Genomic DNA, 57671 nt, shown 5'->3' on the forward strand with positions numbered 1-57671 from the left:
ACACCCTGATCGTGGTCGGCGGCGTCGGCATCCAGCGCAGCGTCACCCGCGAGCACGTCACCTTCCTCCAGGCCCAGGCCCGCCACGGCCGCAAGCTGGGCGCCGTGTGCACCGGCAGCTGGGCCCTGGCCCGCGCCGGCCTGCTCGACGGCTACGACTGCTCCGTACACTGGGAATGCCTGGCCGCCATGCAGGAAGCCTTCCCCCGCGTGGCCATGAGCACCCGCCTGTTCTCCATCGACCGTAACCGCTTCACCTCCTCCGGCGGCACCGCGCCGATGGACATGGTGCTGCACCTGATCGGTCGCGAGCATGGCCGCGAACTCTCCGCCGCTATCTCCGAGATGTTCATCTACGAACGCATCCGCAACGAACAGGACCACCAGCGTGTGCCGCTCAAGCACATGCTCGGCACCAACCAGCCGAAGCTGCAGGAAATCGTCGCGCTGATGGAAGCCAACCTCGAAGAGCCCATCGACCTCGACGAACTGGCCGTGTACGTCAACGTCTCGCGCCGCCAGCTCGAGCGCCTGTTCCAGAAGTACCTGCACTGCTCGCCGTCGCGCTACTACCTGAAGCTGCGCCTGATCCGCGCGCGCCAGCTGCTCAAGCAGACCTCCATGTCGATCATCGAGGTTGCCTCGGTCTGCGGCTTCGTCTCCACCCCGCACTTCTCCAAGTGCTACCGCGAATACTTCGGCATCCCGCCGCGCGACGAACGCCAGGGCCAGCCCATCGGCCAACCGGTCATGGTCATGCCAATCCCGCAGGACCTCGCCCTGATGCCCAACTCCTCGGCCATCTCCGCCCTCAGCCAGGCCCAGGGCGAATCCACCTTCGCCAGCGTGCGCGTGCTGTAAGCACCCACTGCGCAAACAAAAAGGGAGGCCACCGGCCTCCCTTTTTCATGCCCTGATACCCACGTAGGAGCAACTGTCTTTTAGGCTATTCGCTCCGCTCACCCTTCGGGCCGCACTGAAGTGCGTTCAGCGCAAGCGCTGTCCCGCGTTCGCGGGAGTGAAGGTGTTATGCACCATCCTCCGCACACGTCATCCCCGCGAACGCGGGACGCGGCTTCATCGCGAACAGCGCTTGCGCTGGCCCGAAGGGGAATCACCCAGAAAACAATGTCGGAATAGACCGAGAGCCCCAGATCGCGGATAAATCCGCTCCTACAAAAAGCGGCTACCGCCCCTCCAGCTCCATCAACCGCGCCGCATCGACCACCCGCATCCACAGCCGCCCCTGCCAATCCAGCACCGCCACCTGCTGCCCCTGCATCTCCCGGAACTGGTGACGCGGCAGCAGCGCATTGTGCTGCTCCACCTCGCGCAACACCGGCACTACCTCGTTGCTCAACCACTGCCGCAGGCTGCGGTTCTCCGGGTGATAGAAGTGCAGCATCAGCAGCCCATACACACCGCTCTCGCTCACCAGCAACTCATCCTCCTCCACCCCCGCCAGTCGCTCCCAGCGCGACTGGTCCGGGTCCAGCTTCTGCGCCACGCGCGGGCCCAGGTGGCTGGCCGTCAGCTTCGCCAGATCGCGCAGCACGAACCACGCCTGCTGATCGATCAGCACGCCGCGCAGGCGCCGGTTGTAGCGCACGAAGGAATGAGGGATCAGGCCGTCATCGGCCGGGAAGGACGTCGAAGTATTCATGCTGTAGCTCCTTGCTCATGACAGGAAGCCGCCGCCCGAAACATCCGAAAAGGGAGGCGGACCGTGCAAGGGTGGAAAACCAGCTCATACAGACAAAGACCGGCCGGACCGAGGTCCGCCTTACACGGTCCGCCATAGACAACCAGAGCCAATCGAGCCCGAATGGGACTGACCTTCTCTGCTATGGCGAAGTCTGTTTGAGTACAGGTTTCCACACCTGACCACGCCGAAACGTGGTGCCAGGAACGCTACGCAGAGGGCTTGTAGGACCGCAACTCCGGCGCAGTGTAGGGCGTTTCCCGAATCAGCCAAGGCAACGAACCCAGACCGGGAAGGATTTGCCGCAGCAGGAGAACCTCGTCTCAAGCATCCAAAGGCAGACTGAGCTGCCACGACACCCCGAACCTGTCGCTCACCCAGCCAAAGCGGCGATTGTGCGACTCCGCCCTGGAATATGAGGAAAGTGGTGGCAGTGGACACGGTGGCTTTCCTGCGAGTGAGAAGGGACCTGTCCAAACCGGCAGTAGGCTGATTCCGAAATAGCGCACTGACCATCTACCGCCTGGAGTTTCGAGACTACCTTGACCTGACTCTATGGCATGCACCTCCTTCCCGCTTCGTGTAGAGCCCCCCGGCTGAAAAGCGCGACCGCACATGAGTCAGCAGGCGCAATGCAGCATGCTCATTGGCCAGATCCTATTTCCAATGTATTTTATAGACTACAGTCGACATGAAGAAAATCGAATCCGGCAAGTTTCGAGCCTGGCTTCACAAGCTGAAGGACGACACCGGAAGAGCTCGCATCGTGGCCCGTATCAACCGTCTGATGGAGGGTCTGCCTGGCGATGTCGCCCCTGTTGGCCCAGGCGTCAGCGAGCTTCGAATTCATCATGGACCAGGCTACCGCGTGTATTTTCATCAGCAGGGCGACACGCTGGTGATTCTCTTGTGTGGAGGCGACAAGGGCAGCCAGAGCCGTGACATCGAGGCAGCCCAACAAGTACTGGCAGCGTGGAGAGCCCAACATGACTGAGACATTCACCGAATTCGAGCCCGCCGAATACCTCACCAACCCCGAAGCCATTGCCGAGTTCATGACTGATGCACTGGAAACCGGTGACGCCGCCTACATTGCCAAGGCAATGGGTGTAGTAGCCCGTGCCAAAGGCATGACCGAATTGGCCAGGGAAACCGGCTTGTCCCGCGAGCAGCTCTACCGCTCTTTCAGCGAACAGGGTAACCCGACTCTCAAGACCCTCCTGGCGGTTATGAAGGCTCTTGGCATTGAGATGACCATCCGCCCCCAGGTTGCGCACTAAGGAAAGGAAAAAAGAGCGACCAAAAGGACCAAAAAGGGGACAGATTTATTTTCTGTACTCTAATCCTGACTCTCCAGCGCGTTTTAGAGTAGAAAAATAAATCTGTCCCCTTTTCGTTGCTGGAAGCCTGGAATGGCGTCGATCCCTTCCAACGAGCTCCCAAGCGGGTGGAGTGGTTTGAAGCCTGGGACGGATTGCTTTCGGGGTTTTACCTGAGCAGATAGCCGCCAATACGATTTGTGCCCTGGGGGAAAACCACCTGTCCACGGAACAGGCGAACCCGGCTGTCCGGGCGCTGGAAAATTCAGGAAATCGAGGGTTTTATACAGAGGTTGTCAGTGGAAAAGCCGACAAGCGGGAGGTGGTGATGCGGGATTTCGGTAGTCCGTCCACGAAAAACACCCCCGCCAGCAGGCGGGGACATTGGTTTGGACGCTTGGACGGGACACTTTTCTAAATCTTAATTGCACCGTACATCTCTGGATCGAATCCAACTGGCCAAACTGTTTTCTCATCATAGATCGCGCCAGTGAAATCAGCCTCATCCACCCTTTTCGCATCAAGATTAACACTAGAAAGTTTGGCCCCTATAAATCTACTCCCTCCCACATCCGCCCCCTTCAGACTTGCTCCGGAGAGGTCTGCCTTATAAAAATCAGCAAAGACCGCAATTGACTCCGTCAGATCAACATCTTCCATTTTCGCGCAAGAAAAAGTTGAGTTCATAAGTGCCGCCTTCGACATTTTAGCCCCCACTAAAATGGCATAGTCAAAAATAGCATTCCTCAAGTTGGAACCTGTAAAGTCAGCCCCTGAAACATCCAAGCGCTCAAATATAGCCCTATGTAAATCCAACCCACTAAGGTCTTCCTCAACAAAACTATCAAAAGGAAAATCAACAGTGTCGCCCGTCTCAAATATCAAAGTAATCATTTGTTCCCCCAGTCTGTAGGGTCAATCTTAAGCTCTACCACGGGCTTAGTTCGATCAACCTTACTCGGAGATAGAGTTCCAGGCACCACATCAGGCTCACGACCCAAAATCTTTGCCGCTATATATCGATGATTCCCATCAACAATGACATTTCCGTCCATCTTGATGGCCGGAGCAACTTCGCCGGCGAGCAAACGATCAACATATCTCTGAACTGCTGGTAGCGAGACAGCATTCTGGGCACTTATATTCTTATCACCTTGCAATGCTTTTTGGATTACTTCAGGTGTTACATCTGCTCCTTTCGAAACCAACGGTTTCGGCGCAGTAGCACCCCCTTTAGCCTTCCCTGCCATCCCACCAGTGACAGCGGCAAATATAGCAGCCGCTAAGCTGGCATTCTCTTGGGATACACCCTTCTCCACCAGGTTCTGCGCTACGCCCGCTTGAACCACCGTGCCCGTGGCGTTGATGTTTTGCAGGTTATAGGCAGGCAAATCCATCTTGATGGACAGCGGAACTGCATCGTTTGAGTAGATGTCTTCGATCTTGAGCTGGTTAGCCTGTCGCTCGTTGACCAAATAGTTGTATTGCTCAATGCACATGGCCGGACTGGCGGCGCAGACGCTGGCCAGTTGATCGTCATTGGCCACGCTCAACGCCCTGAACTTCTCCTTTACCTCCGCGCAATTGCCCTTGGCCTTGCACTCGCTGGACTCTTTTTCCAGGGCGGCAAGCTCGGTGTGATTGAGGTAGTTGTACTGCGTCGAATTCCTCGCCGACCAAGCCCCGGTTTCGAGCTTGTCGTAGCTGGCACCGGGGTCTATTGCCACGACTCCAATCAACCCCGTGAGCTGCGAGGCCATGGTCAACATGGCTTCGCGGTTTTCCGGCGAGTAGCCGCTGACCAGCTTGTCCAAATCGGCAACCACGGCTTCGTTGAGGCCAGCGCCAATGGCGCCGGCGGCAAAGCTGTCGCCACGCGCTTGGGCAGCTAGGCCGCCCATCAGGGCGTGCATTACCACCATCTGTGCGTCGCCGGACTTCAGACCGTGCGTCACGCCAAAGTCACCGATGGCGTTGAAGCCGACCGCCGCGAAGGTGTTGTAGACGCTGTCTTTGAGCGCATCGCCGAAGCTGCCACCCTGCCCCATGGCTTTGTTCAGGGCCGTGTTGGTGAGGCTCTGCATGGCCTGGTTGGCGGCGAATCGACTAGCGCCGCTGACGGTGCTTAGGTCCACCGCCGAGACCTTATCGGTGATGGTGTTGGTCTGGGTGTTCAGAGCCTTGTCGAAGTACTCCGGCGTTATATAAGCCATGGCTGCCGCGATGGCGTAGCTCTTGAGAGCGTCGGAGTTGGTGGCGTATTTCAGCCCCTGTCCTACGTCCCCACCGTTGTTGATGGTGCCCACGGCAAGGTTGCTGGCTACCGGTCCGACTATCGGGCCGAGATACGCAGCCGCCACGATGGCGATGGCCAGCGACGGGGCGGCACCCATGCCGGAGTTGCTGTAGCTGTAGGAATCGTGGAATTCCTTCACCGCCCGCCAATCCACATCGCCCCTTTGCTCGGCGTCCTTGAGCCAAGCGAGGTTGGGATCAGCCTTGACCATCGCATCGATGGCCTGGCTGACGCTGGCCTTGTCGATCTGCTTGTAGTCGATCTTCAGCCCGTCCACGGCCTTGATCGCCAGGTTGCCCTGGGCGATCAGTTCGCTCTGGCGCACGGTCTCATCCGTGCGGCCCTTGCCGCTGGAGCTGCTCCAGGAGAGGTCGCTGTCTTCCTTGCTGTGGGCTTCCTGGTGCAGGTCCTTGACCGCTTCAAAGGTCACCGCCCCGCCGCTGACGATGGCGATGTCGTTGCCGGCGTCGAGCTTGGCGGCCTGGTATTTCTGGTCGCCGCCGCTGAGCAAGGTGATGTCGCCGCCGGCGCTGATTTCGCTGCTGACCGCTTTGACGTCGGTGACTTCGTCGTGACGGGTCTGCTTGCTGCCCCAGGCGCCTTTGTCCTTCTTGTCGTAGAGGCTGTAGTCGCTGTCGTTGGCGGCAAGGATTGCGATCTTGTCGCCGGCCACCAGATAGGCCTCGTTGCCGGCGCTGACCTTGCTGCTGATGAGGGTGAGGTCGTTGCCGGCGGCGATCAGTACGTCGCGGCCGGCGCTCAGTTCGGTGCCACGCTGGGTGACGTGGTCTTCCTGGGTGGTGACCTTCTTGCTCTTGTCGTAGCTGTGCTGCTCGTCGGCGGCGGAGGCCAGGGTGACGTCGCGGCCGGCGCTGATGCCGGCGTCGCGGCCGACGTCGATGCGGCTGCCGACGACGCTGATGTCGCGGCCGGCGTCGAGGGTGAAGTCACGGCCAACGCTGATTTCGCTGCCCAGCTGGGTGGTGCTCTGGTTGTAGTTGCGGCCGCGCGTGGTGCCGTTTTCTAGCTCGACGCTGTGCAGGTTGATGTCGCGCCCGGCCTGCATGGCCAGGTCGCTGCCGCTGCTGATCGCGCCGCCGAGGTTGTTGATGTCGCGCCCGGCGCTGATGTCCAGTTTGCCGGCAGCTTCGATGCGCGCGGTGCTGTCGGCGAAGCTCTGGGTCCAGGTGCGGTTGCCGATGCCGCCTTCGTGCACGGTGACGCTGCGCTGGTTGATCACATCGCCGGTGAGGGCGCTGAGGCTGACATCGCGGCCCTTGATGATGCCGCCCTGGGTGTTGCTGAGGGTGTTCAGGGCGAGCAGGTCGAGGCGCCCGCTGGCTTCGATCAGGCCGCTGTTGTCGAGGTTGGCGGCGCTGGCGGCGAGGTCGCCGCTGGCGCGCAGGGTGCCCTGGTTGAGCAGGTTGCCGCCGCTGATCAGGCTGAGGTTCTGGCCCTGGATCAGCGCGCCGTTGGGCGCCAGGCGGTTGTTGGCCTGGGCCAGGTAGACCACCGGCACCAGGACCTTTTCGCCATTAACGATGGCTTCTTCGAGCCAGACGAGGTCGTGGGTCAGGGCGGCGACCTGTTCCGCCGTCAGGCCGACGCCCAGGCTCAGGTGCAGGCTGTCCTTGTAGGCGATGGCGTTGTCCATCAGGTACTTGAACAGGCCTTCGTCGCTGGTCAGGCCGTCGATGTAGCGCTGGCCGGTCCGGGCGATGACGGCGTCGCGGATCAGGCATTGTTCGTAGAGGCCGTCGCCGAGGCGCTTCTGGGAATGGTCCGGGTCGTAGCCGAGTTGGCCGAGCAGGTAGTCGGAGCCGAGGAAGCTCTTGAGGCTGGTGAGCTCGGGGTTGGTTTCGATGAGGTATTTGTGGCGGTTGTCCGGGCGTGCCGTGCTCGGTACGCCTTGCACCTGGGCAACGTTCAGGGAGGCGCTGGCCGCCGCGCCCTGGGCCGCGGCGGCGCCGTTCAGTTGTACGCTGTCGGTGCTGTCGACGGAGGTCGCGCTGCGTTGAACAGTACCGGTGGTGGTGGCGTCGCTGCGCTGCAGGTCGGCGGTCAGGCTGGTGGTGGCGTCGATGGTACGCTCGCGCTGGGACAGGCTGATGCTCTGGCCGGCGAAGCTGTAGTTACCGTCGCCGGTAACGGTCTGGGCGCTGCTCTGGGTGCCTTCCTGGCCACTCAGGCGGAACAGGCCGTTGCTGCCGGTGGGCAGGCTGAAGCCGGGGAGCGTGACAGGGTTGACCTGCTGCTGGGCGAGGTCGGGGGGCAGTTGGGCGTTGAGGGCGACGACGTTGGCGCTGTTGCCGGCAACCCCCGTATCACCCACGCGCGAGGCGCCGGACGATTGCGGGACGCCTTCGCGGATGACGCTGTTTTTCAGGTCCTGGGTGGCATTGATGGCGACATTGCCGCCGGCCTGGACCACGGCGCTGACGAATGAGCTGCCGGGGCTCTGGATGGTCAGTTCGTCGAAGAAGGTGGCGTTCTTGACCACCGCCGGCGCATCGACCAGGGCGCCCGGCTGGTAGTGCGGCATCTGGAAGTCCGCGAAGGGCGATGTGCCTGGAAAATCAAGACGAATAGAACCGAACTGGGCAAAGCGAGGGGCCTCTCGCCCGCCCTGCCTGATAGTTACCAGACTAAGGGACTCGTCCCAACCCCGGTTCCAGAAGTGAAGGTTCGGCCGTGTCATGTCGCCGGTAGGCGAGCGTAGACCGGCGTCATAATCCGGATCATTCGCGGCGTTGTACTCCATGACCTGGTCCCAGAAACTCACACCGCCCGAGAAGAGACCGCCGTATGCGTCCGAGCCATACGGAATCTCGAAGGAGCGCCGCACGGAGTGGTCGCCAATGGCGACACCGCTGTTGGTGAAGCTGTCCAGCATCATCGAGATGTTGCCGCTGGCGGCGATGGTCGATGCCTGGTTGAGCAGATTCTGGCCTTCGACTTTCAGATTGCCGCCTGCGCTGATGGCGGCCGAGGGAGAGCTTTCGCCCAGCTCACCTCGGTAGTTCTCGACCCAGACCATATGGCTGCTGGGTGTGCGCTCACCGGGCTGCGGGGCTACGGAGCAGTCATAACAACGCACTCCAATGGCGGCGGAAAGCAGCTCGCCGGCCGTCGTATTGAGCACGTCGGTGCGGTTCTCCGTCGTGCGAACCTTCAGGCTCATGTCGCCCAGGCTTTCCACGGTCGCCGAGATATTTTTCAGCGCGCCGGCCAGGGCTTCCGGGGTGGCCCCGGTGATATCCAGGTTGCCCAGGCTGTAGATGTCGGCATAGCGGTTGATCAGGCTGCCGCCCACGCGCAGGGTCATGTCGCCGCCGCTGAAGATCAGCGCGCCATTGCTCTGGCCGTCGTTGAGCAGGTCCCAGGTGTTGATGCGCAGTTTTCCGGCGCTGCCGAGGGTGCCGAGGTTGTTCAGGCTGCCGGTGTTGGCGGTGAGGTCACCCGCGGCGGTGATGCGGCCACGGTTGTTCAGGGTGCCGGCGCCGAGGGTGACGCCCTGGCCGCCGGTCACGCTGGCGCCCTGGCTGATGTCGAGCTGGTTGGCCGCGAGGTTGAGCGCGCCCAGGCTGGTGACGCGGCCGGCGCCGCCGTAGGTGCCGCTCAGCTGGATGTCGAGGCTGCCATCGCTGGCCAGCAGGCCGTCGTTGCTCCAGTGGCCGCCACGCCCGGTCAGGCCCTGGCTGGCGAGCAGCCGGCCGCTGGCGGTCTGGGTGAACTGGCCGATGTTGAGGGTGAGCCAGCCGGCCTGCAGGACGCTGCTGTTGCTCCAGCTGTCGGCAGTGATGTCGAGGTGGCCAGTGGTGACGAAGCTGCCGCCAGCTTCGGCGATCTGCCCGGCGTTGACCCCGAACTGGCCGCTGCCGACGTGCAGGAAGGCGCCGCCGTCGTTGGCGAGCCCGCCGAGGTTGAGGGCGAGGTCGGTGTTGGCGGTTTCCAGGCGGCCACCCCGATTGTCGAGGTAGCCCGCGTTCAGGGTGGTGCTGCCGCTCTGGCCCAGGGCGCGCAGGCGGCCGCCCTGGTTGTCGATGGCGCCGGCGGTGAGGCTGAGACTGCCGGCGCTTTCGATCAGGCCGTTCTGGTTGACCAGGCGGTTGCCCAGGCTGAAGTCGAGGGTGGTGGCGCCGATCTGGCCGCCCTGGTTGAGCAGGGTGTCGCCACCGAGGCTGAGCAGGTTGCCGGCATAGAGGCCGCCGCCCTGGTTGTCGAGGGTGGTGGTGGTGAGGCGGTTGTCACCGCCGACGGCGGAGAGGTGGCCGCCACGGTTGTCGATACCGCCGCGGGCGGTGATGTCGAGGCTGCGCGCCTGGGTGATGCCGGCGGCGTTGTTGAACGAGCCGGTGAGCACGCGCAGCAGCCCGGTGGCGCTATGGAGGATGCCGCCAGCGCTGTTGTCGAGGTTGGCGCTTTGCAACAGGAGCCCACCTGCGCGGCTCTGGATGCGGCCCTGCTGGCTGTTGTCGAGCAGTCCGGAGAGTTGCAACTGGGCGTCGCCCTGGCTGTTGAGCGTGCCGCCCTGGTTGCGCAGCTGGCCGGCCTGGAGGCTGATGGCGCCGCTGGCGCTGTGCAGCAGGCCGTCGGCACTGTTGTCGAGGGTGCCGGCGCCCAGGTTCAGGACCAGGTCCTGCTGGCTGGCGAGGGTGCCGCGCTGGCTGTTGTCCAGGGACCCGGCGTTCAGTTCCAGGCGTTGCTGGCTGGCCAGCTGGCCGCCTCGGTTGTCGAGGCTGGCTGCGCTCAGCAGCAGCTCGCCGGCGCTGGCCAGGCGGGCGTTGTTGGCGTTGATCAGAGCACCGCTCAGGGTGCCGCGCAGGGTGCCGCGCAGGGCGCCCTGGCTAAGCAGCAGGCCGCCGCTGTTGTCGAGGCTGCGAACGCTGAAGTCGAGGCTGCCGGCGCTGATCTGCCCGCCCTGGTTGAGGATGTCGGTCTGCGCCGGGCGCAGCGCCAGGTGCTGCTGGGCGTTGATCAGGCCGCCGGCGCTGTTGTTCAGGGTGCTGGCGATGGTCAGGTCGAGGTTGCCCTGGCCGGAGAGAATGCCGCCCTGGTTGTTCAGGCTGGCGGCGCGGATGTGCTGGTCGCCCAGGCTGACCAGGGCGCCTTCGCCGTGGTTGTCAAGGCGGCCGCTGAGGGTGACGTCGAGCTTGCCCAGCTTGCTGGAGAGGGTGCCGGAGCTGCTGTTGTCGAGGTCGGCGGCGTTGATGGCCAGCCCTTGCCAACCCGAGAGCAGGCCAAGGTTGGCGTTGCGCAGGCTGCCTGCGCTCAGTTGCAGTTGGCCGGCGCTGATGATGCGGCCGGCGTCACCGTTGTCGAGGCTGGCGCTATTGAGCTGGAAGCTGTGCTGGCTGGAAATCTCGCCGCCGCGGTTGTCGAGGTGGCGCAGGTTGTCGATGCGCAGCAGGCCGCCGACGCTGAGCACGGCGCCCTGGTTGTCGAAGTCGCCGCCGGCCAGGTCCAGGCTCAGGTCGCCGCCGGTGATCAGCCGGCCCTGCTGCTGGATCAGTTGCTGTACGCGCAGTTGCAGGGTGCCGCCAGCGGAGAGTTCGCCGCCCAGGCCATTGTCCAGGCGGCTGCCGCCCAGCTCCAGGCGGCCCAGGGTGGTGATCACGCCGGCGCGGTTGTCGATGGCCTGGGCCTGCAGGCGTTGGCCTTGCTGGCCGCTGAGGATGCCGTGGCGGTTATCCAGGTCGCCGGTGGTGGCGTGGAGCTGGCCCTGGGCGGTAATGCGGCCGTGCTGGTTGTCGGTGGTGCCGGTGACGAGGGTCAGGTCCTGCCCCCCGGAGAGGCTGCCGCCCTGGTTGTTCAGGCTGGTGCTGCCGACGCTGAGCGAGCCGCCCGCGGCCATGGCGCCGTCGGCGTGGTTGTCCAGCGCGCCGTTGATGTTCGCCTGGATCGCGCCCTGGCTGGCAACGGTGCCACCCAGGCTGTTGTTCAGGCCTGCGGCGTTCAGCTGGAGCTGGTTGCGCCCGAAGAGGACGCCGGCCTGGCTGTTGTCCACCGCGCCCTGGACCTGCAGGGTGAGCGCGTCGCTGGAGAGGATGCGGCCGCCCTGGTTGTTCAGGTCGGCCAGCGCGAGAAGGAAGCTCTGCTGGCTGGAGATCTCGCCGCCGGTGCTGTTGTTGAGTTGCGCGAGGTTGCGCAGCGACAGTGCTCCCGGGCTGGCGAGCAGGCCGCCGCCACTGTTGTCGAGGCTGCCGCCGGCGAAGTCGAGGTCGATGCCGGTGCTGCCGATCAGGCGTCCGGCGTCGTGCTGGTCCAGCGCCTTGACCTGCCCACTCACCCGGCCGGCCGCTTCGATGCGGCCCTGGCCGCTGTTGTCCACGCGGGTCTGGGTGAGCAGCAGGTCGGCGCCAGCGAGGATGCGCCCGGCCTGGCTGTTGAGCAGGGTTGCGCCGCGCAGGGTGAGGGCGCCCTTGGCGCTGATCACGCCGTTCTGGCGGTTGTCGAGGGTCTGCGCGTCGACGCTCAGCGTGGCGTCGGTCAGCAGCTTGCCGCCCTGGTTGTTCAGGGCGTTGCCGGTGACGCGCAGGGCGCCGCCGCTGGAGAGCACGCCGGCACGGTTGTCGACCTGGGCGGCGCCGAGGTTCAAGGTGCCTTCGCTAAGCAGTTGGCCGCCGGCCTGGTTGTCGAGGCTATCCGCCAGGTTCAGGTCGAGGTCGTGCAGGCTGCTCAACGTCCCGCGCTGGCTGTTGTCCAGGCTGCCGCCATTGAGGCTCAGGCCGCCCTGCCCCACCAGGCTGCCCGCGCGGTTGACCAGGCTGTCGCCACGCAGTGTCAGCCGGTCATCACTGGCGATCAGGCCGGCGCTGTTGTCGAGTTGGCCGACGTCGATGTTCACGCTGGCGCGACTGCTGATCTCGCCTCCCTGGTTGAACAGCTCGCTAGCCTGCACTTCGATGCCGTGCAGCGCGCCGACCCAGCCGCCCTGGCGATTGTCGAGGCGTTGCGCGGAGAGGTTCAAGGCTCCTTCGCTGAGCAGTTGGCCGCCCTGGCTGTTGTCCAGGCTGCGTCCGGTGACGCTCAAGCCGCCCTGCCCGACCAGGCTGCCCGCACGGTTGACCAGGCTGTCGCCGTGCACGTCGAGCAGGCCGTCGCTGGCGATACGGCCGGTGCTGTTGTCGACGCTGGCGGCACGCAGGCTCAACGCGCCGCGACTGGAGATTTCGCCGCTTTGGTTGAACAGCGCGGCGGCTTGCAGGTTGATGCCCTGCATGGCGCCGATCCAGCCACCCTGGTGGTTGTCGATCTGCTGGGCCAGCACCTGCAGGGACGCTTGGCTGAGCAACTCGCCGCCGCTCTGGGTCAGGCTGCCGAGCTGGGCGTTGAGATTGCCCTTGGCGGCGATTTGCCCGCCCGCTGCGTTGCTGACCGTGCGGGCGTTCAGGTGCAGGCTGGCGTCGCTCTGGATCGCCCCGGCATTGTTCAGGCTGTCGAGCGTGAGCTGTAGGTCCTGGCCTGCGCTGACCAGGCCCTGGTCGCGGTTGTCCAGGCTGCCGCCGGCGAGGTTCAACGTAGCGTCGCTGACGAGCTTGCCGCCACGGTTGTCCAGGGAATCGGCCTGGACGTCGAGCGGGCCACGGCTCGATACCCGCCCGCCGTTCTGGTTGCTCAGCTGGCCCGCGCGCAGGTGTTGCGCGCCCTCGCTGATCAGCTTGCCGGCCTGGCTGTTGTCCAGTGTGCCGCTGATGTTGGCAACCAGGGCGCCGCGGCTACTCAGGGTGCCGCCTTGGTTATTCAGGTTGCCCAGTTGCAGGTTCAGGCTCTGCTCGGCGCTGAACAGCCCCAGGCGGTTGTCCAGCGCGCCGCCACGGACCTGGATGAACGGCGCGCCGACCTGGCCGCCGATATTGCTCAGTTGCTGGCCGGAGAGGCTCAGGGCGTTGGCAGCCAGCACGCGGCCCTGGTTGTTGCTCAGGCTACCGGCGCCCAACGTGGTGTTGCTACCGCGCAGGCTGCCGCCCTGGTTGTCGAGGCTGCCGCTGGCATTCACGTCGAGGTTGCGGCTGGCGACCACGCTGCCGCTGTTGCGCAGGGTCTGGCTGTTGATCGCCACGTCGCCCTGGGTGTTGCGGCTGTTGTCCGAGTTGACCCCGGCTTCGACGATGCCGTTGTTGCTGACCTGGGCACCCTGCAATTGCACGCGGGAGCCCGCCGCCAGTTGGCCGCTGTTACTCAATTGTCCGTTGGCCGTCAGTTCGACCGCCCCCGCCGCATAGGCCGGGCCGTTGACGGCAATGTCCTGCGCCTTGGCACGCAGGCTGCCGACAGTGCTGGTCTGGGCCAGGCTCAGTTGGCCGTTGGCATCGAGCTGGATATCGCCGGCGCTGGCGGCCAGGTTGCCGGCCAGCTTCACCCCCACGCCCTGCTCGGTGCCCACCAGGCGGATGGCTCCCGCATACATGCCACCCAGCGCCGAACTGTCGATGGCCAGTTGCGGCTTGGCGCTGCCGTTGTCGGCCTTGGCGGTGGCGGCGAGGGTCTCGGCGTCCACCTGGTTGCGGCCGGTCACCACGGTCAGCTGGTTGGCGTACAGCTCGGCATTGAGTCTGGCGCTGCGGGTGATCAGCTCGAACTGGTCGAGGTTGCCGGCATTGAGGCCGGCGCCCTCGATGGCGATCTCGCCGCCGTCGACGTCATAACCCTGCAGGCGCCCGCCGTTGAGGACCGGCCTGCCGGTGGTGAGGGTGGCGCGCGGGGTGTTGATGAAACCGCAGCCGTTGCAAGTGATGCCGTGCGGGTTGGCGACGATTACATGGGCCGACTGGCCGGCGACCTCGGTGTAGCCGCGCAGCTGCGAGCGATTGGCCCCGGTGACCTCGTTGAGGATCTTGGTAGCGGCGGCACCCTTCAGGTTCGGGTTGCCGATGATGATCCCGCCCAGCTGGGTGGACTGGGTCTTGCCGGTGGCGTTGTTGAGGATCAGGCCGTTCTGGCCGACGCTGTAGTCGGAGAATTTATTGTGAGAGAGACCCGCACCGTCGGGCGTGGCGATATTCACCACCGGCACGCCATTGCCCGCCACGCCAAGCTGGGTATTGCCGCCCGCCGCCGCATCCACCGCCAGCTCGGCCGCTGCCGCGACGAGGGGATTGAGGATCAGCAGGCCAGACAAGACGCTGGCAATCAGTTTGCAGGCGGGCTGGCGAATGTCCATTTTGCGCGTCTCGTCACGGAAACCGGGACGCAACACTAGCTTCAGGTCATTTTTTAGCCGAGTCGGTGCTTTCCCAACTTGCCGTCTGACACATCCTCATCCGTCAGAAGAACAAATCGACCCGGAAGTAGATGGGGTGCTCACCGTGATCGACGATGTCGGGGCGCTCCAGCGAGTGCGCGAAGGTCACGGCGGCGGCGGCGTACTGCCCGCGCGCGCTGAACTCCACGCCCTGGCCGCTCATGCGCCCGGAGAGCTCCGGGTTGTAGCGACCGCGCTCGATGGCGCCGAAGTCGTAGGCGTAGGCCACGCCGTATTCCTGCAGCCAGGGCAGCAGCGGCTCCCAGGTCACGGCGCGGCGCCAGCGCAAATGGTTGCGCCAGTAGTAGCCGGAGTCGCCGGAGAGGGTCTGGTCCTTGAAGCCGCGTATCGAGGTGAGGCCGCCCAGGCTGATGCGCTGGGGGCTGTAGAGCGCGTCTTCGCTGTGCTGGCCGGTGGCGAGGCTCTCGATGCTGAAGGCTTCGTCCCACAGCGTGAAGGGCTGCAGGTAGCTCAGGGTGAGGCTGTATTTGCTGTAGCGGGCCTTGGGCGCACCCGGTGCCGCATCGTGGTCGTCATCCTGCGCGCCGAAGGCGCCAATGCCGCGCTGCCAGCCGGCATCCAGGTTGACGAAGGCGCTGCCGACGCGCCGGCCATGGTTGACGCCCAGGCGGAATTCACTGAGCTGGGTGCTGGAGACGTCCAGCAGGGTGTCGTCGATGTAGTTGCGGGTGCGCTGGTGGCTGAGGCCCAGGTTGACGGCGGTCGTGCTCACGTCGTCGCGGTGGACCACCCGCTCGGCGCCCAACTGGTGGGTCTCGTTATCGCCGTCGTACTTGAAGGCGAAGCCGGAGTCCTCGTTGCGGGTGCGGTAATAGTTGCGGCTGTAGCTGTAGTTGAAGGTCCACCAGCCGTAGGGGACGCTGTACCAGAGGCTCTGGTTGTCGGAGTGTTTCCAGTGGTCACTGACCACGTCCTGCCCGGCGCGCAGGCCGAACTGGTCGGCCAGGCCCAGCGGGCTGTCCCAGTCCAGGCCGACGCCGGCCTGCTGTTCGCCGGAGGTGGAGTCGCCGTTGTTGTCGCGGCTGGCCGACACGCGCCAGGGCTTGCTGCGCTCGCCCTTGAGCTGCACGCGGCTGCCGCCGACGTCCTTGCCCGGCACCAGTTCCATCTGCGCCTGGCGCGAGGGCAGGCGATTGATCTGGTCGACCAGTTGCTCCAGGTCGCGCAGGTTCAGCAGGTCGCCGGCGTGGCCGGGGAAGGTCATCGCCAGCTCTCGCGGCGAAGCCAGCTCGGATTGGTCGAAGCCTTCGAAGCGGCCTTCGACCACGATGACCTTCAGCTCGCCGCTGGAAAGGTCCTGCTGCGGCAGGTAGGCGCGGGTGGTAACGAAGCCACGGCCAAGATAGTTGTCGGTGATGGCCTTGAGCAGCTCGTTGAGCTGGCTGACCCCCAGGCAGTGATTACGGTAGGGCGCGAGCAAGGCTTCACGGGAGCGCTCGTCGAGGTGCTCGGCGCCTTCGAGGGTGATGGCGCGGATGGTGAAGCAGCGCGTATCCGGCGCGGCGGTGATCGGCGCCTCGGCGGGCGCCTGGCCGGGGAGTTGCTGGAGTTCCTCCAGGCGCTGACGCTGTTCGCGCAGGAGTTGCTCCTGGCGCTGGCGCTGAAGGTCGTTGTCACCCGGCGATGGAAGTGGCGCGGCAAGAGCGGCCGAGGCAATGCAGAATGCCAGGAGCGGCATCCAGCCACGGTAAAGAACGTGCATCCTTTCGATCCCTTTCATCTGGCGAGCCGGCCAGCTCACCCCAAAGGGTCGATACGATCATAAATGAAACATGGTATCTACAGGCCGCCACCCGCCTTGGATGTAAGACATTTCCCATTTTGATGAAAATCGGCGCACAGGAGCCATTCTCCCGTGCGCCGGATCGTCACGGCTTGGGCACCAACGCCGGCAGCAGTTGGCGGGAGATCGCCTCGCGCACGGCGGGCAGCAGAGTGGCGTTGCCGACCAGCAGTTCTTCCACCAGGCGGCGCAGGGCCATGGAGCGTTCCGGGGTCAGGGCGCGCACGGCGTATTCGCAGGCTTGCTCCGCGCTGACGTCCGGCGGTACGGCGAAGCCCAGCGCCTGCAGGCGTTCACGGAAATCGTCCTGGTCGATCAGGTCGGCGTGCATCATGGCAGTTCTCCTGGGAGCGGCTTGGTTTCCACCGATTCTGGTAAGCCCGGCGAGGGGCGGCAAGCACCCGGCCGACGGAATGTCCTCAACGGGCAAGCACAGGTCGTTTTCGGCTAACCGCACCAACAACCCGACAGGCAGACTCCAAGCCATGCAGAACCCGCGCGCCGTGCCGGCCCGGGCTTTGAACACACTGAGAGGCCGACACCGGCTCGCTTTGTCCCCTGTCACGCGTCGGGCGTCCCAGGGGATTTTTTTTGCCCTCGCGCAATCGCTCGTCGATGGCTAGACGACCGTGCGGCAGTGCTGCCAGAAGGACTCGAAGCCCGGCGAGAGGAACTTGCAGCGCTGGCGCAGCATGTAGAAGCGCCGCCGCAGCGGTGGCAGGCTGCTGCGCAGTTCCACCAGCTTTCCCGACACAAGCTGTTCCTCCACTACCCAGCGCGACAGGCAGCTGATCCCCAGCCCAGCGGCGACGCTGTGCTTGATGGCTTCCGAGCTGCCCAGGTCCAGGCTGTCCTCCAGGTAGTGCAGGTGGCCCAGCAGGGCGTGGCTGACCTCCTCGCGCGTGCCCGAGCCCGGCTCGCGCAGCAGCCAGCGGGCGCGGCGCAGCGCCTCGCGGGAGACCTGCGTGTGCGACGCCAACGGGTGTCCCGGCGCCGCCACCACGATCAGGCTGTCCTCCAGCCAGGGCTCCACCAGCAGCCCTGGCTCGTGGCAGGGGCCTTCGATCAGGCCGATGTCCGCGGCGAAGGCCACCACGTCGCTCACCGCCGCACCGGTATTGCCGATGTGGGCGTTCACCCGCACACCCGGCTGCACCTGGTCGAACGACGCCAGCAGGCGCGGCAGCACGTAGTTGCCGATGGTGCTGCTGGCCGCCACCGTCAGGCTCGCCTGCGGAATATCAGAAGCTGTGAACTGCTGTTCCAGCTGCGTCATGGCATCCAGCAGGCGTTGCGCCTGGGGCAGGAAGCGGCGGCCGACCTCGCTCAGTTGCAGTCGCTTGCCGACCCGGTCGAACAAGCGCGTGGAGAGTTGCGACTCCAGCTCGTTGAGGGCGGCGCTGGTGGCCGACTGCGACAACGAAATGGATTCCGCCGCAGCCGTGGTGCTGCCAGTGCGGGCCACTGCGCAGAAGATCTGGAGCTGGCGAAAGCTGAGGGCCATGGGCTTATCTACCTGTTTTTCAGGTATTTAATACAGGAACTATTCATTTAACAAATTAATACCCGGCACTTACCGTGCTCCCCGTGACCTCACCTGAGGAGCGAAGGATGCACACCCTCACTGTCGAAACCGAAACCAGACCACTGGCCCGGTACCGCACCCCGCTGTTCTGCCTGCCTCTGGGCGCTGCCCTGGCCTGCGCGGCGGTCCTCCCCGGAATGCTCGCGTGGCCGTCCTGCAACGGCGCCTGCGTCCTGCTCCGACTGGTCCTGGTATGAAGGAGCCGAGCGCATGAGTGATTCCCGGCAGAGTGGCGGCTTCGATCGCCGCCAGTTCCTCCAGGCCGCCCTGCTCGCGGGTGCGGGCTTGGCCACCCAACCGCTCCAGGTATTGGCGGCAAACGTCGCCCGGCAGCCCTTCGGCAATGGCGATCGGGAGCTGATCGCCTATCCGCAGAAGCGCCCGCTGATGCGCATCACCACGCGTCCGCCGCACCTGGAAACGCCCTTCGAGGTGTTCGACGAGGGCCTGCTGACGCCCAACGACGCCTTCTTCGTGCGCTATCACCTGGCCAACATTCCCACCCGCATCGACCCGGCCGACTACCGCCTGCGCGTGCATGGCCAGGTGCGCCAGGCGCTGGACCTCGACCTTGCGACGCTGAAGTCGCTGGGCGAGGCCGTCACCGTGGTCGCCGTCAACCAGTGCTCCGGCAACAGCCGCGGTTACTTCGAGCCACGGGTCTTCGGTGCCCAGCTGGGCCACGGTTCGATGGGTAATGCGCGCTGGGTCGGCCTGCCGCTGCGCACGCTGCTGAACCATGCCGGTGTGCTGGATGGCGCGCGCCAGGTCACCTTCCGTGGGCTGGACCAGCCCGTGCTGCCGGCCACCCCGAGCATGACCAAGGCCATCGATATCGAGCACGCGCTGAGCGCCGAACCACTGATCGCCTGGAGTATGAACGGCGAGGACCTGCCCCTGCTCAATGGCTATCCGATCCGCCTGGTGCTGCCGGGTTACTTCGGTACCTACTGGATCAAGCACCTGAGCGAGATCGAGGTCATCGACCACGAATTCGACGGCTTCTTCATGCAGAAGGCCTACCGGGTCCCCGATAACGATTGCCAGTGCCTGCCGGCCGGCAGCGCGCTGACCAGCAGCCGCCCCATCGGCCGCCTGCCGGTGCGCTCGTTCGTGACCAGCCTGCGCGAGGGCCAGACCCTTCACCTGGGGCAGAACCAGGCCCTGCGCGGGATCGCCTTCGATGGCGGCAGCGGCATCCGCAGCGTGGAGATTTCCGATGACGGCGGGCGCAGCTGGCTGCCCACGCGACTCGGCGAAGACCTGGGCAACTACTCCTTCCGCGAATGGCGCACCGAGTGGAAGCCGCGCCAGAGAGGGGTCATTCACCTGCAAGTGCGGGCCCGGAACGCACGGGGCGACACGCAGCCGACGGAGCCGACCTGGAACCCCGGCGGCTATGCCCGTCACTCGATCGAATCACTGCCGTTGCACATCATCTAGAACGGGAACGCCTGCCATGCCTGCAATCAGATTCCTGCTCGCGCTCGCCTGCGCCGGCCTGCTGGCGGCAACGGCCGTCAGCGCCGAGCCGGTGAGCATCGAGTTGCCCAAGGAAACCGCGCGCCTGACGCCGTCGGAGCTGCCCGGCTACGCCATCGCCAACCAGAAATGCACCATTTGCCATTCGGCGGACTACATCCTGCTGCAGCCTCCGGGCATGAGCGAAAGCCAATGGCGCGGCGAAGTGGCGAAGATGCAGCACGCCTACGGGGCGCCCGTCGACGACCAGCAGGCCGATGTGATCGCGGCCTATCTGGCCGATACCTATTCCGGCAAGCCCCATGCGCAGACTGTCGCCGCGCAGGCGGCGACGCCCAGCCCGGCGAAGCAGGATGCCCGCAGCCTGCTCGACGCCAACGGCTGCCTGGGTTGCCACGCGCTCGACCGCACCGTGGTCGGCCCGGCCTACCAGGCGGTGGCAGGGCGCTACCGGGATGATCCGCAGGCGCTGCAGAGTGTGACCGAACACATTCGCCAGGGCGGGGTCGGTCGCTGGGGGCAGATCCCGATGCCGCCCTTCCCGGCGTTGGACGATGCGCAACTGAAGACACTCGCCGAGTTCATCCTCGGCCAGCCCACGCCCTAATCGCGGAGGAAGCCCTGCAGCGCTCGGTGAAGCGCCCGGTACAGGGCCTCCACCTCGTCCACGCCGCGCCCGCGCAAGGCGCCATGCACCAGGCCATGACCGGGGAAGAACTCGCTGTCGACTCCGGCCTCGCGCAACGCCATGCAGTAACGCTCGCCGTCGTCGCGCAGGGGATCGAATTCGGCGACGCCGACGAAGGCCGGCGGCAGACCGCTCAGGTCCGGCGCCAGCAATGGCAGGGCGAGTGGGTCGTGCCAGTCGGCGGGGCGGGAAATGTAGGTCGCCAGGTAGTTGTCGAGGTCGGCGCGGGACAACAGCGGCGCATCGGCACAGCTGTCACGCGAGGGGGTGTCGGCATTGCCCAATGCGGGATAGATCAGCGCCTGGGCGCGTGGCAGCGGCTCGCCGCCATCGCGCAAGGCGAGGCAGAGTGCGGCGCTGAGGTTGCCGCCAGCGCTGTCGCCGGCCACTAGCATGCGCTGTTTATCCACAGGCTCATCCAGGCCGTCACTGCGCAACCACCGCCACACCGCCAGGCTGTCGTGCAGGGCGGCAGGATAGGGATGCTCCGGCGCCAGCCGGTAGCTGACGGCGACCACCAGAATGCCCAGTTCAGCGGCCAGTTCGGCGCAGATCATGTCGTGGCTGCGCGCATTACCCAGCACCCATCCACCACCGTGCAGGTAGAGCAGGGTTGGCCAACCTGCGCTCGGGGACGATCCCTCGGGCCGGTAGAGACGCAGGTCGACCAGGCCATCCGGCTGCACATCTCGAATCGACAACCGCGCCGGGAGTGGCGGCGCGAAGGCGGCGGCCATCCGGTCATAGCCTTCACGCTGGGCGGCGAGGGAGGTGTCGGCCACGGCGAAGGATTCCGTCCGGGCGACGAAGGCGTGCATGGCGTCAGACAGCGGATAGCGTCGTGTCATCGGTGGTCATCCTGGCAGGCCGATGGTGCGCCCCACGTAGTCCGGGCGCGGCAGTGGGCGGTGCGCCTCGGCCAGCTGCAGCACGCGCTCCAGCACTTCGCCTTCGAAGGGCGCCGAACGTGCGCCGCCGTCGAGGCTCACGTGCAACAGCATCTGTTCGCTGGCGGCCAGGGCGAGGTCTTCGCCGGCGCGGTGCAGGCTGTGGAAAACGTGCAGGCGCTTGCGGTCGTGGGCGATCAGTTGGGTGCGTACTTCGACCTGTTCGCCTTCCTTCACTTCGTGCAGGTAGTTGAGGTGGACTTCGAGGGTGAACAGCGAGTTGTGGGTCTCGGCGCGGTTTTCCGCATCCAGGCCCAGGTGGTCCATCAGGGCATCGGTCGCGTAGCTGAACAGCAGCAGGTAGAAGGCATCGCGCAGGTGGCCGTTATAGTCGGTCCACTCACAGAGGATGGGGGTTTCGTAGGTTTTCAGGGCGTGCATGGCGTGGCGTCCGTCAGGCCCTCACCCCAGCCCTCTCCCAGAGGGAGAGGGGGTGGTCAGGAGCGGGTGGAAGTACTGAGGGTAGAACCTGATCAGGATTTCGCGAGCTGGCGCAGGACAAGGCGAGGAGCCGTCATGCCGACGCGCGGCAAATCCTGGCGGGCTCTTAGTCGGCGAAAGCGAAACCGTGTTTCGACTTGGTCTCCTTGATTGCGCCGAGCACCGCCAGCAGGCAGTCGTCGCGGTAGCGTTCCAGCTCGGCGATGCTGCGCGAGCCCTGCTGTTCGGAGGTACCTTCCACCACGCGATCGATCAGGGTTTCGGTCAGCTCCGGGGCCGGCAGGTAGGTCCAGGGCAACTGCAGCGCCGGGCCGAACTGGGCCATGAAGTGGCGCATCCCGGCGTTGCCGCCGGCCAGGGTGTAGGTGAGGAAGGTGCCCATGAAGGACCAGCGCAGGCCGGCGCCAAAGCGGATCGCGTCGTCAATCTCGCCGGTGCTGGCGACGCCGTCGTTGACCAGGTGCAGTGCCTCGCGCCACAGGGCTTCGAGCAGGCGGTCGGCGATGAAGCCGGGGACTTCCTTGCGCACGTGCAGCGGGCGCATGCCGAGGGATTCGTAGACCTTGATGGCGGCCTGCACCGCTTCCGGCGCGGTCTTCTCGCCGCCCACCACTTCCACCAGGGGCAGCAGGTAGACCGGGTTGAACGGGTGACCGACCACGCAGCGTTCGGGGTGCGTGGCGTCGGCGTAAAACTCGCTGGGCAGCAGGCCCGAGGTGCTGGAGCCGATCAGCGCGCTGGGACGTGCGGCGGCGCTGATCCTGGTGTGCAGCTCGCACTTGAGGTCGAGGCGTTCGGGGGCGCTTTCCTGGATGAAGTCGGCGTCGCGTACGCACTCTTCGATGGTGGCGACAAAACGCAGGCGCTCCTGCGAAGCGCCGGGGGCCAGGCCCGCTTTTTCCAAAGCCGGCCAGGCGTTGGCGATGCGCGCGCGCAGCGCGGCTTCGGCGCCGGGGGCCGGGTCCCAGGCGATGACGTCGAGGCCGTGGGCCAGGGCGCGGGCTACCCAGCCGCTGCCGATGACGCCGCTGCCGAGCGCGGCGAAGGTTTTGATTTGGGTGATGAAGGACATGGAAAGCACCTGCCATTTTCTGGGCCCCCGCGTTCGCGGGGGAGACGTGAAGGGAAGCCAGGACGCCGGTAGCTGGAGATTTGTCGGGCAAGTGGGCCCCCCTGACCGGCCAGCACACCGTGCGTCATCCCCGCGTTTGCGGGGGTGACGTGAAAGGAAGCCAGAACGCCGGGGGCTGGAGTTTTTCGGGCCAGTGGGAACCACCCATGACCAGCCAGCACACCGGGCGTCTTCCCCGCGAAGGCGGGGATCCAGAGAAGCCGTACTTCAGCGCGGCTTGAGGTTCATCTTCTTGCGCCCCTCGGCCGGGGTCAGGGCGCGGCCGCCGAGGCGTTCGATGATCTCGATGGCGCGTTCGACCAGTTGGCCGTTGCTGGCATGCACGCCACGGTCGAGCCAGATGTTGTCTTCCAGGCCCACGCGCACGTTGCCGCCCAGCAGCATGGCCTGGGCGACCATGGGCATCTGCGAGCGGCCGATGCCAAAGCCCGCCCAGGTCAGGCCGTCGGGGATGTTGTCGGCCATGGCCTTCATGGTGGTGGTGTCGGCCGGGGCGCCCCACGGGATGCCCAGGCAGATCTGGATCAGCGGGTCTTCCAGCAGGCCTTCCTTGAGCATCTGCTTGGCGAACCAGAGGTGGCCGGTATCGAAGATTTCCAGCTCGGCCTTCACGCCCAACTCGGTGATGCGCTTGGCACCGGCACGCAGTTGGGCCGGGGTGGAGACATAGATGAAGTCGCCGTCGCCGAAGTTGAGGGTGCCGCAGTCCAGGGTGCAGATTTCCGGCAGCAGCGCTTCGACGTGGGCCAGGCGCTCGATCGGGCCGACCAGGTCGGTGCCGGCGCCGAACTCCAGCGGCCGCTCGCCCTTGCCGATCTCCAGGTCACCGCCCATGCCGGCGGTGAGGTTGATGATGACGTCAGTGTCGCTCTCGCGGATGCGCTCCACCACTTCGCGATACAGGTTCACGTCGCGGCTGGGCTTGCCGGTCAGCGGGTCGCGGACGTGGCAGTGGGCGACGGTGGCGCCAGCCTTGGCGGCCTCGATGGCGGCGGCGGCGATTTCCTTGGGGGTGACGGGGATGGCCGGGTGCTTGCCGACGGTGTCGCCGGCGCCGGTCACCGCGCAGGTGACGATGACTTCGTAGTTCACGGTGGCACTCCTTCTTGTGGTCGAGCGGAACCCCTGCGCGGCGGTGCGCAGGGAGTCCTGCAGGGAGTTACTTGAGCGAGATCTGGACGGCGCCGAGGCCGGGCTTGCCGTCGAAGGTGGTCACGCCGTCGAGCCACTTCTGCAGGGACTCGGGGTGCGCCTTGAGCCATGCCTTGGCGGCATCCACCGGCTGCGTGCGGTCGAGGATCGGCGCCATCACCTGGCTGACCTGCTCGCTGGTGAAGCTCAGGTTGTGCAGGAGCTTGGCGACGTTGCCGCACTGCTGCTGGTAGCCGCTGGCGGTCATGATCGAGACGGTGGCGGAGCCTTCGTTGGGACCGAACACGTCGTCGCTGCCGGTGAGGTATTTCATGTCGATCTGCAGGTTCATCGGGTGCGGCTTCCAGCCGAAGAACACCACCCACTGATTGCGCTTGATGGCGCGTTTGACCGCGGTGAGCATGCCGGCCTCGCTGGACTCGACGATCTGGAAGCCCTTCAGGCCGAACTTGTCCTTGGCGATCATGTCCGCGGTGATGCGGTTGGAACCGCTGCCCGGCTCGATCAGATAGATCTTGTTGTCGAGCTTGTCCTTGAACTTGGCGATGTCGGCGAAGGTTTTCAGGCCTCCGTCGTAGACGTAGGTCGGCACGGCGTAGGTGGACTGCGCGTCGGGCAGGGTCGGCGGGGTGATGACTTCGATCTGCTGCTTGTCGAGGTAGGGCTTGGCGACCGGTTGCATGGTCGGCTGCCAGTAGCCGAGGAAGAGGTCGAGCTGCTTGTCGGCCATGCCGGCAAGAACGATCTGCTGCGAGGCGCTGGTCTGCTTGACCTTGTAGCCCAGGCCATCGAGGACGGCTTCGGCGATGGCACTGCTGGCCACCACGTCGGTCCAGTTCACCGATCCCATGCGCACGTTCTGGCATTGCGCGGGCTCGGCGGCCCAGGTGGTGTTGGCGGCGACTAACAGCGCGGCGCAGCCGACCGCTTTGATCGTTGACTTCATGACATCTCCCACAAGGTCTTTGCGACGTTGGTTATCGTTGTTGTTTGTCATGCGGTCCCTCACGGCGGGACTGGTGTTCACGTTACGCAGCCAAAGCCCCCACGAATCGCACTGGGGCGACCAGCTCTTGCACAGCAGCGACCTCCCCGATTGCCAGCGCCGGCGAATTGCACTATGCCAATCGAACGCGCCAATCGGACGCCTCCCGGCCGCCTTGAATCGCACGGTACCCGCCATGTCCCAAGACTTCTGGTTCCTGCTGTTGCCCGGCTTTTCCGTGATGGGTTTCGTCTCCGCCGTGGAGCCGCTGCGCGTGGCCAACCGCTTTCGCGGCGAGCTGTATCGCTGGCACCTGATGAGCCCCGACGGCGGGCCGGTGCTGGCCAGCAACGGTATGTCGATGAATGCCGACAGCGGCCTGGAAGCGCTCAAGCCGGGCGACACGCTGCTGGTGGTGGCGGGCTTCGAACCGCTGCGCGCCTGCACCCCGGCGCTGCTGCATTGGCTGAAGCGGCTCGACCGCGACGGCGTGACCCTGGGCGGTATCGACACCGGCAGCTTCGTGCTCGCCGAGGCCGGGCTGCTGGCGCGCCAGCGCTGCACGGTGCACTGGGAGGCGCTGGAGGCCTTCCGGGAAACTTATCCACAAGTGGAGGCGACCCAGGAGCTGTTCGAGATCGACGGCCCGCGCATCACCTCCGCCGGCGGCACGGCGTCCATCGACCTGATGCTCGACCTGATCGCCCAGGCCCACGGCCCGGAGCTGGCGGTGCAGGTCTCCGAGCAGTTCGTGGTCGGTCGCATCCGCACCCGCCAGGATCACCAGCGCCTGCAGGTGGCCAGCCGCTATGGGGTGAGCAATCGCAAGCTGGTGCAGGTGATCGGCGAGATGGAGCGCCACACCGAGCCACCGCTGTCCACACTGGAGCTGGCCGAACACATCCGGGTCACCCGGCGCCAGCTGGAGCGGCTGTTCCGCCTGTACCTGCACGACACGCCGTCGAACTTCTACCTCGGCCTGCGCCTGGACAAGGCGCGCCAGCTATTGCGACAGACCGACATGAGCGTGCTGGAGGTCGGCGTGGCCTGTGGGTTCGAGACACCCTCCTACCTGTCGCGCAGCTACCGGGCGAAGTTCGGGGTGTGCCCGAGCCAAGACCGGGTGGGGTTGCGCAAGACGACTGCGAAGGCAGTTTCCCCGCCGGCCTGATGTCCTTGAAGGAGCAACTGTCTTTTGGGCTATTCGCTGCGCTCACCCTTCGGGCCGCACTGAAGTGCGTTCAGCGCAAGCGCTGGCCCGAAGGGGAATCACCCAGAAAACGGTGTAGGAGCGGGCCATGCGCGCGATTCGCGGGCAGGGCCCGCTCCTACAGGGGGCATTGCCGTACGGAAAGACCGCCAAAGCGTGATTGGCAATATCCGTGGGATCACCGTCATTTACCCCATCAGGGGCCAGGCGGAGTATGGAGACCAGGTTCCAACCCTCACTGCCTACCGGAGACCATCATGAGCGAAGCCCGTCCCCCTCTTCCCCCGTTCACCCGGGAATCCGCCATCCAGAAAGTCCGCCTCGCCGAAGACGCCTGGAACAGCCGCGACCCGCAGCGCGTCTCGCTGGCCTATACACCGGACAGCCACTGGCGCAACCGCGCGACCTTCCTCTTGGGCCGCGAGCAGATCGTCGAGTTCCTCACGGCCAAATGGGTCCGCGAACTGGAATACCGACTGATCAAGGAACTCTGGGCCTTCACCGACAACCGTATCGCGGTGCGCTTCGCCTACGAGTGGCACGACGACTCGGGCAACTGGTTCCGCTCCTACGGCAACGAGAACTGGGCGTTCGACGAGAACGGCCTGATGGCCGAGCGACGCGCCAGCATCAACGACCTGCCGATCCGCGAGGACCAGCGCCTGTTCCGCTGGCCGCAAGGACGCCGGCCGGACGATCATCCGTCGCTAAGCGATCTGGGGCTGTAACCGGCAGGAGACGGGACGGCAGGGAACTCGTAGAGCGTCTATCTATGGGGTTGCAGCGTGGGAATCTGTTCGCCTGCTCACGAATTTGCGCCAGCATGGGAAACCAGCAATGCAAGTCCGCGCATACCGCTGGCGCTGCACTATCGTTGAACGCAGCTCTTTCAAGGAAGGTTCCTACCATGGTTCTACGCCCGCTCCTGTCATCCCTTGCCCTGGCCATCGGCCTGGCGCACGGCCTCCCCATTGCAATGGCGGCCGATACCCCGCCACCCGCCGCGCAGGCACCAGCCGCCACGGAGCTGAAGTGGCCGCGCGACTTCGCCCTGGGTGATCAGCACGTGCAGATCTTCCAGCCCCAGATCGAAACCTGGGACGGCGCCCGCATGAGCGGCCGCGCCGCGATTGCCGTGGGCGCCGCCAACGCCGCGCCGACCTATGGCGTGGCGCAGTTCTCCGCCGCCGCCGCCGTCGACAAGGCCAGCGGCCTGGTGCAGCTCACCGATATCCGCATCGACAAGGTGGAAGTCCCCACCGAGCCGGACAGCGTCGGCAAGGTGCACGACGCCCTGGTGGCGCACCTGCCCAAGGACGGCCTGACCGTCTCCCTGGACGAGCTCCAGGCCAGCTACGCGGTGAACCAGCAGCTGGACAAGCTGCGTCACGTCGAGGTGAAGAACGACGCGCCGCAGATCGTTTTCGCCGCCACCCCGACCGTGCTGGTGATGATCGACGGCCAGCCGGACTGGCATTCGCTCCCGGGCAGCGACTTCGAGCATGTGATCAACAGCCGTGTGCTGATCCTGCGTGACGCCCAGGGCAACAACTACCTGCACGCGGCAGGTAACTGGTACACGTCGCAGTCGCTGGACGGTAACTGGCTGGTGCTGAGCCAGCCGCCCCAGGCGCTGCTCAACGCCCAGCAGATCGCCAGCAAGAACGGCCCGGTGGATGCGTTACTGCCCAAGGACGGCAAGGCGCCGGCGAAGGCGCCGGCGGTGCTGGTCGCCACCCAGCCCACCGAACTGATCGTCAGCGACGGCACCGCGCAGATGGCCCCGGTCGACGGCGTCAGCCTGCTGACCATGCAGAACGCCGACCACGCGGTGTTCGTCGACCCCACCCACAACACCTGGTACGTGCTGGTCTCCGGCCGCTGGTTCAGCGGCCCCGGTGACAAGGGCCCGTGGCGCTATGTCGAGGGCAAGGACCTGCCCGCCGATTTCGCCAAGATCTCGCCCAAGGACCCGAAGGCCAACGTACTGGTTTCGGTGCCCGGCACGCCGCAGGCCAAGGAGGCCGCCATCGCCGCGAGCATCCCGCAGACCGCCACCGTCTCGCGCAGCAAGACGACCTTGAAGGTGAACTACGACGGCACGCCGAACTTCCAGCCGATCAGCGGCACCAGCCTGCACTACGCGGTGAACAGCCCGACGCCGGTGATCGAAGTGGCGCCCAACCAATTCTACGCGGTGAGCAATGGCGTCTGGTTCGTCTCCCCCAGCGCCGCTGGCGCCTGGCAGGTGGCAACCGAAGTGCCGGCGGTGATCTACAGCATCCCACCCAGCTCGCCGGTGTACTACGTGACCTACGTGCACATCTACTCGGTCACCCCGCAGACCGTGGTCGTGGGCTACACGCCCGGCTACCTGGGGGTGGTGGTGAACAGCTCGGGCACCGTGGTCTACGGTACCGGCTACACCTATCCGGCGTACGTCAGCAGCACCGTGTACTACGGCTACCCACCGACCTACGGCTACGGCGCCGGCTTTGCCGTCGGCGCGCTGACCGGGTTCGCCTTCGGCTATGCCGCCGGCGCCTACTGGGGCGCGCCACAACCCTACTGGGGCCCGTACTGGGGTCCCTACCCGGCCGGCGGCTGGAGCTATACCAACATCAACCAGGCGAACTTCTACGGGCGCTGGGGCCAGGGCTCGGTCAGCCACGCCTACGGCTACAACGGCTGGACCGGCACCCAGTGGCAGGGCAGCTCGGCGGTCGGCTACAACCCGCGCACCGGCACGCACTTCCAGGGCACCCAGGGCGCGGCCTTCAACCCCTACACCAACCAGAGCGCAGCCGGCCGCCGGGGCGCCTACGCCAATGCTTCCACCGGCATGTCCGGCGCGGGCCGCAGCGGTGCCGCCATCGACCACGACAACGGCAACTTCGAAGCGGGCCGCCAGGTGGCCACGCACAACGCGCAGACCGGCCGCACCACCATCGCCCAGAACGGCATCAAGGGTAACGTCAACGACGACCCAAGCAGCTTCGACCACCAGCACCAGGGCGTCAGCTACAACCGTCGCACCGGCAATGGCGTGGCCTGGAACAACGGCGACGTCTACGCCGGCCATGATGGCAACGTCTACCAGCACACCCAGGATGGCGGCTGGCAGCAGCACACCAGCAACGGTTGGCAGCCCGTCCAGCCGAGCCAGAGCAACGTACGCAGCCAGCTCGACCAGCAGATGCAATCCCGCCAGGTCGGCCAGCAGCGCTTCGGCCAGACCCAGCGTCAGTGGGGCGGCGGCGGGTTCGGCGGAGGGCACTTCGGCGGCGGCGGATTCCGTCGCTGACGCTGTGGACAAGGTTTTCCACACCCTGAACGGCTGTGGAAAACCTGGCGAGCAAGGCTGAGGAACTTATCCACACGCCTTGATCTCTCCCTCGCCGGCTCGGCAAGATGCCCGCTTCCACCCACCTCGCGGGGTCGCCGTGACCGCTCTGTTCCAGGCCCTCTGGCCGTTGTTCGCGCTGATCGTCGGCGGCTATGTGCTGCGTCGCAAGGGATTCCCCGGCGAGGCGTTCTGGCCCGCCGCCGAGCGGCTCAACTACTTCCTCCTGTTCCCCGCGTTGCTGGCCAGCAGCCTGGCCAATGCGCCGTTGAACGATCCCGGCCTGGCCCGTCAGGCGCTGGCGGTGATGCTTGGCCTGGGTGCCGCGTGGGTGGCCCTGCTGATCGTCAAGCGCCTGCGCGGCTGGAGCGCGGCGCGCTTCGGCGCCATCGCCCAGGGTGTGCTGCGCTTCAACACCTACCTGGGACTGGCCGCCGTGGGCAGCCTGTACGGCAAGCCGGGGCTGACCCTGGCCGCTCTGATGCTGGCGCTGATGGTGCCGACGGTGAACGTGATGTCGGTGTGGGCCCTGACCGCCGAACGCGGCATCAGCCTGCGCGGACTGCTGCTGCCGATCGTGAAGAACCCGCTGATCCTCGCCTGCGTGGTCGGTGCGCTGCTCAATGTGAGCGGCATCGGCCTGCCCGGCGGCAGCGACCGTCTGCTCAACCTGCTGGCGGTAGCGAGCCTGCCACTGGGCCTGCTCTGCGTGGGCGCGGCACTGCAACCGCAGGAACTGCGCGCGGAGGTCTCGGCACTGGGCTGGAACTGCGCGATCCGCCTGCTGGCGATGCCGCTGCTGGCCTTCGCCATCGCCCGTCTGCTGGCCCTGCCGACGCTGGAAAGCGCCCTGCTGGTGCTGTTCTTCGCCCTGCCCACCGCGCCGACGGCCTACGTGCTCACCCGCCAGCTGGGCGGCGAAAGCCATCTGATGGCGGGGATCATCACCCTGCAGACGCTGCTGGCGGGCGCCAGCCTGCTGGTGGTGATGGGGGCAATCCAGGCGCTGGCCTGATTGCCTTTCCCCTGTAGGAGCGGGCCATGCCCGCTATCCGACCGGTAGGTCGGTGCCACGAAAATCGCGGGCATGGCCCGCTCCTACGGGTAAATCCCTGGCACCTGAAACTTATCCACACGCCGCTCCTTCGCCCCCCGATCAACGGCACCACCACGCGAAAGCCTGCTGAAAGCTTGAACCCCTAGCATCGCCGCCCTCGGCCCTCCCGGCCGCACAAAAACAACAATCGGTGATCGCCATGTTCCATTGCCTGTCCTCCCCCGCTCCGTCCGCTCCGCGCCCATTCATCCACAGCCTTCGCTGATCCCGCGCCGACACGGAGTTATCCCCATGCTGACTTTCCTCGCCTTCGCCATGGTGGCGACCTTCATGTTCCTGATCATGACCAAGCGACTGTCGGCGCTGATCGCGCTGATCCTGGTCCCGATCGCCTTCGCCCTGCTCGGTGGCTTCGCCAAGGGCCTGGGGCCGATGATGCTGGACGGCATCCGCACCCTGGCGCCGACCGGGGTGATGCTGATGTTCGCCATCCTCTACTTCGCCATCATGATCGACTCGGGCCTGTTCGATCCGGCGGTGCGCAAGATCCTCAAGCTGGTGAAAGGTGACCCGCTGAAGGTCTCGATGGGCACTGCCGCCCTGGCGATGATCGTCTCGCTCGATGGCGACGGCTCGACCACCTACATGATCTGCGTGGCCGCCGTGCTGCCGCTCTACAGCCGTCTGGGCATGAGCCCGCTGCTGATGGCCTGTCTGATCATGCTTTCCAGCGGCGTGCTGAACATGACGCCCTGGGGCGGCCCCACCGCGCGCGCGGCCAGCGCGCTGCACGTGGACCCGGCGGACATCTTCGTGCCGATGATCCCGGCCATGCTCGCCGGCATCGTGGCGATCTTCGCCATCGCCTGGGTCTACGGCAAACGCGAGCGCGCCCGCCTGGGCGAATTGCACCTGCCGACCGATAACCAGGCTCTGGCCGAGGTCAGCGTCTCGCAGTATCCCGACGCACGTCGGCCGACGCTGCTGTGGTTCAACGGCGCCCTCACGCTGGTGCTGATGGCCACGCTGATCGCCGGTCTTCTGACGATGCCGGTTCTCTTCATGATCGCCTTCGGGATCGCGATGATCGTGAACTATCCCTGCATCCTGGAGCAGAAGAAACGCATCGGCGCACACGCTGAGAACGTTCTGGCGGTGGTCTCGCTGATCTTCGCCGCCGGGGTGTTCACTGGCATCCTGCAGGGCACCGGCATGGTCGAGGCAATGTCCAAGGGCCTGCTGGCGGTGATTCCGCCATCGCTGGGGCCGTATCTTGCGACCATCACGGCGCTGGTGAGCATGCCGTTCACCTTCTTCATGTCGAACGACGCTTTCTACTACGGCGTGCTCCCGGTACTCTCCCAGGCCGCCGCGCAGTACGGCATCACCCCGGTGGAAATGGCCCGCGCCTCCATCGTCGGCCAGCCGGTACACCTGCTCAGCCCACTGGTGCCCTCGACCTACCTGCTGGTAGGCCTGGCCAAGGTGGACTTCGGCGACCACCAGCGCTTCACCCTCAAATGGGCCGTGCTGGTCTGCCTGGCGATCCTCGCCGCCGCCCTCGCCCTGGGCCTGTTCCCCCTGTTCAACGACTGACTCGAGTAACCCGCAATGGAATGGCTGACCAGCCCCGAAATCTGGATTGCGTTCTTCACCCTGACTGCCCTGGAGATCGTCCTGGGCATCGACAACATCATCATGATCTCCATCCTGGTCGGCCGCATGCCCAAGCACATGCAGCCGCGCACGCGCTTCTTCGGACTGGCGCTGGCGATGGTCACGCGCATCCTGTTGCTGCTGTCGATCACCTGGGTGATGCGCCTGACCGCCGACCTGTTCCACGTCTTCGGCCAGGGGATTTCCGGGCGTGACCTGATCCTGTTCTTCGGCGGCCTGTTCCTCCTGTGGAAAAGCAGCACCGAGATCTACCACGGCCTGGAAGGCGAGGACGAAGCCGAGGGCGAGCCCGGGAGCATGATGGGCGGCTTCGTCGGCACCATCATCCAGATCGCCATCATCGACATCGTGTTTTCCCTGGATTCGGTGATCACCGCCGTGGGCATGGTTTCCAACGTGCCGGTGATGGTCGCCGCGATCGTCGTCGCCGTGCTGGTGATGATGCTGGCGGCCGGCGCCATCAGCGATTTCATCGACAAGCACCCGTCGCTGAAGATGCTCGCGCTGTCCTTCCTGATCGTAGTCGGCACCGTGCTGATCGCCGAGGCCTTCGAAGTCCATGTGCCCAAGGGCTATGTCTACTTCGCCATGGCCTTCTCGCTGGCGGTGGAAGCGCTGAACATCCGCATGCGCACCCTGCGCGGCCGCAAGGACGTGGAGCCGGTGAAGCTGCGCAAGGATATTCCCGGCGCCTGAGCCACAGCCGGGCGACTCCCGACCGGGCTAGCCACAGCCCGGTTTATCCACAGGCTGATGCCTTCAAGGGCGCGCGACCGGCTGCGGCCAGTTCAGCACGCCCTTGGTGGAAAAGCGCACCGTGCCGAACAGCCCACCGGCCAGCTTGCCGTTGATCTCGTAGGGCATGCCCTGGCGTGGCGGCCCGCCGGACAGGCTCCAGGCTTGGCGGATGGCGGAGAACGCCGAGATGCTCACCGGTACGCTGATCACTTTCTCGCCAAAGCGCGGCACCTGTCCGCTGGCATCGCTGACCCCGCTGGCCAGCGGCTGGCCGTTCACCGCCAGGTCCAGGGCGATGCCGTGGTAGTCGATGGCGTCCTCATTGGGGTTCTGCACTCGCAGCTTCACCGCGAAGCGCGCCTCCATGCCCTGCCCGGCGATGGGCTCCAGCCCGACCAGGTCGACCCGCAACGGGTCGCGACCGCCGAACAGGGTGCTGCACGCGCCCAGCGCCAGCAGCAGGGTGATCAGTCCGCCTCGCCGCAGGATTTCCCGAATACCTCGCATGCACACTCCTTGCTGATGGATGGTCCATTCGCCGGGCCGATGCCCGGCGCGTTGCTGTTCCGGTCATTTACCCACAGGGTATGGCAGAGCCTCTGTTCCGGGCCAGACGCACGCGGTGAACCGTTCGCCGTCTCGCTGCCACATCATGCCGCACGATGGCACAGGATCAGCTTTACTCAAGCACAGGAACCCCAGCGAATCAGGCATTTGGCGAACCCCAAGGGAAAAACACGGGTCTACCCAAAGAGTTGGATGACAACGCCTGAACGCTGCCGTGTCCTTATCGGCCTTCCGCGCTATCGGGTTGCGGGCGAGGTCGTCGGGGGCTGTTGAGGTCAGCGGCCCCGGAAAGCGTGAGGGGGCCCGACATGCTCAAACTGCTCGATCTGCTCTCTGCCGTCGCCCTGCTGGTGTGGGGCACGCATATCGTCCGCACCGGTATTCTCAGGGTCTATGGCACCCATCTACGCCGCGTGCTGAGCCACAGCGTGCAGAAGCGGCCACTGGCCTTCGCCGCCGGCATCGGCGTGACGGCCCTGGTGCAGAGCAGCAACGCCACTGCGCTGCTGGCCACCTCCTTCGTCGCCACCGGCCTGATGGCGCTGGCGCCGGCCCTGGCGATCATGCTCGGTGCGGATGTCGGTACGGCGCTGATGGCGCGAGTGCTGACGCTGGACCTGTCCTGGCTCTCGCCGCTGCTGATCTTCTTCGGGGTGATCCTCTTCCTCAGCCGCAAGCAGAGCCGCGCCGGGCAACTCGGCCGGGTATTCATCGGCCTGGGGCTGATCATCCTGGCGCTGCAACTGATCGTGGCCGCCGCCGAGCCCATGACCCAGGCCAAGGGCGTCAAGGTGCTGTTCTCCAGCCTGACCGGCGATGTGATGCTCGATGCGCTGACCGGCGCGCTGTTCGCCATGATCTCCTACTCCAGCCTGGCCGCCGTGCTGCTCGCAGCGACCCTGGCCACGTCCAAGGTGATCTCGCTGAAGGTCGCGCTGTGCCTGGTGGTCGGCGCCAACCTCGGCAGCGGCATCCTCGCCCTGATCAGCTCGGCCTCGCAGAATGCCGCCGGCCGGCGCGTGGCGCTGGGCAGCCTGCTGTTCAAGTTCGCCGGCTGCCTGCTGGTGCTGCCGCTGGTGGGGCCGGTGGCCCACTGGATGGACGACTGGCCGTTCCGAACCCAGGAGCTGGTGATCGCCTTCCATGTGCTCTACAACGCCACCCGCTGCCTGGCCTGCCTGCCGCTCACCGAACAGATGGCGCAGCTGTGCACGCGGCTGATGCCTGACCGGCAGTCGCCCGAAGACACCGTGCGGCCTCGCCACCTCGACCCGGCGGCGCTGGACACGCCGAGCCTGGCGCTGGTCAACGCGGTGCGCGAGACCCTGCGCATGGGCGATATCGTCGAGCAGATGCTGAATCACCTGATGCAGGTTATCCACAGCGGCGATCCCCTGCTCGCCAAGCAGATCCGCAAGCAGGATGACGATGTCGACGCGCTCTATACCGCGATCAAGCTGTACCTGGCGCGCATGCCTCGCGAGGACCTCGGCGAGCGCGACAGCCGCCGCTGGGCGGAGATCATCGAGCTTACGATCAACCTGGAGCAGGCCGGCGACATCATCGAGCACATGCTCGGCGCCGTGCAGGACAAGAAGACCTCGCGCAGCCGCTCGTTCTCGGACAACGGCCTGGAAGAGATCACCGCGCTGCACGGACAACTGGTCAGCAACCTGCGCCTCGCCCTGTCGGTATTCCTCAACGGCAACCAGGAAGGCGCCCGGCGCCTGCGCCGGGCCAAGCAGCGCTTCCGCCTGCAGGAGCGCCACTACGCCCATGCCCACGTCGATCGCCTGCGCCAGCAGGTGGTGCAAAGCATCGAGACCAGCTCGCTGCACCTGGACCTGATCAGCGACATGAAGCGCCTGAACTCGCTGTTCTGCGCCATTGCCTATGCTGTGCTGGACAACCCGGACGATAGCGCGCGAGACGTCAGCGAAGCCGAGGACTTCGTCGAACCTGAAGTCGAGCCGTTGCAGGCACAGCAATCACCGACACCCAGCTCACGGGTGACCGGTTGAACCAGGGCAACGACCGGGCCTTTCCGCGCGGCAGTCACCGGGCGCCGCGCGGAGCCGCGAACAACAGGTTACCCCCGGCCCAGGGTTAGGGCAGAATTCGCCGCCATGGACGAACGCTCTCAAACACACCGCACCCCCTCGGTCAGCGCCAGCCTGACCCAGGCCGTGCTGTTGGCCGCGGCCCGCCTGGGTCTAGACCGCGATGCGCTGCTCGCCGCCAGCGGTCTGAAGGAAGCCCAGCTCGGCGATCCGGACGCGCGCATCGAATTCCCCTACCAGGAGCGGCTCTGGGAAACGATCCAGGCCCGCCTGCCCAACCCTGAGCCCGGCCTGGCGCTGGGCCGTGCACTGTCGCCGGCGTCCTTCAGCGCCCTGGGCTACCTGTTGCAAAGCAGCACGACCCTGGGCGAAGCCCTGGAGTCGGCCCTGCGCTATCAGCGCCTGGTAGGCGAAGGCGGACAGGTGACGATCGAGGCGCACCCCGAGGTCATCTGGGTCGCCTACCGCCCGCTCAATCCCGAGCAGCCCGCCACCCGCGCCCGCGCCCTGGCCTTGCTGGGATTCTGGGCGCGCCAGCTCAAGGCGCTGCTGCCCGCCCTGCAGCTTGCCGGCTGCCGTTTCATGCACAGCCCGCCGGAACAGCTCGACGACTACGCAACGGCCTTCGCCTGCCCACTGCACTTCGAGGCCCAGGACTATGCCCTGGGCCTGCCCAAGGCCATCGTCGGCGTTGCCCTGCCGCAGGCCAATGCGCCCCTGCGCGATCTGCTGCGCCAACACGCCGAAGGTCTGCTGGCGCGCCTGCCCAGCGCCAGCGTCAGCGGCCGGGTCGTCGCCCTGCTCAGCGAGCAACTCACCCGCGGCGAACCGGGTCGCGCGGCGCTGGCCAACGAGCTGGGCCTGAGCGAGCGCACCCTGCAGCGGCGCCTGTCGGAAGAAGGCAGCAGTTATCAACAGCTGCTCGCCGACACCCGGCGGCAACTGGCGGAGCGCTATCTCAGCGAGGGCAACTTGCCCGCCACCGACATCGCCGCGCTGCTCGGCTATTCCGAACCCAGCGTGTTCTTCCGTGCCTTCCGTCACTGGACAGGCCTGACGCCGGGCGAGTACCGCCAGCGGCGCCGCCTCTCGGGCAGCTGAAGGCCTGCGGCCCTGAACTCCGCCACGGGCCGCTTTTCACAGGTTTATCTACAAGTTATACACAGACTGATCGACAGGGTTGGAGGTCAGCCGTTCATGCCACGGGCATCGAGGAATGCCTGGAACGCTTCCCGGCTGGAGTAACGCGGCTGATAACCGAACTCCTCCTTGAGCCTGCGGTTGTCCAGCACCGGCCGGTAGCGCAGGAAGTCCACCTGTTCCGGGCCGTACGGCGACAGCCCCAGCGGCTTGAGCAGGCCAAGCCCGGCGCGCAGCAGTGGGGCCGGCCAGGCTCGGTAGGGTTTACCGAGCAGTTCCGCGATTTCGCGCAGCGACAGCGCACCATCGCCCGCCAGGTTGTAGATGCCCTCGCGGCCCTGCTCCAGCCCCTGGCGGATGACGTTGACCACATCCTGGTCCCAGATGAATACGAAGCGGCTGGGATGGCCGGTGACGCCCAGGAGCTTGCGCTGGCCGAACAGTTCGATGAGTGGGTTATGCACACGCCGGCCGAGGATGGTGCCCGGCCTCAGGACCAGTTGCTTGAGCTGTGGATAACGCTTGCGCATATCGGCCAGCAACTGCTCGACTGCCTGCTTGTGGCGCACATGCAGGAAGCGCGGATGGCTCCGCAGCGGCTGGCTCTCGTCGATCCACTCGGCGTTGTCGGGGTGATAGCCGTAAGCAGCTCCGGAACTGGTGACGATCAGCTGCTGCACACCAGCTTCGCAGGCGGCTTCGATCAGCGTCTTGGTGCCGCCGACCTCGATGGCGTATAGCTGCGCCTCGGTCATCTCGCGCGGAGGATTGATGACCGCGGCCAGGTGCACGATCGCATCGGGGCGCCATTTATCCATGCAGTGCCTCACCTTGGAGGGCACGCTGATGTCCAGCTGAAGCGGCTCGATGTTCGGGCGCAGCCCCTGCAGACTCAGGCAGCGGACATCGGCTGCGATCAGTGTCCAGTCGAGATGCTGCACAGCCAGGTCGTTGAGCAGACTCTGGCCAAGGAAACCGGCCGCACCGGTAATCAGGACACGCATGGAGCCTCCAAATCGCTTCATCCACGACCACGGCGTGATCCGCCGTGACCAGAGGGTAATTCCGCCTCGCTCCCCCCACAGTGACGATAGAAGTCATCGGCGATGATGCAAGAGGCCAGCCGTAGAGCGGATAACGGGTAGGTTCGCGCCGGTCAATCCGCTATTCTCGTCGCTTTGCGTTCAGGCTCCGCTCATGCGCTGGTTGTTGTTACCCCTGCTGTCCCTGCTGTTTGCTGGTTGGTCGCACGCCGATCAGCGACAGACGGTCGAGGCCTATCAGCTGGCAAACGGCATGGGCGTACTGTTCAAGCCCACCCGCGAAAAGGGCCACGTCGCCATCCGTCTGATCGTCGGCGTCGGCTTCAGCGACTTTTCCTGTCATGACCGCCAGTTGCCGCACCTGATGGAACACCTGTTCTTCAGCGGCCTGGACGGCGGCGACGAAGCCGACCTGGAAGCCCGCATGCAGGCCCTGGGTGGCCAGTGGAACGCCTATACCAGTGAAGGCGATACTGCCTTCGTCGTCGAGTCGCCGGCCGCCACCCAGCGCCAGGTGCTCGACCTGCTTCTGGAAGCCATCACCCGCACCCAGCTGGATGCCCACAAGATCGCTTCGGCCAAGCAGGTGCTGGTGCGGGAGGACGGCGGCCATTATTCGCACCTGCAGCGCTGGCTCGACCACCAGAACGTCAGCCGCGCCGGACAGGAACAGCTCGCCGTAGAGCTGGGCCTCGCCTGCGCCGAGCGCGCACCGGTCGGGCACCTGAGCCAGGAGCAGCTGGAGCAGTTGCGCAAGGATTGGTACGTGCCGAGCAACATGACGCTGATCATCGTCGGTGACCTCGACCCGCGCCTGCCGGTGTATCTGGGCCACAGTTATGGCGCGCTGGTCGATCACGACACCCCGGAACGCCGCGAGGTGCCGGTGATGAAGGGTCCCGCCGAGCGCCAGCGCACGCTGACCACCAGCCTGTTCGGCGAAAGCGCGGTACTGCACTGGATATTCCCGGAGCCCGAAGACGCCGATGGCGCGTCCCTCGACCTCCTGCAGGCCTACCTGAACGATGCGCTCTATACCGATCTGCGGGTGCGCCGTGAGCTGTCGTACGGTCCGTGGAGCGAGCGCAGCGCCTGGGCCAACCAGGGATTCCTGAGCCTGAACGCCGACATCGAGCGTGACGACCAGGACGCCACGCTCAAGGCATTGCGCGAGGTGGTGGACAAGATTCGCCACGACGGCCTGGACCCGGCGCGCTTCAGCCGAATCCAGCGCGTGGCCCGCGCCCAGCTGGCCTGGAGTACACCGGGTAACTCGACGCTGGCGGACTATTACTGGGGAGCACTGGCGGATTTCGACGACGGTCGCTTCCCCGACGAGGACAAACGCCTGGCGAAGGTCAGCCTGCAGCAGGTGAACGAGCTGGCACAGCAGCTGTTCAAGGATGACGGCTACCTGCGTATCGAAAAGCCATTGCTCGACGACGATGCCGTCTATCCGCTGGCCGCCGTGGCGACGCTGCTGGTTGCCGTGCTGCTGGGTCTGGCGTTGTGGCGCCGGCGAGGCTGAGGCCCCGCCGGAGCAGGGAACTTACAGGGCCAGGCGACGAACCACCTGGCAGGCGTCTTCCGGATCGAGTTGGGCGCGGAAGCCCAGCTCACGGGACATGTCGCGCATGTCGCGGTCCATGGAAGAGTCGATGGAGTACATCTGGCTGAAGCCATTGCGCTTGGCGACATCGATCAGGTGGCGCATCAGCGCGACATCCAGGCCCAGCTGCTTCCACTCATCGGCGATGGTCACCGCACACTCGCATTGCTGGCCATCCACCGCCGCGTAACGGCTGATGCCGACCTCCCGCAGCTCACCGTCGACATGGGTCAGCGCGATGAAGGCCATGGTGCGCTGGTAATCCACGTCCATCAGGCGGTCGAGCAGCTTGTCGTCGATCTTCACCTCGCCGTGGAAGCGGAATTTGCGGGTCATGGGCGACAGACGCTCGAGGAACAGGCGCTCGCGTTCCCGGTCTTCCGAGCGCAGCGGGCGGATCAGCACATGGCTGCCGTCATCGAGGGTCTCTATCCAGTGATCGGCGCCTACAGCCGCGAGGGCTGCAAGCTCCGCAGGGTTGCTGTGGGTCATCATGACGTGGTCTCCGCTGGCGAAGAGGGATTGGGATGACCCTATCCTTCGCCCTCCACGCGCGGGCAAGCCTGACTTGCGTCAAGCCGGCCCGGGTCCGCCGTGAGACAGAACGCCGCAGCCGCGTCAGTCACCCGCGGCTGCCAGCGCGCCCTCCCGCAGGCGACCGCCCTTGCGGAACAGCACCAGGGTGGCGAGCAGGCCGAGCGTTGCTGCGCCGCTGAGCCAGAGGCCCGGCGCGGCCTTGTTGTCCAGGGTGTGGATAAGCCAGGTGCAAACGGCCGGAGTGAAGCCGCCGAACGTGGCGGTGGCCAGGCTGTAGGCCAGGGAGAAGCCGGTGGTGCGCACGTCCGCCGGCATGATCTCGGTGAGCGCAACGACCATGGCGCCGTTGTAGCTGCCGTAGAGGAAGGAGAGCCATAGCTCCACTTCCAGCAGGCGCGCAAAGCTCGGCGCGGCCACCAGCCAGGACAGCATCGGGTAGGCCGTGACCAGCGCCAGCACGGTGGCCGCGAGCAGCAACGGCTTGCGCCCGATGCGGTCGGACAGCGCGCCCATCAGCGGCAGCCAGATGAAGTTGGACAGGCCCACGCACATGGTCACCAGCAGACTGTCGAAGTCCGACAGGTGCAACTCGTTCTTGCCGAAGGTCGGGGTGTAGGCGGTGATCAGGTAGAAGGACACCGTGGTCATCACCACCATGGCGGTGCCGGCCAGTACCAGGCCGAAGTTCCGGCCAATGGAGCGCAGCACCTCGGACAGGCTCGGGTGATGCTTGCGCTTCTGGAACTCAGGGGTTTCTTCCAGGGAACGGCGGATGATGAACAGCGCCGGAACGATCAGGCAACCGACGAAGAACGGCACGCGCCAGCCCCACTCGCCCATGTCCTGCGGGCTCAGCCAGTGGTTGAGGAGCACACCGAGCAGGCCGGCGAACACCACCGCGACCTGCTGGCTGGCGGACTGCCAGCTGACGAAGAATCCGCGCTTGTCGGGCGTGGCGATTTCCGCCAGGTACACCGAGACCCCGCCCAGCTCGACGCCGGCGGAGAAGCCCTGCAACAGGCGGCCCAGCAGCACCAGAAGCGGCGCCGCCACACCCAGGGTCCCATAGCCGGGCACGAAGGCGATCAGCAACGTGCCCATGGCCATCAGGCCGAGGGTGATGATCAGGCCCTGGCGGCGACCGTGGCGGTCGATATAGGCACCGAGGAAGATCGCGCCCAGCGGCCGCATCAGGAAACCGGCACCGAAGGTCGCCAGCGATAGCATCAGGGAGGCGAAGGCGTCGTCGCCGGGGAAGAACGTCTTGGCAATGGCGGTGGCGTAAAAGCCATACACCATGAAGTCGTACATCTCGAGAAAGTTACCACTCACGACACGGAAGACGGCTTTGGCTTTGGAATTATTCGGGGCCATGACGACATCACTCAGGCTGACATACGGGAGACTTCCACGGAGGAAAGTCGCAGCTCGCCGACAGGCTGCAGGCAGGCACTTATCGGTCGATATATTTGTAACCATATGTGTAGCGGAGTCGTTCGACAATCAAAAACAGCGGTCAGGCCCCATGTTTCATGGGATTGAAAGGTTCATGAAAGCTTCGCTACCGCTCGTCTGGAAATGAAAACTTATCTACCAAATCACAGTTTTCAATAAAACATATAAATGCACTTCAAATAAGTTGACCACTTAAAAAAGTTGAAACTCAAAACAACAATTAAGGAATATTTCTCTTATCGAGATAAGTTCCGAAAGAAATCCATCTGCACGAATCTCAAATTTATATAAGAAATTCCCTAAAATAATCGTTAGCTTTTCCTACACAAAGGGAGAGCTTCAATGAACATGAATTGGGGAGTGTTGTTTCTGGTTGTCCTGACCGGTTGCAACGGATGGGTCTCGCCAGAAACCAACGGTTCGCTGACCGATCGCTACTTCAGTGTTTTTTCCGGACCGCCACTGCCGGGCGTGATGGTCGCCTCCGCCGTTCAGTGGAATTCCGACTATGCCGTTACCGCCGCCCATACCCCTTTCCTGCGGAACCAGGCGTATCGCTGCAGCACCGGCTGCGACCTGCTGTTCATTACCCACAAGGCCGAGGGGCAGGTTCCCCGCTGGCGCGACTTCCGCCCCGGCGAAGCCGTCACCGCCCTGGGCAGCAGTAGCCTGTTGATCCCGATGAGCGCCCAGGGCCGGATCTGGCCGGCATCGTTCGTCAAACCCGGGTCATCCAGCCAGGAGCATTACGGCATCCATGACGCGGCGATCGCCAAGGGCATGTCCGGCGGACCACTGATTGCCAGCGACGGCAGCGTGCTGGGGATCAATATCGGCTACAGCAAGGGCTGGTCAGCGCAGCCGGATCGCCCCGAGAAGGCGGGGATGGCTCGGCTGAGCGTTTTTGTCCCCTACAGCGTGATACTGCGGGAATGGCGCCTGTTCCAGGCGCAGGCGGCGAAGAACGCCGCCCACCCCCTTCAGGCGAAGAACCAGTAGCAGACTCCGATGGACGCCAGCACGCCGGCTAGGTCCGCCAGCAACGCACAGCCCACGGCATGGCGGGCGCGCTGGATGCTCACCGCACCGAAGTACACGGCCAGCACGTAGAAGGTCGTCTCGGTGCTGCCTTGCACCGTGGCCGCCACCAGCGCCGGGAAGCTGTCCACACCATGGGACTGCATGGTTTCCAGCAGCATGGCCCGCGCCGCGCTGCCGGAGAACGGCTTGACCAGGGCGGTGGGTAGCGCGTCGACGAAGCGGGTGTCCCAGCCCAGGCCTTCGACCCCCCAGCGGATGCCGTTCAGTACCATTTCCAGCGCGCCGGAGGCCCGCAGCACGCCAACCGCGCAGAGCATCGCCACCAGGTAGGGCAGCAGGCCCTTAGCAACGTCGAAGCCTTCCTTCGCGCCTTCGACGAAGGTTTCGTACACCGGAACCTTCTTCAGCCAGCCGACCACGAGGAACAGCATGATGATGCCGAACAAGGTCACGTTGCCCAGCAGCGACGACAGCTGCGCCAGCGCGGTGGCGGACAGGCTGGAGAGCAGCGCCATGAAGGCGCCCAGCGCCAGCGCGCCGGGGATCAGGTAGGCCAGCACCACTGGGTCCCACAGGCGCAGGCGCTGCATCACCGACACGCTGAGCAGGCCTACCAGCGTGGAGGCGCTGGTGGCGAGGAGGATCGGCAGGAATACCAGGGTCGGATCGGCGGCGCCCTGCTGCGCGCGGTACATGAAGATGGTCACCGGCAGCAGGGTCAGCGACGAGGCGTTGAGCACCAGGAAGAGAATCTGTGCGTTGCTCGCGGTGGTACTGCTGGGGTTGAGTTCCTGCAGCGCCTTCATGGCTTTCAGGCCGATGGGGGTGGCGGCGTTGTCCAGGCCCAGACCATTGGCAGCGAAGTTCAGGGTGATCAGGCCGATGGCCGGGTGGCCGGCCGGCACTTCCGGCATCAGCCGGCGGAACAGCGGGCCGAGCAGGACCGCGAGCTTCTCCACCAGGCCGGCCTTCTCGGCGATGCGCAGGAAGCCCAGCCAGAGCGTCAGCGTGCCGAACAGCAGCACCATCACGTCCACCGACAACTTGGCCATGGCGAACAGGCTTTCCACCATGGCGGCGAAGACGGTCGCCTCGCCTCCGAGCAGCCAGCGGGAAAGCGCGGTAACCGCCGCGACGATGAAAAAGCCCAGCCACAGGCCGTTGAGCATGGAGAGTCCCCCTTGGAATGGTCGGGATGATAGCGGCACGAGCTCACCCGACGCCAGAAACGACAAGGCCCCAGGCAATGCCGGGGCCTTGTGGATAACTGGTCGAGGGTACACCGGGAGAGCCGATCACCGCTGTAAGCTCACAGGCGGTGTAGGAGCGGACTTCGTCCGCGATGGTTTCCGGCGCGATGCAGACCTATTGCGGACGGAGTCCGCTCCTACGTCATGCCTTAGTGAGCGGCGGAGCTCTGCTTGCCCTCCGGGCTCTCACCTTCAAGGAACGCTTCGACGCGACCGTCCTGCATGGCTTGCCAGTAACGGGCACCCTTCTGCGCGTCGTAGACGCCTTCCCACTTGGAGATCACCAGCACGGCCAGTGCGTTGCCGATCACGTTCAGCGCAGTACGCGCCATGTCCATGATGCGGTCGACGCCGGCGATGAAGGCCAGGCCTTCCAGCGGGATGCCCACGCTGCCCAGGGTGGCCAGCAGTACCACGAAGGAGACCCCCGGCACGCCGGCGATGCCCTTGGAGGTGACCATCAGGGTCAACACCAGCATCAGTTGCTGGCCGATGGACAGGTCGATGCCGTAGAGCTGGGCGATGAAGATCGCCGCGATGCTCTGGTACAGGGTCGAGCCATCGAGGTTGAACGAGTAGCCGGTGGGCACTACGAAGCTGCTCACCGCCTTGGGCGCGCCGTAGGCTTCCATCTTCTCGATGATGCGCGGCAGCACGGTTTCGGAGCTGGCGGTGGAGTACGCCAGGACCAGTTCGTCCTTGAAGATGCGCATCAGCTTGATGATGGAGAAGCCGAACAGGCGCGCAGCCAGGCCCAGCACGATGAAGGCGAAGAAGGCGATGGCGAAGTACACCAGCACTACCAGCTTGGCCAGCGGCAGCAGCGAGGCGAAGCCGAAGTTTGCGACCGTCACCGCGATCAACGCGAACACGCCGATGGGGGCGTAGCGCATGATCATGTGGGTAACGCGGAACATTGCCTCGGCCACGCCCTGGAACATCTTCACCAGCGGCTCGCGGGTCGGTGCCGGCAGCGAGGAAAGCCCCAGGCCGAACATCACCGAGAAGAAGATGATCGGCAGCATCTCGCCACGGGCCATGGCCGCGATGATGTTCGACGGGATCAGGTTGAGGATGGTCTCGACGAACGCATGGTGGTGCTCGACTTCCTTGGCAGTCTGCGCGTACTGGGAGATATCCACAGTGCCCAGGGTGCTCATGTCGATGCCGGCGCCCGGCTGGAACACGTTCGCCAGCAGCAGGCCGACCACGATGGCGACGGTGGTGATGATTTCGAAATAGATGATGGTCTTCAGACCGATCCGTCCGAGCTTCTTCGCGTCGCCCATGCCGGCGATGCCGACGACGAGCGAGGAAATCACGATCGGCACCACGATCATCTTGATCAGGCGGATGAAGATGTCACCGGCCGGCTGGAGAACATTGCTGATCCACCAGGCCTTTTCCGCGCTGAAATGATTGAGCGCGGCGCCCAGTGCAATTCCGAGTACCAGGCCGATGAGGATCTGCCAGGCGAGGCTGAGCTTGGCTTTGCCCATAGTTGAGTCACCCTTGATTCTTGTGGAAGTCGGGGTTCCGCATCGCCACCGGGGTACCGATGGCCAGCGAAAAGGGGGCGCATGATTCCTACACCCATTTCCCTCGTCTAATGCCGGAGATGCCTACCCTATGCACAATCGGCATAAGGAAAGGCACTTGAAACAGGCGTCCCAGATCTCCGTCCCCTTGATTTTTCGTATGGGTCAGGAATCCCGATGCCTGCCACGCAGCGGTTTACAAAGACGGCTAGGCTGAAATCTATCCGGCCGCCGATGGCCGTCATCCTTGAAGAAAGGAGCCCGTGATGAAGAAGATCCTGGTCCTTTATTACTCGATGTACGGTCACATCGAGCGCATGGCGCAAGCCGTCGCCGAAGGCGCCGGCAAGGTTCCCGGTGTCGAGGTGACGCTCAAGCGCGTTCCCGAAACCATGCCCGAGGACATCGCCCGCAATGCCGGCGCGAAACTCGACCAGCAGGCTCCGGTGGCCAGCCCGCAGGAACTGGCCGACTACGACGCGATCCTGTTCGGCTCACCCACCCGCTTCGGCAACATGGCCGGCCAAATGCGCACCTTCCTGGATCAGACCGGCGCCCTGTGGATAAACGGCGCGCTGATCGGCAAGTTCGCAGGCGTCTTCACGTCCACCGGTACCGGAGGCGGTGGTGAAACCACCATCACCTCGTTCTGGCACACCCTCGCGCACCACGGGATGGTCATTGTAGGCCTGCCCTACAGCGCACCGGAATTGACCGATATCAGTGAACTTCGAGCGGGCTCACCCTACGGCGCCGCTACCATTGCCGGCGCGGATGGCTCGCGCCAGCCCAGCGAAAAGGAACTGGCCCTGGCGAGATTTCAGGGCGAACACGTGGCCAAGCTGACCGTTCGCATGCAATGACCCCTCCAGAAAAGGACGCTCCATGACGCGACTCCCGGTAGTACCCACCCTGCTGTTGGCCAGCGCCCTGGCGCTGGCCGGATGCTCCAGCCAGAAACCGGACGCCTCGCAGTATTCAGGCTTCCTCGACGACTACTCCCAGCTCAAACCCGCGACCTCGCCCAGCGGGCAACCGGTGCTGCGCTGGGTGGACCCGAATCTGAAACTGAGCAACTACAGCTCGGTGCTGGTGGAGCGGCCGGTGTACTTCCCGCAACCCAAGCCTACCGAGAACGTCGATCAGACGACCCTGAACACGATTCCCGATTACCTGAAGCAGCGCATCGAGCAGCAGCTGAGCAGCCGCTATCGCGTGGTACAGCAAGCCGATCGCGACACCCTGGTGCTCAAGACTGCTATCACCGGCGTAAACGTTTCCACCGAGGGTCTGCACGCCTACGAGGTGATCCCGATCGCCCTGGTGGTGGCGGCCACCACCACCGCAATCGGCACGCGGGACCAGGAAACCGAGGTTTATGTGGAAATGGAAGCGCTGGATGGTGCCACCAGCAAGCCGGTGGCCAAGGTTGTGCGCAAGGGCGCCGGCAAGACGCTGGAGAACACCAGCACACGCCTGACGCTCAATGACCTGAAACCCGTGCTCGACGGCTGGGCGCGCGACGCCGCCAACTTCAAACCCTGACGGGCCCGGCTCTGCGGAACCGGGGTGAGGCCATTCTCACGCCGGTTCCGCCACAGCCTTTTGCCCTGACCCGGTCCGCCGTTGCGGAGGCACTCCTTGTACCCCTGGGTTGCTCAGGGCCTGAATCACCCCGAACATCCCGGCCCCCTGGCCATGCGCCAGGCCTTCAGCCAGGCGCGATCAGAACCAGTTCGGATCGCTCTTGAGTTCCTCGTCCAGAATGCTTTTCACCGCCTCGCTCGGTTCGCCCAGCCAGCTCGGCGCCTGGCCCGGCGGCAGCCTTTCGGGCACCTTCACATAGAGGGCGTAAGCCTTCCGCTTGTCCCAGGTGAAGGCCACATAAAGCCGATGGTTGGTGCAGTCGTAGGCTTCACAGAGTTCGCCCACCAGTTACTTGCCGTTCACCTTGTCCACCGAGTGCATCGGCATCGATGTGCCGGTGAGACTCATCACCCAGTTGGGCAGCTCACGTTCATTCTGGACCACCGAATGCCAGGTCTGCCCGTACTGTCCATCGGAGGCTACCAGTTGATCGACCCGGTACCGGGCGATCCTGTCCGGCCCCAAGGCCAGGGCCTGGGCCCCGGCACCAGCCAGAAACAGCAGAGCGATCAGGAGGTTACGGATGAAGCCCATCGCCAGGTTCCTTGTCCAATCGGGAGGATAGGTGTCAGCCCCGTCGGTGCCCGGCGATGAACGACACGACGAACAGCACCAGGAACAGGACGAACAGGATCTTGGCAATGCTGGTCGCAGCGCCCGCAATGCCGCCGAAACCGAGCACACCGGCAATGATGGCGATGATCAGGAATGTCAGAGCCCAGCTGAGCATGGGACTTCTCCTCTTCTGGTTGTAGATTCGGACGCTCTCCCGACGTTCAGGCCACCACGCAGGTGGGCGGTTCGCAGGCGCGCCGCCGATTCAGAACACCCAGCCGCCATGGCGAGCGATTGACGCTGGCGGCTCGTGAGACCTCGCGGCCAAGTGCCGACTGACGTTATCCCTGGCCGGAAGAGGCTGTGGATAACGCGAGACCTCCTGCATCACGCTGGATGCATTGGGGATAAGTACGCGGGGATCGTCATAGGATGGCGACACCCACTGCACCTGGTGGATCAGCAACAGCAGCAGGGCGATGGCCAGCAGGACCCGGCTCCAGACATCGACATGTGTTTCTTGGCTCTTCATCCCGACTCTCCTGACCGTCGCGTGCGTCCTTGCCAAGGCTGGCGGCATGGGCTGCTTTCCCTGGAAATCTGCACGCCACATGCCAAGCTGCGGCTGTCTTTTTTATCCTTTTAAAACAATATGTTGGAATTTTCGCGCAGGACCTCGGCGCACGCATCCTGCACGATCAAGGGGCTTTGCCCGTGCGTTTTGCAATGCTCGCCGCGAAAGCCCGGTTGTGATCAGACTCCGAACGCTCACCACGGGAAGTCGCGCAAATGGGCTGGGCGGCTCATGACCGCATCTGCCCCTCGGACGGTCGGTACAGGCCGCTAGTCTGCCCGGCCACCTTCAAGGCGCTGGCGTCCACCTCATGAACGCCACGGGTCTTGCGCGCGGTGTCGATCAGTTGCTGACGCTCAGCACTGCTGGGCACCACACCACTTAGGCTGACCACGCCATCGCGGGTGGACACACCGATGGAAAGCCCGCTCAACGCATGACGCGCCACCACGTCTGCCTTGATCTGGCTGGTGATCCAGGCATCGCTGACCGCGGCCTGCGCATCGTTCACGGAATCTTCCAGCTTCTTGGTCGACGAACCTTCCGGCACCACCTTCAGGCGGTTATCCACAGAGGCGACCCCTTCGGTCTGCACGGCAAGGTGGGAGGCCTGCTGGCTGGCTTCCTCGCTGGGTGCCGTACCTTCCAGGGTGACCGCGCCCGCCTTGCTGGAGACCTTGATGTCCAGCCCGTCGGCGGGCTTATCGAGCAGCAGCTTGGCCTTGACCCGAGCAGCCAGCGCCGCATCGTCCCAACTCTGCACCGCATCGCTGCGCGGCGCTTCGCTGTTGGCCAGTGTCGAGTCGACGGTAATACGGTTATCCACAGCGGTGATGCCTTCGACGCTCATCGCGACCTGCGCCGCCAGTGCACGCTGTTCTTCATTGGCAACCTTGCCACTGAGCACGGCACGGCCCTTTTCCACATCCACGCTGAGCCTGAAGGGTTTCAGGTCGCGGTTGAGGTTGATGGCGGTCCAGATCGAACCTTCCTGGCGCGCGGCAGCCAGTTGCTCGGTGAGGGTGGATTCCTCGGCCTGGCCGACCAACGGTTGGCTGGCCAGCAACACGCTGCCGAGGGCCAGGACAAGCAGCTTCGGGATAGACATGGTGCGCTCCTTGGCGATTTTCTGTACTGCCAGTAGAGACACCAGTACGCCCCTGTCAGTGCCATCCTGTTGATAAGTCATTCTATTTCAACGTATTACCCACCATGTGGATAACTCTGCCCTTGCAGCCTGCCCGACGCTCTGGAAAGAGCCTTTGCAACTTGCACGAAATTTCCGGGACTAATAATTAACCTAAGACAAATAATGAGGAACACCTCGAATGGACGCACCGGCTGAGCAACAAGGCCGCATCCTTCTGGTCGATGACGAGCCCGCCATCCTCCGCTCGTTCCGCTATTGCCTGGAAGACGAAGGCTATAGCGTAGCCACCGCCAGCAGCGCCTCCCAGGCCGACACACTGCTGCTGCACCAGGTGTTCGACCTGTGTTTCCTCGATCTGCGCCTGGGCGAAGACAACGGCCTGGATGTGCTGGCCCAGATGCGCGTGCAGGCGCCCTGGATGCGCGTGGTGATCATCACTGCCCACTCCGCAATCGACAGCGCGGTAAACGCCATGCAGGGCGGGGCTGCCGACTACCTGGTGAAACCTTGCAGCCCCGATCAGTTGCGCCTTGCCGCCGCCAAGCAGCTGGAGGTTCACCAGCTCACCACACGCCTCGAGGCGCTGGAAGGCGAAATGCGCAAGCAGGGCGAAGTGCTCGAATCGCAGAGCCCGGCCATGGCCGCCGTGCTGGAAACCGCCCGCCAGGTCGCTGCCACCGACGCCAATATCCTCATCCTTGGCGAGTCCGGTACCGGCAAGGGTGAGCTGGCGCGGGCCATCCACGGTTGGAGCAAGCGGGCGAAGAAATCCTGCGTGACCATCAACTGTCCGTCGCTGAGTGCCGAGCTGACCGAAAGCGAACTGTTCGGGCATAGCCGTGGCGCATTCACCGGCGCCACCGAGAACACCCTCGGTCGCATCAGCCAGGCCGACGGCGGCACCCTGTTCCTCGACGAGATCGGCGACTTCCCCCTGGTCCTGCAGCCCAAGCTGCTGCGCTTCATCCAGGACAAGGAGTACGAGCGGGTAGGCGATCCGGTCTCGCGCAGCGCCGACGTGCGCATTCTCGCGGCGACCAACCGCGACCTGGCCGGCATGGTCACCCAGGGCAGCTTCCGTGAGGACTTGCTGTACCGCCTGAACGTGATCGTGCTGAACCTGCCGCCATTGCGCGAACGCGCCGAGGACATCCTGACCCTTGCCGAGCGCTTCCTCGCCCGCTTCGTCAAGGACTATGGCCGACCGGCCCGCGGCTTCACCGATGAAGCCCGCGACCTGCTGCGCCGCTATGGCTGGCCCGGCAATGTGCGCGAGCTGAGAAACGTAATAGAACGTGCGAGCATCATCTGCAATCAGGAGATGATCGGTATAGAACACCTCGCCCCTGGCGAGCACTCGGCGAACGCCACACCGCGCATCGGCGAAGCACTCAGTCTGGAAGAATTGGAAAAAGCTCATATCGCCGCGGTGATGGCCTCCAGCGCAACCCTCGATCAGGCCGCCAAGACCCTGGGCATCGACGCATCCACGCTGTACCGCAAGCGCAAGCAATACAGCCTGTGAAACTCTCCCTGCCGCTGACATTGCGCACGCAGCTCTTCCTGAGCATCTCGGCGCTCATGACGGTGGCCCTGCTGGGGCTGCTGCTGGGGCTGTTCAGCGTGGTGTTCACCGGCCGCGAGCAGGCGGAACTCATCCAGCGCAATTTCGACACCATCGAAGTCAGCGAGCAGCTGCGCCAGGCCCTGGGTGATGAATTGGTCCAGGTACTCAGTACAGAGCCGAGCAGAGAGCGTCTGGAGGCTGCCCGCCAGCACTTCAGCGATCAGCTGGAGCACGGCCAGAAGCGCGCAGCCAGTGACACGGAGCGGCAACTTTTACAGCAGATCGCCGACGCCCATCGGCAGTTCGTCGATGCCACGGAGAATCCGGGCCCCGGCCTCCCCGACCTGCTGGATGACAGTGACCTCGGTCGCAACCTGGACGCACTGCGGCAACAACTGCTCACTCTGCATGAATTCGCCATGCGCAATATCGATACCCAGGAAAGCGACGCTCGCACACGGACGCTGCTGATCAGCGGGCTGCTCGGACTGGTGGGCGTGGCCATCCTGCTGATCGGCTTCGTGACCGCCCACAGCATTGCCCGCCGTTTCGGTGCGCCGATCGGCGCCCTGGCCAAGGCAGCGGACAAGATCGGACAGGGTGACTTCGACCTGACCCTGCCGATTTCCCCGGTGGCCGAGTTGGCCGCCCTGAGCCGCCGCTTCGGTCTGATGGCGGAGGCCCTGCGCCTGTATCGGGAGACCAACACCGAGGCTATCGGCTACGGGCGCCGGCGCTTGCAGGCGGTACTCGACAGCATCGACGACGGCCTGGTGATCCTCGATCGCGACGGCCATATCGAACATGCCAACCCGGTCGCCAGCCGCCAGTTGTTCTCCAGGAGCGATCCACACGGCAAGGATCTGGGCGAGTTGCTGGATACCCCGGAGCTGACCCAGGCCATCCGAAGGGCGCTGGCGGGTGATCTGCTGGAAGAGACGCCCCTGGACCTGGTGGTGGAAGTGAGTGGGGAACGACGGCTGCTGACCTGGGGCATGTCTCCGGTCACCCATGACGACGGTCGCAACATCGGCGCGGTGATGGTGTTGCGCGACGTCACCGAGCAACGCGCCTTCGAACGGGTACGCAATGACTTCGTGCTGCGCGCTTCCCATGAGCTGCGCACCCCGGTAACCGGCATGCAGATGGCCTTCGGCCTGCTCTCAGAGCACCTGGTATTCCCCAGGGAATCCCGCGAGCACGATCTGCTCACCACGGTCGATGAAGAGATGCGGCGGCTGGTCATGCTGATCGGCGACCTGCTGAATTTCTCCCGTTACCAGAGCGGCACGCAGAAACTCGACCTGCAGCCCTGCGATATCAACGAAATCCTGGCGCAGGCCAGGCAGCGCTTCGAGGGCCAGGCGCGCGGCCAGCTCATCGATCTCCAGATGGAAGCCGGCGAGGGCTTGCCGCCGCTCAAACTCGATCGCCTGCAGATCGAACGGGTCATCGACAACCTGATCAGCAACGCCCTGCGCCACACCCCGGAAGGCGGAGTGATCCGGCTGCAGACACGCTGTCACGATAAACGGGTAACGATCGCCGTGGAAGACAACGGCGACGGGATTCCCTTCAGCCAGCAGGGTCGCATCTTCGAGCCCTTCGTACAGATCGGAAGCAAGAAGGGCGGTGCCGGCCTGGGCTTGGCGCTGTGCAAGGAGATCGTCCAGCTGCACGGAGGGCGAATCGTCCTGCACTCGCAGCCGGGCAAAGGCTCGCACTTCTACGTGCTGTTGCCGGTTTAGCTGGTTGGCACGGCCAGCAGCAGCGCTGCAGTCTCCAGATCCGGCTCGCCGTCGAAGCGGTCCGGGCGGAAGCGCATCTGGAAGGCAGCGATCACGTTGCGCGTCTGTTCGTCGAGTACACCATTGAGCGGCACCGCGTAACCGTGACGCGCCAGCTGCTGCTGGAACCATCGTGGAGCGGGCAGCTGGCCATTCAGCTCACCCAGGCGGCGGGCGATCTCGCCCGGCTTCGGCCAGGGGATCAGGCCGGCGTCGGCAAGCTTCTTCCAGGGGAACAGCGGGCCCGGATCGACCTTGCGCTGCGGAGCGATGTCGCTGTGGCCGAGGATGTGATCCGGCGTGATGCCCTGGCGCTTGCTGATGTCCTTGAGCAGGACAATCAGGGCGTCGATCTGGGCGTCAGGATAGGGGTACCAGATCTTGCCGCTGGGGGTTTCGCGGTAACCGGGATTGATCAGCTCGATGCCGATCGACGTGGAGTTCAGCCAGGTGCGCCCCTGCCATTCGCTCTGTCCCGCATGCCAGGCACGGCGATTCTCGTCCACCAGCTGGTAGATGGTCGGCGGCTGGTCGCCGATCAGGTAATGGGCGCTGACTTCACCACGCGTCAGGACCTTCAGCGAACGCGGCAGGTTCTCCGACGTGTAATGGATGATGATGTACTGGATGCGGCTGTCCTGGTTGCGCGAGACATGCGATCGATCGATCTGCAGCCCCTGCTCGGCGCAGCCGGCGAGCAGCAGGGCGAACAGGGCAAGACTGAGGGCACGTAGGGTCATGGACTCACTCACGCTGCGATGTGCAGGACGCTGCGCAGGTTCTGCAGGAGCATGTTCACGCTGAGCATGATCAGCAACATGCCGGCCAGGCGCTCCACGGCGGTCAGCCCGCGAGGACCGAGGAAGCGCTGGAGGAACGAGGCCTGCAACAGGATCACGGCCGTCGCCGCCCAGGCCAGGATCACCGCCAGGTACAGCTCCCATAACGGACCAGTGTAGGTGGTCCGCAGGGTGATCAGCATGGCCAGTGCCGAGGGGCCGGCTACCGCTGGCGTCGCCAGCGGAACCAGCAGCGGCTCGCTGTCGGGCATGTCGCCCAGTACGCCCTGGGGAGTTGGGAAGATCAGGCGCATGGCGACCACGAAGAGGATGATGCCGCCGGCGATTCCGGTCGCCTCTTTGGACAGCCCGAGGCCGGTAAGGATGTGCTCGCCAAGCGTGAGGAAGATCAGCAGCAGGCCGAGTGCGAGCAGCAGTTCGCGCAGGGCGACCTTGAGCCGGCGCTCGGCCGGGACGGATTTCAGGGCGGCGAGGAACACCGCGATGTTGCCGAACGGGTCGGTGATCAGAAAGATCAGGACGGCGACGCCGAGCATGATCGGGAAACTCCGGCAGGAAAGACGCCCGACCGGGCGGCAGCGCGGCTCAGGAAAGTCTCTGTGGATAACGAAATAGCGTAGTCCCGCCTGTGAATAAGAACTTACCCACAGGCGGGTTGAGGAACCGTCAGGACTTCTTGATCTTTTCCGGACGCTTCCAGCCTTCGATCACGCGCTGCTTGGCGCGCCCGACCGCCAGGGTCCCGGCCGGCACCTCGGCGGTAACGGTGGAACCCGCGCCAGTCGTGGCACCGGCACCGATATCCACAGGCGCCACCAGCGAGTTGTTGGAGCCGATGAAGACGTCCTCGCCGATGGTGGTGCGCCACTTGTTGGCGCCATCGTAGTTGCAGGTGATGGTGCCGGCGCCAATGTTGGTACGCGCGCCGACTTCGCTGTCACCCAGGTAGGTCAGGTGGCCGACTTTCACGCCATCCTGCAGGTGGACGTTCTTCAGCTCGACGAAGTTACCCACATGCACCTTGCGCTCCAGCACGCTGCCCGGACGCAGGCGGGCGAACGGACCAACATCGCTGTCAGGTCCGACATGGGCGCCTTCCAGATGCGAGTTGGCCTTGATGATGGCGCCACGGCGCAGGGTGCTGTCCTTGATATAGCAGTTCGGGCCGATCTGAACGTCGTCCTCGATTTCCACCTGGCCTTCGAGGATCACGTTGATGTCGATCTGCACGTCACGGCCAATGCTGACCTCGCCGCGCACGTCAAAGCGCGCCGGGTCGATCAGGGTGACGCCCTGGGCCATCAGACGGCGTGCGATGCGCTGCTGGAAGAAGCGCTCCAGTTCGGAGAGCTGCAGGCGGTCGTTGGCGCCCTGGACTTCCATGGCGGCCTGTGGCTGCGCAGTAGCAACACGAAGGCCGTCGGCCACGGCCATGGCGATCACGTCGGTGAGGTAGTACTCGCCCTGGGCGTTGGCATTGGACAGGCGCGACAACCAGCCAGCCAGACGCTCGCGCGGCACAGCGAGGATGCCGGTGTTGCCTTCGCGGATAGCGCGCTGCTCGGGAGAGGCGTCCTTCTGCTCGACGATGGCCTGAACCTCGCCGGCAGCGTCGCGAATGATGCGGCCGTAGCCAGTGGGGTCATCCAGCTCGACGGTCAGCAGCGCCAGCTGTTCGGCGGTGGCCTGGGCCATCAGGCGCTCCAGGGTCGGCTGCTCGATCAGCGGCACGTCGCCGTAGAGGATCAACACCTTGTCCGAACTCAGGAACGGGGCGGCCTGGGCCACTGCGTGGCCGGTGCCGAGCTGCTGCTCCTGGATTACGAAATTCAGGTCATCCGCCTGCAGGCGGTCACGTACCAGCTCCGCGCCGTGGCCGATCACCACATGGATGCGGGAAGGGCTGAGCGTGCGAGCGGTATCGATCACGTGGGCGAGCATCGGCTTGCCGGCGACCGGGTGCAGGACTTTCGGCAGGGCAGAGCGCATGCGAGTGCCCTGGCCAGCGGCGAGAATGACGATTTCGAGGGACATGAATGACAGACCGTCCTGGTGAGCGGGGAAACCCCGGATGTCGAAAAAGAAAAAGGGTAGCCAAGGCTACCCTTTATCTATTTTTCGCTAAAGCCCGAAGGCTTCGCGCGGCTCAGCCGCCGTACTTCTTGCGAACCTGCTGGACCGTGCGCAGTTGCGCTGCGGCTTCGGCCAGGCGGGCTGCGGCGGAGCTGTAGTCGAACTCGGCACCTTTGGTGTGCAGAGCCTTCTCAGCTTCCTTCAGTGCGGTCTGGGCAGCCGCTTCGTCGAGGTCGCCTGCGCGAATCACGGTGTCGGCGAGAACCTTGACCATGTTCGGCTGTACTTCGAGGAAGCCGCCGGAGATGTAGTACACCTCCTGCTCGCCACCCTGCTTCACCAGGCGGATCGGACCCGGCTTGAGCTCGGTGATCAGCGGCGCGTGGCCCAGAGCGATACCCAGATCACCCAGGGAGCCGTGCGCTACGACCAGCTCGACCAGACCGGAGAAGATCTCCGCTTCGGCGCTGACGATGTCGCAGTGGACAGTAATAGCCATACCCTTGCCTCACGTAAGCGCCCGTTGCCGGGCGCACGGATTACAGCTTCTTCGCTTTCTCGATGGCTTCTTCGATGCCGCCGACCATGTAGAACGCCTGCTCGGGCAGGTGATCGTAGTCGCCGTTGAGGATGCCTTTGAAGCCAGCGATGGTGTCCTTCAGGGAGACGTATTTGCCCGGCGAGCCGGTGAATACTTCAGCCACGAAGAACGGCTGGGACAGGAAGCGCTGGATCTTACGAGCACGGGCCACCAGCAGCTTGTCGGACTCGGACAGTTCGTCCATGCCGAGGATCGCGATGATGTCCTTCAGCTCCTTGTAGCGCTGCAGTACGTACTGTACGCCACGAGCGGTGTCGTAGTGATCCTGGCCGATAACCAGCGGGTCCAGCTGACGGGAAGTCGAGTCCAGCGGATCAACTGCCGGGTAGATACCCAGCGAGGCGATGTCACGGGACAGTACGACGGTGGCGTCCAGGTGGGCGAAGGTGGTCGCCGGGCTCGGGTCGGTCAGGTCGTCCGCGGGAACGTAGACGGCCTGGATCGAGGTGATCGAGCCTTTCTTGGTGGAGGTGATGCGCTCTTGCAGAACGCCCATCTCTTCGGCCAGGGTCGGCTGGTAACCTACTGCGGAAGGCATACGGCCCAGCAGTGCGGATACTTCGGTACCGGCGAGGGTGTAACGGTAGATGTTGTCGATGAACAGCAGTACGTCACGGCCTTCGTCACGGAACTTCTCGGCCATGGTCAGGCCGGTCAGTGCAACGCGCAGACGGTTGCCCGGCGGCTCGTTCATCTGGCCGTATACCAGGGCTACCTTGTCCAGTACGCCGGAATCCTTCATCTCGTGGTAGAAGTCGTTACCCTCACGAGTACGCTCACCCACACCAGCGAACACAGAGTAACCGCTGTGCTCCATGGCGATGTTACGGATCAGTTCCATCATGTTTACGGTCTTGCCTACACCGGCACCACCGAACAGACCGACTTTACCGCCCTTGGCGAAGGGGCAGACCAGGTCGATTACCTTGATACCGGTTTCGAGCAGGTCGTTGCCGCCAGCCTGGTCAGCGTAGGACGGAGCGTCGCGGTGAATACCCCAGCGCTCTTCTTCGCCGATGGGGCCGGCTTCGTCGATCGGGTTGCCCAGCACGTCCATGATACGGCCCAGGGTCTTGGTGCCGACCGGGACGGAGATGGCTGCGCCAGTGCTTTCCACGTTCAGGCCACGCTTGAGGCCTTCGGTGGAACCCATCGCAATGGAACGAACCACGCCGTCGCCCAGCTGCTGCTGAACTTCCAGGGTGGTTTCGACGCCCTGAACTTTCAGGGCCTCGTAGATGCTCGGCACGGCATCGCGCGGGAATTCCACGTCGATCACGGCGCCGATGATTTGAACAATACGTCCGCTACTCATGTCTGGTTCCTCTGAATTTTGAACCTGTTCTTACACCGCGGCAGCGCCGCCGACGATTTCCGAGATTTCCTGGGTGATCGCCGCCTGACGTGCCTTGTTGTAGATCAGTTGCAGACCACTGATCAGATCACCGGCGTTGTCGGTAGCGTTCTTCATTGCAATCATCCGGGCCGCCTGCTCACAGGCGTTGTTCTCAACCACGGCCTGGTACACCTGGGATTCCACGTAGCGCACCAGCAGGCCGTCGAGGAGGGCCTTGGCGTCGGGTTCGTAGAGGTAGTCCCAGTGGTGCTTCAGCTCGGCATTGTCCTCGGCCACCAGCGGAATCAGCTGTTCCACGGTCGGCTTCTGGGTCATGGTGTTGACGAACTTGTTGGAAACCACGTACAGGCGATCGATACGACCTTCCAGGTAGGCATCCAGCATGACCTTGACGCTGCCGATCAGATCGTTGATCGACGGCTCTTCGCCGAGGTGGCTGATAGCTGCAACCACGTTGCCGCCATAGCTCTTGAAGAAGGATGCACCCTTGGAGCCGATCACGCAGAGATCAATCTCCGC

General features: G+C 64.8%; 46 protein-coding genes and 1 pseudogene (2 of these 47 running past the window's edge). 19 read left to right on the forward strand and 28 right to left on the reverse strand.

The features are described 5' to 3' along the window. On the forward strand, positions 1-860 hold the 3' portion of the coding sequence (locus tag GA645_RS28415) for a GlxA family transcriptional regulator (RefSeq protein WP_152227726.1). Its footprint begins 247 nt before the window's first position; only the last 860 of its 1107 coding nucleotides appear in the window; the start codon falls outside the window, past its left edge; its stop codon occupies positions 858-860. Between the two features lie 325 nt (positions 861-1185). On the opposite strand, the gene GA645_RS28890 is transcribed toward GA645_RS28415, so the two are convergent. Together GA645_RS28890 and GA645_RS29360 are read right to left on the reverse strand one after the other, a co-directional pair. Then, positions 1186-1662: a Bro-N domain-containing protein gene (locus GA645_RS28890; protein WP_178119601.1), complete on the reverse strand. Its 477-nt coding sequence runs from the start codon at positions 1660-1662 to the stop codon at positions 1186-1188. A 362-nt stretch (positions 1663-2024) separates the two neighbouring features. After that, complete coding sequence (locus GA645_RS29360) at positions 2025-2318, reverse strand: VOC family protein (protein ID WP_372239774.1); 294 nt, start codon at positions 2316-2318, stop codon at positions 2025-2027. A 74-nt stretch (positions 2319-2392) separates the two neighbouring features. Here GA645_RS29360 and GA645_RS28430 point away from each other — a divergent pair, with 74 nt between their 5' ends. Both GA645_RS28430 and GA645_RS28435 read left to right on the forward strand, forming a co-directional pair. Then, entirely contained in the window at positions 2393-2695 is a 303-nt protein-coding gene (locus tag GA645_RS28430; protein WP_152227729.1) for a type II toxin-antitoxin system RelE/ParE family toxin, read from the forward strand. Next, positions 2688-2981: an addiction module antidote protein gene (locus tag GA645_RS28435; RefSeq protein ID WP_152227731.1), complete on the forward strand. Its 294-nt coding sequence runs from the start codon at positions 2688-2690 to the stop codon at positions 2979-2981. Before GA645_RS28430 ends, GA645_RS28435 begins: the two co-directional genes overlap by 8 nt. Positions 2982-3434: 453 nt before the next feature. Here GA645_RS28435 and GA645_RS28440 read toward each other — a convergent pair whose 3' ends face one another. From GA645_RS28440 to GA645_RS28460, 5 genes are all read right to left on the reverse strand, one after another. Then, entirely contained in the window at positions 3435-3914 is a 480-nt protein-coding gene (locus tag GA645_RS28440) for a pentapeptide repeat-containing protein (protein ID WP_152227733.1), read from the reverse strand. After that, a complete protein-coding gene (locus GA645_RS29160; protein WP_152227734.1) occupies positions 3911-14479 on the reverse strand; it encodes a DUF637 domain-containing protein in 10569 nt (3522 codons plus the stop codon). Before GA645_RS29160 ends, GA645_RS28440 begins: the two co-directional genes overlap by 4 nt. Before the next feature lie 103 nt (positions 14480-14582). Then, positions 14583-16283, reverse strand: a complete 1701-nt coding sequence (locus tag GA645_RS28450) for a ShlB/FhaC/HecB family hemolysin secretion/activation protein (RefSeq protein ID WP_152227736.1) — start codon at positions 16281-16283, stop codon at positions 14583-14585. 166 nt (positions 16284-16449) lie between these two features. Next, complete coding sequence (locus tag GA645_RS28455) at positions 16450-16698, reverse strand: hypothetical protein (RefSeq protein WP_152227738.1); 249 nt, start codon at positions 16696-16698, stop codon at positions 16450-16452. Between the two features lie 285 nt (positions 16699-16983). Continuing rightward, positions 16984-17868, reverse strand: a complete 885-nt coding sequence (locus tag GA645_RS28460) for a LysR family transcriptional regulator (protein WP_152227740.1) — start codon at positions 17866-17868, stop codon at positions 16984-16986. A 291-nt stretch (positions 17869-18159) separates the two neighbouring features. On the opposite strand from GA645_RS28460, the gene GA645_RS28465 reads away from it, so the two are divergent. Further along, the gene (locus GA645_RS28465) at positions 18160-19392 is read left to right on the forward strand and encodes a molybdopterin-dependent oxidoreductase (RefSeq protein ID WP_152227742.1); all 1233 of its coding nucleotides are present in this window, start codon (positions 18160-18162) and stop codon (positions 19390-19392) included. Between the two features lie 16 nt (positions 19393-19408). Next, on the forward strand, positions 19409-20038 hold the full coding sequence (locus tag GA645_RS28470) for a c-type cytochrome (protein WP_152227744.1): 630 nt from the start codon (positions 19409-19411) through the stop codon (positions 20036-20038). Here the strand turns inward: GA645_RS28470 and GA645_RS28475 are convergent. The 5 genes from GA645_RS28475 to GA645_RS28495 form a co-directional block, all read right to left on the reverse strand. Beyond that, complete coding sequence (locus GA645_RS28475; protein WP_152227746.1) at positions 20035-20967, reverse strand: alpha/beta hydrolase; 933 nt, start codon at positions 20965-20967, stop codon at positions 20035-20037. The two genes, GA645_RS28470 and GA645_RS28475, sit on opposite strands and share 4 nt — an antisense overlap. Before the next feature lie 6 nt (positions 20968-20973). Next, positions 20974-21447 (reverse strand): thioesterase family protein, encoded by a 474-nt coding sequence (locus GA645_RS28480; protein ID WP_152227748.1) that lies wholly within the window; start codon positions 21445-21447, stop codon positions 20974-20976. A 166-nt stretch (positions 21448-21613) separates the two neighbouring features. Then, positions 21614-22579, reverse strand: coding sequence for an L-carnitine dehydrogenase (locus GA645_RS28485; protein ID WP_152227750.1), 966 nt, complete (start codon positions 22577-22579; stop codon positions 21614-21616). A gap of 267 nt (positions 22580-22846) precedes the next feature. Further along, positions 22847-23731, reverse strand: a complete 885-nt coding sequence (locus GA645_RS28490) for a 3-keto-5-aminohexanoate cleavage protein (RefSeq protein WP_152227752.1) — start codon at positions 23729-23731, stop codon at positions 22847-22849. Positions 23732-23798: 67 nt separating this feature from the next. Further along, positions 23799-24737 (reverse strand): choline ABC transporter substrate-binding protein, encoded by a 939-nt coding sequence (locus GA645_RS28495; protein WP_152227754.1) that lies wholly within the window; start codon positions 24735-24737, stop codon positions 23799-23801. A 235-nt stretch (positions 24738-24972) separates the two neighbouring features. On the opposite strand from GA645_RS28495, the gene GA645_RS28500 reads away from it, so the two are divergent. The 6 genes from GA645_RS28500 to GA645_RS28525 all read left to right on the forward strand — a co-directional run bounded on the left by GA645_RS28500 (position 24973) and on the right by GA645_RS28525 (position 32759). After that, positions 24973-25947, forward strand: coding sequence for a GlxA family transcriptional regulator (locus GA645_RS28500; RefSeq protein ID WP_152227756.1), 975 nt, complete (start codon positions 24973-24975; stop codon positions 25945-25947). Between the two features lie 296 nt (positions 25948-26243). Continuing rightward, complete coding sequence (locus tag GA645_RS28505; RefSeq protein ID WP_152227758.1) at positions 26244-26714, forward strand: nuclear transport factor 2 family protein; 471 nt, start codon at positions 26244-26246, stop codon at positions 26712-26714. Positions 26715-26893: 179 nt separating this feature from the next. Beyond that, positions 26894-29290 (forward strand): carbohydrate-binding family V/XII, encoded by a 2397-nt coding sequence (locus GA645_RS28510; RefSeq protein WP_152227760.1) that lies wholly within the window; start codon positions 26894-26896, stop codon positions 29288-29290. A gap of 82 nt (positions 29291-29372) precedes the next feature. Next, positions 29373-30344: an AEC family transporter gene (locus tag GA645_RS28515; RefSeq protein WP_178119639.1), complete on the forward strand. Its 972-nt coding sequence runs from the start codon at positions 29373-29375 to the stop codon at positions 30342-30344. 333 nt (positions 30345-30677) lie between these two features. Next, a complete protein-coding gene (locus GA645_RS28520) occupies positions 30678-31982 on the forward strand; it encodes a CitMHS family transporter (protein ID WP_152227764.1) in 1305 nt (434 codons plus the stop codon). A 15-nt stretch (positions 31983-31997) separates the two neighbouring features. Continuing rightward, on the forward strand, positions 31998-32759 hold the full coding sequence (locus GA645_RS28525) for a TerC family protein (RefSeq protein WP_152227766.1): 762 nt from the start codon (positions 31998-32000) through the stop codon (positions 32757-32759). A gap of 63 nt (positions 32760-32822) precedes the next feature. Here the strand turns inward: GA645_RS28525 and GA645_RS28530 are convergent, their stop codons facing one another. Beyond that, the gene (locus tag GA645_RS28530; RefSeq protein ID WP_152227767.1) at positions 32823-33308 is read right to left on the reverse strand and encodes an LEA type 2 family protein; all 486 of its coding nucleotides are present in this window, start codon (positions 33306-33308) and stop codon (positions 32823-32825) included. A 368-nt stretch (positions 33309-33676) separates the two neighbouring features. Between GA645_RS28530 and GA645_RS28535 the strand changes: the two genes are divergently transcribed. Together GA645_RS28535 and GA645_RS28540 are read left to right on the forward strand one after the other, a co-directional pair. After that, on the forward strand, positions 33677-35389 hold the full coding sequence (locus tag GA645_RS28535; RefSeq protein WP_152227769.1) for a Na/Pi cotransporter family protein: 1713 nt from the start codon (positions 33677-33679) through the stop codon (positions 35387-35389). 105 nt (positions 35390-35494) lie between these two features. Then, positions 35495-36529 (forward strand): AraC family transcriptional regulator, encoded by a 1035-nt coding sequence (locus tag GA645_RS28540; protein WP_152227771.1) that lies wholly within the window; start codon positions 35495-35497, stop codon positions 36527-36529. Between the two features lie 86 nt (positions 36530-36615). Here GA645_RS28540 and GA645_RS28545 read toward each other — a convergent pair whose 3' ends face one another. Further along, positions 36616-37572, reverse strand: a complete 957-nt coding sequence (locus GA645_RS28545) for an NAD-dependent epimerase/dehydratase family protein (RefSeq protein ID WP_152227773.1) — start codon at positions 37570-37572, stop codon at positions 36616-36618. Between the two features lie 193 nt (positions 37573-37765). On the opposite strand from GA645_RS28545, the gene GA645_RS28550 reads away from it, so the two are divergent. Then, a complete protein-coding gene (locus tag GA645_RS28550) occupies positions 37766-39139 on the forward strand; it encodes a pitrilysin family protein (protein WP_152227775.1) in 1374 nt (457 codons plus the stop codon). A gap of 21 nt (positions 39140-39160) precedes the next feature. Here the strand turns inward: GA645_RS28550 and GA645_RS28555 are convergent, their stop codons facing one another. Together GA645_RS28555 and GA645_RS28560 are read right to left on the reverse strand one after the other, a co-directional pair. After that, positions 39161-39715 (reverse strand): GNAT family N-acetyltransferase, encoded by a 555-nt coding sequence (locus tag GA645_RS28555; protein ID WP_152227777.1) that lies wholly within the window; start codon positions 39713-39715, stop codon positions 39161-39163. Between the two features lie 123 nt (positions 39716-39838). Further along, a complete protein-coding gene (locus GA645_RS28560) occupies positions 39839-41131 on the reverse strand; it encodes an MFS transporter (protein ID WP_152227779.1) in 1293 nt (430 codons plus the stop codon). Positions 41132-41554: 423 nt separating this feature from the next. On the opposite strand from GA645_RS28560, the gene GA645_RS28565 reads away from it, so the two are divergent. Then, positions 41555-42211 (forward strand): serine protease, encoded by a 657-nt coding sequence (locus GA645_RS28565; protein ID WP_152227781.1) that lies wholly within the window; start codon positions 41555-41557, stop codon positions 42209-42211. On the opposite strand, the gene GA645_RS28570 is transcribed toward GA645_RS28565, so the two are convergent. Both GA645_RS28570 and gltP read right to left on the reverse strand, forming a co-directional pair. Then, positions 42193-43422, reverse strand: coding sequence for a nucleoside recognition domain-containing protein (locus GA645_RS28570; protein WP_152227783.1), 1230 nt, complete (start codon positions 43420-43422; stop codon positions 42193-42195). The two genes, GA645_RS28565 and GA645_RS28570, sit on opposite strands and share 19 nt — an antisense overlap. Before the next feature lie 230 nt (positions 43423-43652). Continuing rightward, complete coding sequence (gene gltP / locus GA645_RS28575; RefSeq protein WP_152227784.1) at positions 43653-45002, reverse strand: glutamate/aspartate:proton symporter GltP; 1350 nt, start codon at positions 45000-45002, stop codon at positions 43653-43655. A 305-nt stretch (positions 45003-45307) separates the two neighbouring features. Here gltP and wrbA point away from each other — a divergent pair, with 305 nt between their 5' ends. After that, positions 45308-45904: an NAD(P)H:quinone oxidoreductase gene (gene wrbA, locus GA645_RS28580; protein ID WP_152227786.1), complete on the forward strand. Its 597-nt coding sequence runs from the start codon at positions 45308-45310 to the stop codon at positions 45902-45904. Between the two features lie 22 nt (positions 45905-45926). Continuing rightward, the gene (locus GA645_RS28585; protein ID WP_152227788.1) at positions 45927-46586 is read left to right on the forward strand and encodes a DUF3313 domain-containing protein; all 660 of its coding nucleotides are present in this window, start codon (positions 45927-45929) and stop codon (positions 46584-46586) included. A 180-nt stretch (positions 46587-46766) separates the two neighbouring features. On the opposite strand, the pseudogene GA645_RS28590 reads toward GA645_RS28585, so the two are convergent. The 4 genes and pseudogenes from GA645_RS28590 to GA645_RS28605 all read right to left on the reverse strand — a co-directional run bounded on the left by GA645_RS28590 (position 46767) and on the right by GA645_RS28605 (position 48925). Beyond that, positions 46767-47222: pseudogene (locus tag GA645_RS28590) on the reverse strand (inhibitor of vertebrate lysozyme family protein). 34 nt (positions 47223-47256) lie between these two features. After that, positions 47257-47418 (reverse strand): DUF1328 domain-containing protein, encoded by a 162-nt coding sequence (locus GA645_RS28595; protein WP_152227790.1) that lies wholly within the window; start codon positions 47416-47418, stop codon positions 47257-47259. Between the two features lie 90 nt (positions 47419-47508). Beyond that, complete coding sequence (locus tag GA645_RS28600) at positions 47509-47775, reverse strand: hypothetical protein (RefSeq protein ID WP_152227792.1); 267 nt, start codon at positions 47773-47775, stop codon at positions 47509-47511. A 271-nt stretch (positions 47776-48046) separates the two neighbouring features. Further along, entirely contained in the window at positions 48047-48925 is an 879-nt protein-coding gene (locus GA645_RS28605; RefSeq protein WP_152227793.1) for a BON domain-containing protein, read from the reverse strand. A gap of 220 nt (positions 48926-49145) precedes the next feature. Between GA645_RS28605 and algB the strand changes: the two genes are divergently transcribed. Then, entirely contained in the window at positions 49146-50492 is a 1347-nt protein-coding gene (algB, locus tag GA645_RS28610) for a sigma-54-dependent response regulator transcription factor AlgB (RefSeq protein WP_152227795.1), read from the forward strand. Then, positions 50489-52282 (forward strand): ATP-binding protein, encoded by a 1794-nt coding sequence (locus tag GA645_RS28615; RefSeq protein ID WP_152227797.1) that lies wholly within the window; start codon positions 50489-50491, stop codon positions 52280-52282. The genes algB and GA645_RS28615 overlap by 4 nt, the downstream gene beginning before the upstream one ends. Here the strand turns inward: GA645_RS28615 and GA645_RS28620 are convergent. The 6 genes from GA645_RS28620 to atpG all read right to left on the reverse strand — a co-directional run. Then, positions 52279-53061 (reverse strand): N-acetylmuramoyl-L-alanine amidase, encoded by a 783-nt coding sequence (locus GA645_RS28620; RefSeq protein ID WP_152227800.1) that lies wholly within the window; start codon positions 53059-53061, stop codon positions 52279-52281. The genes GA645_RS28615 and GA645_RS28620 overlap by 4 nt on opposite strands. A gap of 8 nt (positions 53062-53069) precedes the next feature. Next, positions 53070-53657 carry a MarC family protein gene (locus GA645_RS28625; protein ID WP_152227802.1) on the reverse strand — a complete coding sequence of 196 codons (588 nt, stop codon included), beginning with the start codon at positions 53655-53657 and terminating at the stop codon, positions 53070-53072. A 130-nt stretch (positions 53658-53787) separates the two neighbouring features. After that, complete coding sequence (gene glmU / locus GA645_RS28630) at positions 53788-55155, reverse strand: bifunctional UDP-N-acetylglucosamine diphosphorylase/glucosamine-1-phosphate N-acetyltransferase GlmU (RefSeq protein WP_152227807.1); 1368 nt, start codon at positions 55153-55155, stop codon at positions 53788-53790. Positions 55156-55267: 112 nt separating this feature from the next. Continuing rightward, positions 55268-55693, reverse strand: a complete 426-nt coding sequence (locus GA645_RS28635; protein ID WP_152227809.1) for a F0F1 ATP synthase subunit epsilon — start codon at positions 55691-55693, stop codon at positions 55268-55270. A gap of 40 nt (positions 55694-55733) precedes the next feature. Then, positions 55734-57110 carry a F0F1 ATP synthase subunit beta gene (gene atpD, locus GA645_RS28640; RefSeq protein WP_045213787.1) on the reverse strand — a complete coding sequence of 459 codons (1377 nt, stop codon included), beginning with the start codon at positions 57108-57110 and terminating at the stop codon, positions 55734-55736. A gap of 30 nt (positions 57111-57140) precedes the next feature. Next, positions 57141-57671, reverse strand: the 3' portion of a protein-coding gene (gene atpG / locus GA645_RS28645; protein WP_152227811.1) for a F0F1 ATP synthase subunit gamma. Its footprint extends 330 nt past the window's final position; the window shows 531 of its 861 coding nt (coding positions 331-861); the start codon falls outside the window, past its right edge; the stop codon is at positions 57141-57143.

The sequence above is a fragment of the Pseudomonas sp. SCB32 genome (assembly GCF_009189165.1).
GTDB lineage: Bacteria > Pseudomonadota > Gammaproteobacteria > Pseudomonadales > Pseudomonadaceae > Pseudomonas.

What these genes read in the sequence shown, in the direction of transcription:
- GA645_RS28890 (WP_178119601.1), bottom strand. Translation starts at nt 1,662, where the DNA reads ATGAATACTTCGACGTCCTTCCCGGCCGATGACGGCCTGATCCCTCAT.
- GA645_RS29360 (WP_372239774.1), bottom strand. Translation starts at nt 2,318, where the DNA reads ATGTGCGGTCGCGCTTTTCAGCCGGGGGGCTCTACACGAAGCGGGAAG.
- GA645_RS28430 (WP_152227729.1), top strand. Translation starts at nt 2,393, where the DNA reads ATGAAGAAAATCGAATCCGGCAAGTTTCGAGCCTGGCTTCACAAGCTG.
- GA645_RS28435 (WP_152227731.1), top strand. Translation starts at nt 2,688, where the DNA reads ATGACTGAGACATTCACCGAATTCGAGCCCGCCGAATACCTCACCAAC.
- GA645_RS28440 (WP_152227733.1), bottom strand. Translation starts at nt 3,914, where the DNA reads ATGATTACTTTGATATTTGAGACGGGCGACACTGTTGATTTTCCTTTT.
- GA645_RS29160 (WP_152227734.1), bottom strand. Translation starts at nt 14,479, where the DNA reads ATGGACATTCGCCAGCCCGCCTGCAAACTGATTGCCAGCGTCTTGTCT.
- GA645_RS28450 (WP_152227736.1), bottom strand. Translation starts at nt 16,283, where the DNA reads ATGCACGTTCTTTACCGTGGCTGGATGCCGCTCCTGGCATTCTGCATT.
- GA645_RS28455 (WP_152227738.1), bottom strand. Translation starts at nt 16,698, where the DNA reads ATGATGCACGCCGACCTGATCGACCAGGACGATTTCCGTGAACGCCTG.
- GA645_RS28460 (WP_152227740.1), bottom strand. Translation starts at nt 17,868, where the DNA reads ATGGCCCTCAGCTTTCGCCAGCTCCAGATCTTCTGCGCAGTGGCCCGC.
- GA645_RS28465 (WP_152227742.1), top strand. Translation starts at nt 18,160, where the DNA reads ATGAGTGATTCCCGGCAGAGTGGCGGCTTCGATCGCCGCCAGTTCCTC.
- GA645_RS28470 (WP_152227744.1), top strand. Translation starts at nt 19,409, where the DNA reads ATGCCTGCAATCAGATTCCTGCTCGCGCTCGCCTGCGCCGGCCTGCTG.
- GA645_RS28475 (WP_152227746.1), bottom strand. Translation starts at nt 20,967, where the DNA reads ATGACACGACGCTATCCGCTGTCTGACGCCATGCACGCCTTCGTCGCC.
- GA645_RS28480 (WP_152227748.1), bottom strand. Translation starts at nt 21,447, where the DNA reads ATGCACGCCCTGAAAACCTACGAAACCCCCATCCTCTGTGAGTGGACC.
- GA645_RS28485 (WP_152227750.1), bottom strand. Translation starts at nt 22,579, where the DNA reads ATGTCCTTCATCACCCAAATCAAAACCTTCGCCGCGCTCGGCAGCGGC.
- GA645_RS28495 (WP_152227754.1), bottom strand. Translation starts at nt 24,737, where the DNA reads ATGAAGTCAACGATCAAAGCGGTCGGCTGCGCCGCGCTGTTAGTCGCC.
- GA645_RS28500 (WP_152227756.1), top strand. Translation starts at nt 24,973, where the DNA reads ATGTCCCAAGACTTCTGGTTCCTGCTGTTGCCCGGCTTTTCCGTGATG.
- GA645_RS28505 (WP_152227758.1), top strand. Translation starts at nt 26,244, where the DNA reads ATGAGCGAAGCCCGTCCCCCTCTTCCCCCGTTCACCCGGGAATCCGCC.
- GA645_RS28510 (WP_152227760.1), top strand. Translation starts at nt 26,894, where the DNA reads ATGGTTCTACGCCCGCTCCTGTCATCCCTTGCCCTGGCCATCGGCCTG.
- GA645_RS28520 (WP_152227764.1), top strand. Translation starts at nt 30,678, where the DNA reads ATGCTGACTTTCCTCGCCTTCGCCATGGTGGCGACCTTCATGTTCCTG.
- GA645_RS28525 (WP_152227766.1), top strand. Translation starts at nt 31,998, where the DNA reads ATGGAATGGCTGACCAGCCCCGAAATCTGGATTGCGTTCTTCACCCTG.
- GA645_RS28530 (WP_152227767.1), bottom strand. Translation starts at nt 33,308, where the DNA reads ATGCGAGGTATTCGGGAAATCCTGCGGCGAGGCGGACTGATCACCCTG.
- GA645_RS28535 (WP_152227769.1), top strand. Translation starts at nt 33,677, where the DNA reads ATGCTCAAACTGCTCGATCTGCTCTCTGCCGTCGCCCTGCTGGTGTGG.
- GA645_RS28540 (WP_152227771.1), top strand. Translation starts at nt 35,495, where the DNA reads ATGGACGAACGCTCTCAAACACACCGCACCCCCTCGGTCAGCGCCAGC.
- GA645_RS28545 (WP_152227773.1), bottom strand. Translation starts at nt 37,572, where the DNA reads ATGCGTGTCCTGATTACCGGTGCGGCCGGTTTCCTTGGCCAGAGTCTG.
- GA645_RS28550 (WP_152227775.1), top strand. Translation starts at nt 37,766, where the DNA reads ATGCGCTGGTTGTTGTTACCCCTGCTGTCCCTGCTGTTTGCTGGTTGG.
- GA645_RS28555 (WP_152227777.1), bottom strand. Translation starts at nt 39,715, where the DNA reads ATGATGACCCACAGCAACCCTGCGGAGCTTGCAGCCCTCGCGGCTGTA.
- GA645_RS28560 (WP_152227779.1), bottom strand. Translation starts at nt 41,131, where the DNA reads ATGGCCCCGAATAATTCCAAAGCCAAAGCCGTCTTCCGTGTCGTGAGT.
- GA645_RS28565 (WP_152227781.1), top strand. Translation starts at nt 41,555, where the DNA reads ATGAACATGAATTGGGGAGTGTTGTTTCTGGTTGTCCTGACCGGTTGC.
- GA645_RS28570 (WP_152227783.1), bottom strand. Translation starts at nt 43,422, where the DNA reads ATGCTCAACGGCCTGTGGCTGGGCTTTTTCATCGTCGCGGCGGTTACC.
- gltP (WP_152227784.1), bottom strand. Translation starts at nt 45,002, where the DNA reads ATGGGCAAAGCCAAGCTCAGCCTCGCCTGGCAGATCCTCATCGGCCTG.
- wrbA (WP_152227786.1), top strand. Translation starts at nt 45,308, where the DNA reads ATGAAGAAGATCCTGGTCCTTTATTACTCGATGTACGGTCACATCGAG.
- GA645_RS28585 (WP_152227788.1), top strand. Translation starts at nt 45,927, where the DNA reads ATGACGCGACTCCCGGTAGTACCCACCCTGCTGTTGGCCAGCGCCCTG.
- GA645_RS28595 (WP_152227790.1), bottom strand. Translation starts at nt 47,418, where the DNA reads ATGCTCAGCTGGGCTCTGACATTCCTGATCATCGCCATCATTGCCGGT.
- GA645_RS28600 (WP_152227792.1), bottom strand. Translation starts at nt 47,775, where the DNA reads ATGAAGAGCCAAGAAACACATGTCGATGTCTGGAGCCGGGTCCTGCTG.
- GA645_RS28605 (WP_152227793.1), bottom strand. Translation starts at nt 48,925, where the DNA reads ATGTCTATCCCGAAGCTGCTTGTCCTGGCCCTCGGCAGCGTGTTGCTG.
- algB (WP_152227795.1), top strand. Translation starts at nt 49,146, where the DNA reads ATGGACGCACCGGCTGAGCAACAAGGCCGCATCCTTCTGGTCGATGAC.
- GA645_RS28620 (WP_152227800.1), bottom strand. Translation starts at nt 53,061, where the DNA reads ATGACCCTACGTGCCCTCAGTCTTGCCCTGTTCGCCCTGCTGCTCGCC.
- GA645_RS28625 (WP_152227802.1), bottom strand. Translation starts at nt 53,657, where the DNA reads ATGCTCGGCGTCGCCGTCCTGATCTTTCTGATCACCGACCCGTTCGGC.
- glmU (WP_152227807.1), bottom strand. Translation starts at nt 55,155, where the DNA reads ATGTCCCTCGAAATCGTCATTCTCGCCGCTGGCCAGGGCACTCGCATG.
- GA645_RS28635 (WP_152227809.1), bottom strand. Translation starts at nt 55,693, where the DNA reads ATGGCTATTACTGTCCACTGCGACATCGTCAGCGCCGAAGCGGAGATC.
- atpD (WP_045213787.1), bottom strand. Translation starts at nt 57,110, where the DNA reads ATGAGTAGCGGACGTATTGTTCAAATCATCGGCGCCGTGATCGACGTG.